51 protein-coding genes, 1 tRNA gene and 1 pseudogene (2 of these 53 cut by a window edge) are annotated in these 57,671 nt (G+C 41.4%); 31 read left to right on the top strand and 22 right to left on the bottom strand.

The window, feature by feature from the left end:
* The 6 genes and pseudogenes from ACMHKH_RS02525 to ACMHKH_RS02550 all read left to right on the top strand — a co-directional run.
* A protein-coding gene (locus ACMHKH_RS02525; protein WP_413519106.1) for a reverse transcriptase domain-containing protein crosses the window boundary here: on the top strand, positions 1-2,456 show its 3' portion. It extends 514 nt beyond the left edge of the window; the window shows 2,456 of its 2,970 coding nt (coding positions 515-2,970); its start codon lies beyond the left edge, outside the window; the stop codon is at positions 2,454-2,456.
* 36 nt (positions 2,457-2,492) lie between these two features.
* Positions 2,493-5,843, top strand: coding sequence for a type I restriction endonuclease subunit R (locus tag ACMHKH_RS02530; protein ID WP_413519107.1), 3,351 nt, complete (start codon positions 2,493-2,495; stop codon positions 5,841-5,843).
* Positions 5,844-5,849: 6 nt separating this feature from the next.
* Positions 5,850-6,656: a M48 family metallopeptidase gene (locus tag ACMHKH_RS02535; protein WP_413519108.1), complete on the top strand. Its 807-nt coding sequence runs from the start codon at positions 5,850-5,852 to the stop codon at positions 6,654-6,656.
* A 134-nt stretch (positions 6,657-6,790) separates the two neighbouring features.
* Complete coding sequence (locus tag ACMHKH_RS02540; RefSeq protein ID WP_413519109.1) at positions 6,791-7,027, top strand: helix-turn-helix domain-containing protein; 237 nt, start codon at positions 6,791-6,793, stop codon at positions 7,025-7,027.
* Positions 7,028-7,064: 37 nt separating this feature from the next.
* Positions 7,065-7,151, top strand: a pseudogene (locus tag ACMHKH_RS02545) (hypothetical protein); the annotation flags it as partial.
* A 99-nt stretch (positions 7,152-7,250) separates the two neighbouring features.
* Complete coding sequence (locus ACMHKH_RS02550) at positions 7,251-8,438, top strand: ATP-binding protein (RefSeq protein ID WP_413519110.1); 1,188 nt, start codon at positions 7,251-7,253, stop codon at positions 8,436-8,438.
* A gap of 93 nt (positions 8,439-8,531) precedes the next feature.
* On the opposite strand, the gene ACMHKH_RS02555 is transcribed toward ACMHKH_RS02550, so the two are convergent.
* The 6 genes from ACMHKH_RS02555 to ACMHKH_RS02580 all read right to left on the bottom strand — a co-directional run bounded on the left by ACMHKH_RS02555 (position 8,532) and on the right by ACMHKH_RS02580 (position 13,598).
* Positions 8,532-8,828 carry a helix-turn-helix transcriptional regulator gene (locus ACMHKH_RS02555; RefSeq protein WP_413519111.1) on the bottom strand — a complete coding sequence of 99 codons (297 nt, stop codon included), beginning with the start codon at positions 8,826-8,828 and terminating at the stop codon, positions 8,532-8,534.
* A 178-nt stretch (positions 8,829-9,006) separates the two neighbouring features.
* Complete coding sequence (locus ACMHKH_RS02560) at positions 9,007-9,924, bottom strand: hydrolase or metal-binding protein (RefSeq protein WP_413519112.1); 918 nt, start codon at positions 9,922-9,924, stop codon at positions 9,007-9,009.
* A gap of 123 nt (positions 9,925-10,047) precedes the next feature.
* Positions 10,048-11,115, bottom strand: coding sequence for a YqaJ viral recombinase family protein (locus ACMHKH_RS02565; RefSeq protein WP_413519113.1), 1,068 nt, complete (start codon positions 11,113-11,115; stop codon positions 10,048-10,050).
* 115 nt (positions 11,116-11,230) lie between these two features.
* The gene (locus ACMHKH_RS02570; protein ID WP_149490788.1) at positions 11,231-12,223 is read right to left on the bottom strand and encodes a DUF932 domain-containing protein; all 993 of its coding nucleotides are present in this window, start codon (positions 12,221-12,223) and stop codon (positions 11,231-11,233) included.
* Between the two features lie 53 nt (positions 12,224-12,276).
* Positions 12,277-12,558, bottom strand: a complete 282-nt coding sequence (locus ACMHKH_RS02575; protein ID WP_413519114.1) for a hypothetical protein — start codon at positions 12,556-12,558, stop codon at positions 12,277-12,279.
* A gap of 161 nt (positions 12,559-12,719) precedes the next feature.
* Entirely contained in the window at positions 12,720-13,598 is an 879-nt protein-coding gene (locus ACMHKH_RS02580) for an inovirus-type Gp2 protein (protein ID WP_413519115.1), read from the bottom strand.
* A gap of 718 nt (positions 13,599-14,316) precedes the next feature.
* Between ACMHKH_RS02580 and ACMHKH_RS02585 the strand changes: the two genes are divergently transcribed.
* Positions 14,317-15,546 carry a hypothetical protein gene (locus ACMHKH_RS02585; protein WP_413519116.1) on the top strand — a complete coding sequence of 410 codons (1,230 nt, stop codon included), beginning with the start codon at positions 14,317-14,319 and terminating at the stop codon, positions 15,544-15,546.
* A 138-nt stretch (positions 15,547-15,684) separates the two neighbouring features.
* Here the strand turns inward: ACMHKH_RS02585 and ACMHKH_RS02590 are convergent, their stop codons facing one another.
* Together ACMHKH_RS02590 and ACMHKH_RS02595 are read right to left on the bottom strand one after the other, a co-directional pair.
* On the bottom strand, positions 15,685-17,046 hold the full coding sequence (locus ACMHKH_RS02590; protein WP_413519117.1) for a tyrosine-type recombinase/integrase: 1,362 nt from the start codon (positions 17,044-17,046) through the stop codon (positions 15,685-15,687).
* Between the two features lie 275 nt (positions 17,047-17,321).
* Positions 17,322-17,412: transfer RNA gene (locus ACMHKH_RS02595), tRNA-Ser, on the bottom strand.
* Positions 17,413-17,557: 145 nt separating this feature from the next.
* On the opposite strand from ACMHKH_RS02595, the gene ACMHKH_RS02600 reads away from it, so the two are divergent.
* The 3 genes from ACMHKH_RS02600 (at position 17,558) to ACMHKH_RS02610 (ending at position 19,449) form a co-directional block, all read left to right on the top strand.
* Entirely contained in the window at positions 17,558-18,451 is an 894-nt protein-coding gene (locus tag ACMHKH_RS02600; protein WP_413519118.1) for a DNA/RNA non-specific endonuclease, read from the top strand.
* 76 nt (positions 18,452-18,527) lie between these two features.
* Complete coding sequence (locus tag ACMHKH_RS02605; RefSeq protein ID WP_413519119.1) at positions 18,528-18,791, top strand: hypothetical protein; 264 nt, start codon at positions 18,528-18,530, stop codon at positions 18,789-18,791.
* A gap of 274 nt (positions 18,792-19,065) precedes the next feature.
* Positions 19,066-19,449: a DUF2147 domain-containing protein gene (locus tag ACMHKH_RS02610; protein ID WP_413519120.1), complete on the top strand. Its 384-nt coding sequence runs from the start codon at positions 19,066-19,068 to the stop codon at positions 19,447-19,449.
* Positions 19,450-19,743: 294 nt separating this feature from the next.
* Here the strand turns inward: ACMHKH_RS02610 and ACMHKH_RS02615 are convergent, their stop codons facing one another.
* The 4 genes from ACMHKH_RS02615 to ACMHKH_RS02630 all read right to left on the bottom strand — a co-directional run bounded on the left by ACMHKH_RS02615 (position 19,744) and on the right by ACMHKH_RS02630 (position 24,360).
* Positions 19,744-21,006, bottom strand: coding sequence for an ammonium transporter (locus ACMHKH_RS02615; RefSeq protein WP_413519121.1), 1,263 nt, complete (start codon positions 21,004-21,006; stop codon positions 19,744-19,746).
* Positions 21,007-21,082: 76 nt separating this feature from the next.
* Entirely contained in the window at positions 21,083-21,421 is a 339-nt protein-coding gene (locus tag ACMHKH_RS02620; RefSeq protein WP_011514651.1) for a P-II family nitrogen regulator, read from the bottom strand.
* Positions 21,422-21,861: 440 nt separating this feature from the next.
* On the bottom strand, positions 21,862-22,716 hold the full coding sequence (locus tag ACMHKH_RS02625) for a universal stress protein (RefSeq protein ID WP_413519122.1): 855 nt from the start codon (positions 22,714-22,716) through the stop codon (positions 21,862-21,864).
* Between the two features lie 144 nt (positions 22,717-22,860).
* On the bottom strand, positions 22,861-24,360 hold the full coding sequence (locus ACMHKH_RS02630) for a SulP family inorganic anion transporter (RefSeq protein WP_413519123.1): 1,500 nt from the start codon (positions 24,358-24,360) through the stop codon (positions 22,861-22,863).
* Between the two features lie 515 nt (positions 24,361-24,875).
* Between ACMHKH_RS02630 and murD the strand changes: the two genes are divergently transcribed.
* Positions 24,876-26,294, top strand: coding sequence for a UDP-N-acetylmuramoyl-L-alanine--D-glutamate ligase (gene murD, locus ACMHKH_RS02635; protein WP_413519124.1), 1,419 nt, complete (start codon positions 24,876-24,878; stop codon positions 26,292-26,294).
* 238 nt (positions 26,295-26,532) lie between these two features.
* Complete coding sequence (locus ACMHKH_RS02640; protein ID WP_413519125.1) at positions 26,533-27,729, top strand: FtsW/RodA/SpoVE family cell cycle protein; 1,197 nt, start codon at positions 26,533-26,535, stop codon at positions 27,727-27,729.
* 72 nt (positions 27,730-27,801) lie between these two features.
* Here ACMHKH_RS02640 and gluQRS read toward each other — a convergent pair whose 3' ends face one another.
* The 6 genes from gluQRS to ACMHKH_RS02670 all read right to left on the bottom strand — a co-directional run bounded on the left by gluQRS (position 27,802) and on the right by ACMHKH_RS02670 (position 33,394).
* Positions 27,802-28,785 (bottom strand): tRNA glutamyl-Q(34) synthetase GluQRS, encoded by a 984-nt coding sequence (gene gluQRS / locus ACMHKH_RS02645; RefSeq protein ID WP_413519126.1) that lies wholly within the window; start codon positions 28,783-28,785, stop codon positions 27,802-27,804.
* A 234-nt stretch (positions 28,786-29,019) separates the two neighbouring features.
* Positions 29,020-29,457, bottom strand: a complete 438-nt coding sequence (gene dksA / locus ACMHKH_RS02650; protein ID WP_413519127.1) for an RNA polymerase-binding protein DksA — start codon at positions 29,455-29,457, stop codon at positions 29,020-29,022.
* Between the two features lie 531 nt (positions 29,458-29,988).
* The gene (locus ACMHKH_RS02655) at positions 29,989-30,828 is read right to left on the bottom strand and encodes a metallophosphoesterase (protein WP_413519128.1); all 840 of its coding nucleotides are present in this window, start codon (positions 30,826-30,828) and stop codon (positions 29,989-29,991) included.
* 347 nt (positions 30,829-31,175) lie between these two features.
* Positions 31,176-32,009 carry a metal ABC transporter permease gene (locus ACMHKH_RS02660; RefSeq protein ID WP_413519129.1) on the bottom strand — a complete coding sequence of 278 codons (834 nt, stop codon included), beginning with the start codon at positions 32,007-32,009 and terminating at the stop codon, positions 31,176-31,178.
* 74 nt (positions 32,010-32,083) lie between these two features.
* Positions 32,084-32,815, bottom strand: coding sequence for a metal ABC transporter ATP-binding protein (locus ACMHKH_RS02665; protein WP_413519130.1), 732 nt, complete (start codon positions 32,813-32,815; stop codon positions 32,084-32,086).
* Positions 32,816-32,872: 57 nt separating this feature from the next.
* Positions 32,873-33,394 carry a Fur family transcriptional regulator gene (locus ACMHKH_RS02670; protein ID WP_413519131.1) on the bottom strand — a complete coding sequence of 174 codons (522 nt, stop codon included), beginning with the start codon at positions 33,392-33,394 and terminating at the stop codon, positions 32,873-32,875.
* Positions 33,395-33,680: 286 nt separating this feature from the next.
* Between ACMHKH_RS02670 and ACMHKH_RS02675 the strand changes: the two genes are divergently transcribed.
* The 13 genes from ACMHKH_RS02675 (at position 33,681) to ACMHKH_RS02735 (ending at position 46,687) form a co-directional block, all read left to right on the top strand.
* Complete coding sequence (locus ACMHKH_RS02675; RefSeq protein ID WP_413519132.1) at positions 33,681-34,616, top strand: metal ABC transporter solute-binding protein, Zn/Mn family; 936 nt, start codon at positions 33,681-33,683, stop codon at positions 34,614-34,616.
* Between the two features lie 314 nt (positions 34,617-34,930).
* Positions 34,931-35,329 carry an ATP synthase subunit I gene (locus ACMHKH_RS02680; RefSeq protein WP_413519133.1) on the top strand — a complete coding sequence of 133 codons (399 nt, stop codon included), beginning with the start codon at positions 34,931-34,933 and terminating at the stop codon, positions 35,327-35,329.
* 673 nt (positions 35,330-36,002) lie between these two features.
* The gene (gene atpB, locus ACMHKH_RS02685; protein ID WP_413519134.1) at positions 36,003-36,869 is read left to right on the top strand and encodes a F0F1 ATP synthase subunit A; all 867 of its coding nucleotides are present in this window, start codon (positions 36,003-36,005) and stop codon (positions 36,867-36,869) included.
* Positions 36,870-36,902: 33 nt separating this feature from the next.
* On the top strand, positions 36,903-37,151 hold the full coding sequence (atpE, locus tag ACMHKH_RS02690; protein WP_010197960.1) for a F0F1 ATP synthase subunit C: 249 nt from the start codon (positions 36,903-36,905) through the stop codon (positions 37,149-37,151).
* A 117-nt stretch (positions 37,152-37,268) separates the two neighbouring features.
* Entirely contained in the window at positions 37,269-37,739 is a 471-nt protein-coding gene (locus ACMHKH_RS02695) for a F0F1 ATP synthase subunit B (protein WP_413519135.1), read from the top strand.
* Positions 37,740-37,752: 13 nt separating this feature from the next.
* Positions 37,753-38,376 (top strand): F0F1 ATP synthase subunit delta, encoded by a 624-nt coding sequence (locus ACMHKH_RS02700; RefSeq protein WP_413519136.1) that lies wholly within the window; start codon positions 37,753-37,755, stop codon positions 38,374-38,376.
* Between the two features lie 120 nt (positions 38,377-38,496).
* Positions 38,497-40,041, top strand: a complete 1,545-nt coding sequence (gene atpA, locus ACMHKH_RS02705; RefSeq protein ID WP_413519137.1) for a F0F1 ATP synthase subunit alpha — start codon at positions 38,497-38,499, stop codon at positions 40,039-40,041.
* 236 nt (positions 40,042-40,277) lie between these two features.
* Positions 40,278-41,159: a F0F1 ATP synthase subunit gamma gene (atpG, locus tag ACMHKH_RS02710; protein WP_413519138.1), complete on the top strand. Its 882-nt coding sequence runs from the start codon at positions 40,278-40,280 to the stop codon at positions 41,157-41,159.
* Positions 41,160-41,209: 50 nt separating this feature from the next.
* Positions 41,210-42,643: a F0F1 ATP synthase subunit beta gene (atpD, locus tag ACMHKH_RS02715; RefSeq protein WP_079692817.1), complete on the top strand. Its 1,434-nt coding sequence runs from the start codon at positions 41,210-41,212 to the stop codon at positions 42,641-42,643.
* A 115-nt stretch (positions 42,644-42,758) separates the two neighbouring features.
* A complete protein-coding gene (locus ACMHKH_RS02720; RefSeq protein ID WP_089555277.1) occupies positions 42,759-43,175 on the top strand; it encodes a F0F1 ATP synthase subunit epsilon in 417 nt (138 codons plus the stop codon).
* Positions 43,176-43,709: 534 nt separating this feature from the next.
* Positions 43,710-44,426 (top strand): response regulator, encoded by a 717-nt coding sequence (locus ACMHKH_RS02725; protein ID WP_413519139.1) that lies wholly within the window; start codon positions 43,710-43,712, stop codon positions 44,424-44,426.
* Positions 44,427-44,678: 252 nt separating this feature from the next.
* Complete coding sequence (locus tag ACMHKH_RS02730; RefSeq protein ID WP_413519140.1) at positions 44,679-46,364, top strand: ATP-binding protein; 1,686 nt, start codon at positions 44,679-44,681, stop codon at positions 46,362-46,364.
* Between the two features lie 143 nt (positions 46,365-46,507).
* Entirely contained in the window at positions 46,508-46,687 is a 180-nt protein-coding gene (locus ACMHKH_RS02735; protein ID WP_413519141.1) for a hypothetical protein, read from the top strand.
* Between the two features lie 81 nt (positions 46,688-46,768).
* On the opposite strand, the gene ACMHKH_RS02740 is transcribed toward ACMHKH_RS02735, so the two are convergent.
* Positions 46,769-48,238 (bottom strand): ATP-binding protein, encoded by a 1,470-nt coding sequence (locus ACMHKH_RS02740; protein ID WP_413519142.1) that lies wholly within the window; start codon positions 48,236-48,238, stop codon positions 46,769-46,771.
* Between the two features lie 304 nt (positions 48,239-48,542).
* Between ACMHKH_RS02740 and rpsP the strand changes: the two genes are divergently transcribed.
* The 4 genes from rpsP to rplS all read left to right on the top strand — a co-directional run bounded on the left by rpsP (position 48,543) and on the right by rplS (position 50,994).
* Positions 48,543-48,812, top strand: coding sequence for a 30S ribosomal protein S16 (rpsP, locus tag ACMHKH_RS02745; protein ID WP_372845299.1), 270 nt, complete (start codon positions 48,543-48,545; stop codon positions 48,810-48,812).
* Positions 48,813-48,982: 170 nt separating this feature from the next.
* Positions 48,983-49,516, top strand: a complete 534-nt coding sequence (gene rimM / locus ACMHKH_RS02750) for a ribosome maturation factor RimM (RefSeq protein ID WP_413519143.1) — start codon at positions 48,983-48,985, stop codon at positions 49,514-49,516.
* Positions 49,517-49,646: 130 nt separating this feature from the next.
* Positions 49,647-50,411, top strand: a complete 765-nt coding sequence (gene trmD / locus ACMHKH_RS02755; protein WP_413519144.1) for a tRNA (guanosine(37)-N1)-methyltransferase TrmD — start codon at positions 49,647-49,649, stop codon at positions 50,409-50,411.
* Between the two features lie 190 nt (positions 50,412-50,601).
* Positions 50,602-50,994: a 50S ribosomal protein L19 gene (rplS, locus tag ACMHKH_RS02760; protein ID WP_079692808.1), complete on the top strand. Its 393-nt coding sequence runs from the start codon at positions 50,602-50,604 to the stop codon at positions 50,992-50,994.
* Between the two features lie 288 nt (positions 50,995-51,282).
* Here rplS and ACMHKH_RS02765 read toward each other — a convergent pair whose 3' ends face one another.
* Complete coding sequence (locus tag ACMHKH_RS02765; protein WP_413519145.1) at positions 51,283-51,840, bottom strand: DUF4442 domain-containing protein; 558 nt, start codon at positions 51,838-51,840, stop codon at positions 51,283-51,285.
* 454 nt (positions 51,841-52,294) lie between these two features.
* Here ACMHKH_RS02765 and ACMHKH_RS02770 point away from each other — a divergent pair, with 454 nt between their 5' ends.
* Together ACMHKH_RS02770 and uvrC are read left to right on the top strand one after the other, a co-directional pair.
* Positions 52,295-53,815: a DUF3360 family protein gene (locus tag ACMHKH_RS02770; protein WP_413519146.1), complete on the top strand. Its 1,521-nt coding sequence runs from the start codon at positions 52,295-52,297 to the stop codon at positions 53,813-53,815.
* A 165-nt stretch (positions 53,816-53,980) separates the two neighbouring features.
* Positions 53,981-55,825, top strand: coding sequence for an excinuclease ABC subunit UvrC (gene uvrC / locus ACMHKH_RS02775; RefSeq protein WP_413519147.1), 1,845 nt, complete (start codon positions 53,981-53,983; stop codon positions 55,823-55,825).
* Positions 55,826-56,370: 545 nt separating this feature from the next.
* Here uvrC and ACMHKH_RS02780 read toward each other — a convergent pair.
* Complete coding sequence (locus ACMHKH_RS02780; RefSeq protein WP_413519148.1) at positions 56,371-56,940, bottom strand: dihydrofolate reductase; 570 nt, start codon at positions 56,938-56,940, stop codon at positions 56,371-56,373.
* 67 nt (positions 56,941-57,007) lie between these two features.
* Positions 57,008-57,671, bottom strand: partial view of a thymidylate synthase gene (locus tag ACMHKH_RS02785; RefSeq protein WP_413519149.1) — the 3' portion only. 224 nt of this gene lie beyond the right edge of the window; only the last 664 of its 888 coding nucleotides appear in the window; its start codon lies beyond the right edge, outside the window — the gene reads right to left on this strand; it ends in the stop codon at positions 57,008-57,010.

Raw genomic sequence — 57,671 nt, forward strand, 5'->3', positions numbered from 1 at the left:
GTGCTACAATTGAAGACGGTACAACTGGAACTGGGCTTTTTAAACGTTACATTTATCAATACAACAAATGGCGCGACCAAGCAGTTGAAGTTGCAACTAATATATCTAAAGATAATGATGATGTAGCTCTATTATCCCTCGATATAAAATCATTCTATTACAACGTGGATTTAGACTTTAAAGAAATAACGCAAATTATTGAAGAGCATTACGAAGAAGATATTGGTAAACGTAAATTAGCTATCCAACTAAATACTTTGCTTGAACAGGTTTATATTAGCTATCAACTCGCTATAAAAAAGAGTTTTGATCAAACCCATACTGAGTACAAAGATAATCTAATATTACCGATTGGTTTGTCTTCATCTTCTATCATTGCAAACTGGTATTTATCCGAATTTGATGATTTGGTAGAGAGCAAGGTCAGACCAGATTACTACGGCAGGTATGTAGACGATATCATTATGGTTTTTAAAAGACCAAGAAACGCTAATTTTAGAAGTGATGATTCACCGATTGAGTCATTCATGGAACACTACCTCGGTAGTACGTTGGCAGATAATGAAGATAACAGTTCAAATTATTTGATCAAAGCACATAAACAGTTATTACAAATTCAAAAAGATAAGCTTATATTACATTTTCTTGATAAAAACCATAGTCGAGCAAGTCTAGAAGTTTTCAAACAAAAAATAGATGAACAAAGCAGTGCTTTTAGGTTTTTACCAAATAATCATATAGATAAAGAGCTAGATGGATTTGCATATGACATTATTTACAACGGATCAACCAATAAACTACGTAACATTGTAGGACTTGTAGAAAACGAAACGGAATTAGCAAAGTATCTATCAAGCCACATAATTGCTCATAGACTTTGTAAAATAAATAAAAATGATACCGTTTTATCACAAGTTAAACATTTTTTCAAAGGTCAGAACGCTCTTCAACATTTTCGTTTATGGGAGAAAATATATCAATATGCAGTGATAACTAGAAATCATAAGTTCGTGATATTTTTTTATAATTATATCGATAATGAAATCGATAAAATCAGCTATATAAAACCTGAAAAAAAATATAAGTTAAAGGGCGTCACTGATGAATTATGCGAAGACTTAAGATTATTTAATAAACTTTCTTTAACAATTACCATGGGGTTATTAGATATATCCGCTGATGGAAAAGTATTTAAAAATTTAAGCTCGTTAAACACATCTAAAGAAGAACTGTATAATTATTCTATAAGTTTTAGAAAATCAAACTTAATAAGACATAACTTAGTCGCTTGGCCTTTAGCTAATTTTTCAAACAGTGATAGTGATCTAACAGTAGAAACCTATTTCATAAACAATAGAGATATTGAACTTGATGACAATAAAATCAAATATTCTCCTAGGTTTATTCATTTTGATGAATGGCAATTGTTTCATCTAGGCAAACATCTTAGCCCTGATAGCAATTTGAACCAGTTGTTAGAAAGTGTATTGAATAACTACAGAGTTAAATTTAAACAAAATAATAATTTGATTAATTTTACTAATAATTGCAATGATGAATCGAAAATTGTCAAGTCACATTTAGAAGTTAAAGGAAGTCAATCTAGAGATAAATTAACGTTAGCTATAGCAAATATAAAAATAAATGATTCTGATATTGAGGATGCAGTTCGTAAAGATCATGAACCTAATCTCAGCTTTGAAAGGCAGGAGAAGCTGTATAGTATATTAAATTCTGCGATATCTGAAAAAGCTGATTTAGTCGTACTTCCAGAAGTGGCTATTCCTGTCAGCTGGCTTCCTTTTATGATTACTTTCTCAAGAAGACATCAAATTGGACTGGTTTTTGGTTTAGAGCATTGGGTTGTAGATGATGTAGCTTACAATCTTATCATTGAGGCATTACCTTTTAGAACTTCAGATAAATATAAGTCATGTGTAATGACTGCACGAGTTAAAAATCACTATGCGCCTGCTGAACTAGAAATGCTTGAATCTCTGCGACTCAAGCCTGCAAATCTCTATCTCGAACCAAAAGCTTATTATCATAGAGTGTCTTGGCGAGGTACGTCATTTACTACTTATAATTGTTATGAACTTTCTGATATTACACATCGTTCTTTATTCAAGTCAGAAATTGACCTATTAGTAGCCTGTGTATGGAACAGAGATACTAACTATTATGAGCATATTCTAGAATCAGTAGTCAGAGATATTCACTGCTATACTGTTCAGGTGAATACTTCACAGCACGGTGGATCTTGCGTATTACAGCCAACTAAAACAGTTAATTCGAATATTGTCTATGTCAAAGGTGGAGATAATACTTGTATCTTGACGACAACATTAGATATAAAGAAAATTAGAGACTTTCAATATAAGTCGAAACCAAATAAAACTGACTATTTTAAACATTTGCCTCCTGGCTATGATCATGAGTCGGTTCGAAATCGCTAAAGGACATTCTTTATGAACGCGCTTTAGGAGCGATAAATGTCATTAAATAAAATCAATTTTCAAGAAGAATTCAGCTCAAAAATTCCTGCTTTAACATTGCTCACTACGCTGGGCTATCAGTTTATACCCCCCAGCCAATGCAACGCCATGCGTAGTAATAAACTGCTAGGTATCAACAAAGCCACTAACCAAGTGCTTTTGCTACCCATCATGCGTGCATTTTTAGCTAAGCAAACCTTTACGTTTGAAGGCACACTGCATCATCTATCAGACAGCGCTACTGATAAAATCATGCACGAGCTAAACCCAGCTATGAATCTAGGCTTGCAGCTCGCTAATGAAAAGCTCTATAACGCCATGCTTTATGGCGTGACGGTGACAGAATTTATCGACGGCAAAAGAACCTCTCAAACCATCAGTTTGATAGATTGGGACAATATAGATAACAACAGCTTTCACTTTACCGAAGAGATGGTAGTACATAATACCGAGGGTACAGGTAATATCATTCCTGATATCGTCTGCTTTGTAAATGGTCTGCCGTTGGCAGTGATTGAAGCCAAGCGCCCTGACTCCAGTAGAGAGTGGCAATCGACCAATGCGCAAGCCGTCTCTCAGCACATTCGTAACCAAGGTCAAAAACAAATCCCACATCTATTTGCCTATAGCCAATTATTGCTAGCGGTGAATGGTAATGACGGTCTGTATGCCACCTGCGGTACGCCTGAGAAGTTTTGGGCAAAATGGGTCGAGGAAGAGATATCTGAGCCTGAGTTTCATCGTCTAAAAAACCAAAAGCTTAGTGATGATCAGCTTAATAGTTTATTTGATCATCGTCCTGCTTCTGCTAAGAGAGATTACCAATCGTTGATTAATGCTGGTGATTTAGTCGTTACCGATCAAGACCGCTTAATCGTCAGTTTATTACAGCCTGAGCGTTTGCTTGAAATGACGCGCATGTTTACCTTGTTTGATAAAAAAGCGGGCAAAATCGTTGCCCGTTATCAGCAAGTCTTTGGTATTAAAGCCCTGATTAAACGTATCAGTACTTTTGACAGCTCTGATGGTAAGTTGGGCAGTCGTGAGGGTGGAGTGATTTGGCATACGACAGGTAGTGGTAAATCCTTTACGATGGTGTTCTTCTCAAAGGCGCTTATTTGGTTAGAAGCATTAGCACAGTGCCGAGTCATTGTCGTCACTGACCGTGTCGATCTTGAGACTCAGCTCAGCCAAACTTTTGCTTCTGGTGGCGTACTTAGTGATAGAGACAAAACGGATGCGATGGCAACTTCTGGTCGCCGTCTAGCACAGCAAATCGGTCATGGTAATGAACGTGTTATCTTCTCCATTATTAACAAGTTCGGTTCAGCCGTTAAGTATGATGAATGCTATAACGACAGCCCAAACATCATCGTCATGGTCGATGAAGGTCACCGTAGCCAAAATGGTGAGAATAATATTCGCATGAGCCAAGCCTTACCGAATGCTGCTTTTATTGCCTTTACGGGTACGCCATTACTAAAAGATGATAAGACCGAAAACAAATTCGGTAGCATCATTCACTCTTACACCATGCAGCAAGCTGTCAAAGACAAAACCGTCACGCCACTGTTATATGAAGAGCGGATCCCTGAGCTCAATACCAATGACCAAGCTATTGATGCTTGGTTTGACCGTATCACCCAAAAGCTTACCGATGATCAAAAGATAGATCTCAAACGTAAGTTCTCCCAAAAAGGTCAAATCTATCAGGTTGAAGGTCGTATTGAGCTGATCGCTCATGACATCTCTGATCACTTTCAAAACTTTAAACAGCAGCATCTAAAAGGTCAACTGGCTTGTGATTCTAAAGCCTCAGCTATTCGCTATAAAATGGCATTAGATAAGATTGGCAAAGTGACCTCTGTGGTTGCTATGTCACCGCCTGATACCCGTGAGGGGCATGACACCGTCGATGGCGAATCAAAAGACATCGTACAAAACTGGTGGCAAGATAATGTCGCTACTGAATACGGCGGTGATGAAAAAGCCTATACCAAAGCCATTATAGAAGCCTTTAGTACTGATGATGGTCCTGACATTATGATTGTCGTTGATAAGCTATTAACGGGCTTTGATGAGCCCAAGAACACTGTGCTGTATATTGATAAACCCTTAAAACAGCACAACCTCATTCAGGCGATTGCTCGAGTGAACCGCTTACATGAGAAGAAACGCTTTGGTTATCTGATTGATTATCGAGGTATCTTAAAAGAGCTGGATATTACTATTGAGAAGTATCAAGACTTAGCGGAACGTACGCAAGGTGGCTTTGATATTGAAGATCTTAAGGGTCTGTATAACGCTATGGATACCGAATACAAACAGCTACCAAGACTGCATAGCGAGCTGTGGGCGATCTTCTCATCGGTAAAAAATAAGCAAGACGGGCAAGCGCTAAGGCAGGTGCTGGCACCTAAGATGCAAGAGATCGATGGCAGAGTAGTCGATACCAAGCTTAAAGAGCGTGACGACTTTTATGCTGCTTTGACCGAGTTTTCTAACGCTATGAAAATTGCGTTGCAATCAGCATCTTTCTTTGAAGATAAGTCATTCGATAATAAACGTGACCGCTACAAAGCCGATCTAAAAGTCTTTATTAATCTACGTAAGCAAGTGCGGGAAGACGCTGATGAAACCATCGACTACGATGAGTATGAAGCGGATATTCGCAGCTTACTCGATAAGCACATTGCAGGGCTTGAGGTTAAAGAAGCAAAAGGCGTTTACCTAGTCGATAACCTAGGTAAGTTGGGAAAAAACATTAAGCCTGAAGCGATGAGTGACGATGAAGCCCGCAACCAAACCGATAAAATTACCGGTCGTGTCACTAGAATGATTGAGCAAGATTTGGCTGATGATCCTTATGCGCAAGAGTACTTCTCTAAGCTCCTAAAAAAAGCCATTGAGGAAGCTAAGGCGATGTTCGATGCACCCGTAAAGCAGTACATGATGTTTGCTGACTTTGAGCAAACCGTAAAAGACCGTGACGTCGCTGACGTACCGAATGACTTTATCGATGATAATGGCAAATTAAACAAACATGCTCAGGCTTATTTCGGTTTGTTTAAGCATTTATTTGACACTGATTTCTTAGCGGATAAAGAGCTAGATAGCGATAAGCTGGTCGCTTACGCCTTTGAGATTGATGAGGTAGTCAAAACGAATGTGGCAGAGTATTCAATCAATGCCAGTGAGATTGAAAATGCGATTAATAGACGGTTATTGCCAATGCTGTTTGCTGACTTGGGTATCGATAAAGCGCAGCAGCTCATTGAAGAAGTGCTAAAGATTACCCGACTTGGGCTGTCGAGAGAGACAAGTAGCCCACGAGCTGCAAGAGGGTAGTAGGCAATGACTGAGACTAGCGACTTTTATTATGGCGAAGATAAGATCCATTATGAAGTGGTGCGTAAAGAAGCAAAAAATAAATCTAGAAGCAATAATTTAATTACTGATGAGACCAAACCTTGCAAACCCCGAAAAGTGGTCATAAAGGTACATCCTGATCAGCGTGTGGTTGCCACAGCGCCTATCGATGCTACTAATGAAATGATACATGACGCTATGATGAAACGTGCTCGCTGGATATGGCAAAGCCTACAAGACTTCGCCAAGCAAAAAGATCATGTATTGCCAAAGCGCTATGTCAGCGGTGAGACCCAATTTTATCTGGGTCGCCGTTATGTGTTAAAAGTGCTTATTAGTTCTGAGACTGAACCTAGTGTGAAGCTGAGTCGTGGGCAGTTGAATGTATTCTTGCAGCAAAGTGACAACAAAATAGACCAGAAAATACAAGCTGAAAAAGTAAAAAGTATGCTCGATAAATGGTATCAAAACAGAGCTAAAGCCATCTTCAGTGCCAGATTAAAAGCCTTGCTACCAAAGGCTTCGTGGGTAAAGGACGTTCCATTATACAAAGTTTTAATAATGCAGAAACAATGGGGCAGTTGCTCTACAAAAGGCAATTTAATACTCAATCCTCATTTAGTAAAAGCGCCAAAGGAATGCATTGATTATGTTATCTTGCACGAGTTGTGTCATATAGCTGAGCACAACCACAGCGAGAAATTCTGGCGGCTACTGATGCAGGTGATGCCTAACTGGAAAGAGGTGAAGGAAAGGCTTGATGGGATGGCAGAGTTTTATTTGAATGAGTGAGAGCAATTCGCCTATTTACACATTAAACATCTCTAATATAGAGGTAGATTTTAACTTCTTATTTTCTAGGTAATTTTTGCTCAATCATGCTTTTCCGCTATACTAATCGTTGATCAGCTAATGAGAATATTCCCATGTCCAAGTACTATGAAAATCTTGTCCTAAAGCTAATTCAGCAACCGACTGAACAAGAGTGGCTTGAGTTTAAGCATAACTTTCATAGTTCGGAAGAAATCGGGCAAAGAATATCTGCTCTCGCTAATGGTGCATGTCTTGCAGGTAAACAGTTTGGATATTTAGTTTTTGGTGTAGAAGATATAACTCATAATATCGTGGGTACAAGTTTTCACCCTAAGACAAAAAAAAGCTAAAGGCAACGAAGATCTTGAACATTGGCTTGTTCGTCAAATTACTCCAAAAATACATTTTACTATTCACGAGCTACAGATTAATAATAAGCTAGTCTCTCTTTTTGAAATTCCTGCGGCAACTAATACACCTATTAGCTTCTTGCATGAAGCTTATATTCGTATTGGTAGCTTAACCAAACCGCTCAAACACTATCCTGATCAAAGTCGCAAACTATGGAAAAGTATGGCTAATGACTGGAGTGCGGAAATTTGCCAAGGTGCAACTTTAGCCGATCTCGATTCTGAAGCTATCCTTATAGCAAGAAAGGTTTATGCAGAAAAAAATAAGCGCTTAGCAGAAGATGTGAAAGGATGGGATGACACAATATTTTTGAATAAAGCTAAAATTACTATTAATGGTCAAATTACTAATACAGCTATCATTCTATTAGGGCTCCCAGAATCCACTCACTTTATTAGCCCTGCTCAAGCTAGGATCACTTGGATATTAAAGGGTGTAGATGGTTTTGAAAAAGACTATCAACATTTTGAGCCACCTTTTCTACTTGCGCTAGACGAAGTTTATAAGAAAATTCGTAACCTGAACTATCGTTATATGCCATCTGGTACACTTTTCCCTGAAGAAGTGCAACAGTATGATCCCTATATCATTAGAGAGGCATTAAGCAACGCTATTGGTCATCAAGATTACCGTTTAGGTGGGCGTATTGTTATAGTAGAAAAAGAAGATTCGACACTAGTATTTCAAAATAGTGGTGATTTTATACCCAAAACTATTGAGAACGTGTTGCTTCAAGATGCGCCTGAAGGTAATTACCGCAACCAGTTTTTAGTTAATGCAATGGTTAGTTTGAATATGATGGATACAGTGGGTAGTGGTATCAAGAAGATGTACCAGATTCAAAGCCAACGTTACTTTCCATTACCAGACTACGATTTATCTGATAATAAAGTACGAGTAAAACTTACGGGTAAAGTGCTGGATCAAGAATATGCTAAGCAGTTGGCTTTAGTAAATGATCTGTCATTACATGATATTATTGCGCTCGATAAAGTACAAAAAGGTCGATTTATTACTGAGGATGAAGCTGAGATACTCCGTAAAAAATCCCTAATTGAAGGGCGTAAAAATAATTACACCATTGCCGCTGATATTGCTAAACACACAGATCAGCAGGCAGAGTATATGCTCTTAAAGGGTTTGAATGAAGAGTATTATGAAACGGCTGTTTTAGAATTGCTTAGACAATTTGGTTACGCCAACCGTTCAGATTTTAATAAATTTCTATCTAGTAAGCTTCCGGATGTCCTAACTGATGATCAAAAATTTCACAAAATAAAAAACTTACTCCAAAAAATGAAAAGAAAAAATCTTATACATTTTGAAGACAAAGTTTGGAAGTTGGTCTAAGCTTAGACGAGCTTAGACGAGCTTAGACGAGCTTAGACGAGCTTAGACGAACAAAAAACAAGCCATTGTGATTGGCTTGTTTTCTATATTTACCTAGTGAGCTCGTTCAGCCATTTTTGACTCTAACCATTGTGCAACCTCACTTGCTACCCAGGCTACACGTGTATTACGTGCCTTAAACCCATTGCGTTTCTTAGACCCCTTGGTTAGTTTAACTTGAATAGGAAAGGTGGGGTCATAACGTTCAGAACTCTTGTCTAGCATATCGTAAATTGTGGTACGACTTAGTCCCGTAAAGTAAATAACTTTTTTGATCGGTAGCATGCGAGGTATAGCTGTTACTCTTAGATCATCTAAGCCACTTTGATTATTAGTATTGAAATTGTCCATGATTAGCTCCTTGTAAGTGAATGAGAGCGTTTCCTCTCATACTCATACCGAGTCCCATATTTATTTACTGCGTCCTATGCTGTCCTATCGAGTTAAGACTAGCTTGCCGTCACGCCATAAAAAAAGAGCTGACCTCATCAACTCTTTTTTGTCTATATTGATAAGACAAACCCATGTATCAACTTAAAGCCGTTACGCTCTGCCGTAGACCTTGCTCAATGCTGTTCACGTTATGAGTAGCTAACTCGTTCTGTAAGTATCCTTGCTTCTGTAGGTTGTGATTAGCATCGCTAGTCTCTGCTGGATAAAATTCTTCGATCACATCAAGGAGACCGTCGCTATCAATCTCAAAGCATGAATTCACGTAGCCCTGTTTAGCGGCTTCCTCTAACGCTGCTTGATCAAAGCCGTGTTCGCTCAGCTCACTATCTATCGCTTGTGCATCCTGCACCGCTTGCTTGAGTGTGATGCTATCCCGTAGCGTTAAGTCGACAAAGTAAATCGGCGTGCGATAGCTTTGCGTCGTGCTTTTACCGCGTAGAGTTAGTTGTAGTGGCAAGCAAGACAGCTTATTACCTGACACCGCAGCAAAGTAGCTGAGCCGTGCGGCTAATGTACGAATACTATTAAAGCCTGTGGTGCGAAAGATAAACGTACCAAGCTCGTCGTCTTCACTGAGATTGACGTAAAGCCTGCCATATGGCTTACAAGCACCACCTTGCGCCAGTGGACAGCGATCAGGCGATGGGCATGGATGGCTTTCAACACCCTTACTGGTTCGGCGCTGACACTGCTCTCCGTCACCGACGCATAGTGGGCGTCCGGTTTGTCTATCGAACAGTGTGTATTCAGCGCGTAGGTTTAGTTCAGGATCATTAAACAGCATACGTACCGGTATTTGTCTGAGCTTACCTTCACTACGTACACGCAGCTTTTCATCAAGTGGATGATTGATCCAGCCGTCTTTGTTTTGTACTTGACTGGTAATAGTGAATTGATCGTCCTTGGCAGGTAAACGCTTGCCATCCTTTTGAATGACACGCCCAATGCTGATACGACCAAGTACTGGCGGGGTAATAGTTAGACCTTTAATCATGGTGATATTCCTTATGTGTTCTAGTTAGCCATAAAAAAGCCCACCTATAACGGGTGGGCGTTTATGCGCTTATTTGAGTGAGTGGTGTAATTTATTGATTATGTTTAATAGCTGATTATTAGCTTATCCATCATTAAGAATGACAAAGCGACGACTGCCATGCTTAGTTTTACTAAATTTATTGAGTAAGTCAGGATGCGCTTTTAGTACCGCTTTGCTATCAAGACTGAGACTGTCTTTCGAGCGTTTCCAAGAAATCGCGCCTTTCTCAAACACCGCAATCTCATTGTCTTGAATTAAGCTTTGCAGCTGATGCTTGACTTGATCATGACGCTGCTCTAACTCTTGCATATAGTCACGGTAGCTAAGTAATTGCTCAAACAGTTTATTAGCTCCGTCATCTTCACGCAGATCAACTTTGCTTGATGGCTTAGGGGTTGGATAAAGCAGCTTTAAGGCTCTCGCTGCGGATTCAGAATGATCAGGGGTTGGTGGTGTGTCGGTCTGCACGTATTGCCAGAACAAACGCTCATGCTCGATGATGGACGCAATCAAGCGTTCATCCCGCTCAACCTTATAAATCTTTGCTTCGTGTCCGCAAATTAACACGCAGATATGCGCAGCCGTTTTACCTGTGACCGCTAACTGATGCTGTACTTGGCAAGTCACGTACAAGGGCACGCCATGCTTCCACAGCTTAGCGCCATGTTCACCAGCGGTTTTGCACTCAAGTATTTGTACCTCTTCATTTCCTGTGATGGCGTAGTCTAGGTTTGCCAGCATAAAGTGGTTGTCAGGATCAGGATGCTGCAAGATCGCATTCACGCGCCTGACTTTATTGCCCGTGTGCTGTTGATAATACTTAGCTACCATGGGTTCTAACGTATTGCCCCAATAGAGTGGCGAATAGCCATCAATATCGTCGTCTAGATGTGAATGCAGACGACCGGTTTTAATCATCCATAGCTCAAGCATCGACAAATATGGATGGATGCCACACGCAGCTGCTGCGTCAGAGCTGCCAATGCCTTGCTTGCGAACTTGTAGCCATTCCTCATGACTGAGGGTTTTGGTATTGACCAGACGTTTTGCAGTGGTTGATTGAGTGGTGGTTATGGGCGCTTTCACCTTAACGGTTGCACGCTTGGTTTGTCTTAGTTGAGCGATATGGTTCAATGCGATTGTGTTCATGATGAACTCCTTCGTTAGTTTGTCATTGGTTAATACTATTTATTAAAAAGACGACATAAAAAAACCACGCTCAAAGGCGTGGTCAATTGTGTTGTTAGATTTTAAACGTCGATAATTAGGCAAGCATCAGCAACGACTCTTCTAAGCCCTTTTGCTTGAGCTTCGCCCCTGCACCGAACCATGCTGAATTAAGACGGTTATCGTTATTCATGGCACGACGCTCATGATCGACATACTCCGTAATGCTACACAGCAAGCCATAAGCAGTATCACGAGCGGCATCTAGATCGGCACCCCGTCCCTGACCATTAAACATCTGCATCACCTTATTCATCGCTTTTGCGTTTGGTACTGCGTCTTTCTCTTTCTTAGCGCTGTTAAACAAGATGATGTTATTGTCTTGATCATTAAACACACGGCTTAGATAATTTGCCGCTTCTGCTTGGGTAACACGGCGCTCAGACAACTGCTTCATCTCATAAGAGTGCTCATCCCACTGCTTCACCGACACGCCCAATTGCTGCTTCACTTTATCGGCATCAAAGGACGTAGAATGCGGAACCTTAACGACGCCTCCACTTCCATCAGCAAGGCTAATAGCAAGCGTGTTATTACACACCACACGTATCGATGTGAACTGTGCTGTGGTCGCTAGCGTGCCGTCACAAGCCGTTGCCAGTAAGAGGTAGCCATTACTGACATCTTTGCCCTTAAGCGTTGCTGACTGGCCTGTACGAGCCAATGCCCATAGCTTACGACCTCCCTTCAAGACGCCTGCGGTTTCCAATTCAAAGTCAGACTGCTCAGTGAGATCACGATAGAATTCTAGAATCTCACGCGGCTGAACTTCCTGATAACGCTGACTGACTACAGATAACGGCTCAAAGTTATCAGAGCGGTACAACACCTTCTGCTCAGCAAACGGCAAGATCAGGTTATGCCCTTTGTCATTGTTAGCCATGTAGCTAACATCTGATGATTCAATACGCCAATCAAGCCCTGCTTGCTTAGCCCAGACCTCTAACGGCTGCTTTGGTGACAGCTCGTTACCCAAGCCGTGCCAAGGGGTTTCGCCTACGTATGCCATTGATTCGATTAAATGTGCCATGAGAATATTCCTTTTATTGTTGAATAAATTAAGTGAGTGAATTGGTTGGTTAATTAATTAAAGCTACTAAAAACGTGAGTGCAGTTGCTACAGCGATACTGCTTGTTCGCAAGCATCGGTAAAGCGTTATTTGGTTGCGCAAGCTCGATAACCGCAGCTAAGGCAATACCTGCCACAGCACCGATCGCTGGATGAAACTTAAGGGTCTTACAGATACTGACGCCAAGACTGACTAGCATGGCAGGAGAGAACAGGCTTTCCATAAGTGTGTTATTAGCACCATCACTCAGCTCGTAGACGGCAGATGAGCGACAGCATGGACAGATGGGTTTCATAAGGGCTCCTATTTATTTTGGGCATAAAAAAGGCCTGCACGAGGCAGACCTGAATATGTTGGATTAGGCGCTTTATTAATTACTAATGCGCTATCTCATTACTGTAATATATATCTGAGATTACTTTGCTATCGCTCAACGTCTTTGTGCTTTGCTGAATGTTAAATACCACGCCCAAAGCTTTTTCTGCCAGACATCTTGGCTTTGAGACGCTGCTTATACTTTTCAGGTCTAACCAAATACATCGCTGTATACATAGCACTATCTACCTCTATAGGATTATCTTTGTGGATCATGCCAATGCCAAGTGTGCCCTTACGCTTATAGGATTGTTTGTGTTTGCTAGTATTACCATTGAAGTAAGTGCCCATACCATCTGTTATCTCAACCCAAAGTCTACCTACAGCGTCCCCTAAGAACCAGTCATTCTGACGCTTATCACCATTATAGATTAGTAATAAATGACAATGTAAACCACCCGTTTCAACCCCTTGTTCTATAGCCCAAGCATGACCCCTTAGATGTTCAAAACAGCCCCTCTTTCGTCCTACCTTATCATTGAAGTCATCCATAAAATCGTAAAAGGTTTTGATATTCACAAGATGCGCAAACTCTGCCTTTATTTTAATATCGACTCGAACTATTAACGCGCGTGCGTACTTGTTTAAGAAATAACTCATGTAGCGGTAAAGTGATCTGCTATTACGTCGTTCCTGATTAGCAAAGCTAACAATGTCAGTGGCAAATTCATATTGGTAAGAACGTAACGCGGTTACAAACCTTTCTGTATTTGCTCTATCCCAAATAAATTCATTCGGATAGTGATTGCCACAAACAAGGTAGCAACTACCCATAAACCAATTTATGGTATTGCAGTAGTCCAATTCATCATCAGAGAGCAATGCCATTGCCTCATAGTATATATTGAGCTGTTCACTAATGTGCTTAATACTGATTTGAGCATTGGGGCTCAGGATAGCATTTACGAGTGTATCGATTTGAGCAACGACGTAATCGTGGCTTAAAGATAGGGTAGTCATTTTATTCTGCCTAAGGTTATATGTTCATAGTCTTAGGCGATTAGGTATTTTATTACAGGAGTTCATCAATTATCTAAACAGTATGATGTATATCTATTAATAATATTAATAACCGGATTTACGGAATGGTGAATATTACTCTACAGCCCGGCTTTACCTTTTAAAAAACGCTGTCTTTGCACGATTAAGATAAATGGGGAGTTAAGTTTGATATTTACAAGTCGCCTTGTACTGCAAATTAGATAATGTTCACATCCGTATTCCTATCTGCCTAGCAGTTGCACTCAAATTACTATTGCTGTCGGAAATTTTTTTAACCGCTTCTACTTTGAGTTCTATGCTAGAGCTCTGTCTTTTTTAGTCATAGGAAATGTCTTATCCAGTCTTTAGTTTATCAAGCTTACTTATACGGGTCCTTCGTCATAGCTTATTTTGAGTTAGCGATGGGTGAGATGAGTGAACAAGTATTGAATATGAATTTTGATAGATCAGCTAGATAAACACCCAAAAGCATTCAAGATTATTTAATTACGATAATTTATTTTTGGATTATTTTGATATTATGCGTGATAATCTTCCTAATAGCTCTCTGCATATGTAGTTATAAGGAATATAGAAGTGAGTTTTCCACGTTTTTATTACGATTTTCCTGCATTTTTTTTCAATTTTAATTACGATTTTATTACTACTAAAATATGATAGATATCAAGGTTTCTATATGAATAATAATTTTAGCCTCATCGAAGAACTGTACGATAGTAGATACAAAGGGAATAAGCTTTGGGAGAATGTAATTAAAAAATTAACAATTAGACAAGCCTATGTTTTCTACTATTGCCTAATTATTAAAGATAGAAATGAGCTTGATAGATCTCTAGGAATATTCAGCTTACCAGATGAAAACATGATTCATAAATGTTTGATGGATGCTTTAATTAAGGAAAATGACAAGTGGTATTTAGCCCAAGTAATCGGAGATTATGCTCATGAAATAGTCATTAATGATAAGGAGATTTTATGGATTAGAGCTGAACTTCGAGCAGCATTATGGCTCGGTTGCTATATGGCAGATAATCAATTAGAGGATAAAGATATATATGCTAATTTTCTAAGAGCTACTTCCAGCGCTGAGTATATTGAACAACTGATCCAATTATTAGATATCCATGGATATGTTAGTAGGAAGGGCGTTACGTTAAGACTTAGGAATGATCTAGATGATAGATTAAAAGCCATTAGGGTTAACTCTAGATATTTGTTTAGATTAAGCAAGAATGATTATCTATCAATCAAGATTCCTGACTTTAAACTAAACTGGATAGACGAACTCTCTGAAAAAGAAATTGATACTGTTATTAGAAGGTTTATGGAAGAAGAGGTACTGATACTGAGTGAATTTTTTGTACCAAGTAATAAAAAAGACAAAATTGAACTAATTAAAGCTTCTTTAGATATGCAGGATTACAAAATTCAAAGGAAATCGTTGAATAGAAGGTCATCGTTTAAAGAAAGTTTAAGCATAGCTCCAGATATTGTAGAGACAGAATCTGATGATGTATCTAAACCCACTCAAAGGAAAGGTTTTACAGAACGTAGCGCTCAAGAAATAATTGATTTATTGAGGAAGGCATTTAACTCTAAAGATTATAGGAAATCGCAATCAACTGCAAAAGTTAGCCGTAGTTTTACTTTGAATAAAGAGTCGAACATTATTCTAATCGCTTTGTCCAAGAAGCTAGGAGCTACTCCCAAGAAAGTCATTGAGGCTCTAGTTAAAGGAGTTGATTTAGAAGATCAACATAGGATTTGTGAGATAGATAAGCTTATTAGTGGCAGAAGGGCTGCTAAAACACAGTTAGTACAAAAAAAGCCTAGTGAGTCAGAAGATCCTAGTACTGAGCTAGAGCCTATAGCTGAAACAGAAAAATTGGTTGACGAATCAAAATAAATTCAAAGCGAGATATATGATTAGAAGCTTCATTAAGAATAAGTAACTTACTGCTTAAGGTTGAACTTGCTGATGACTCGTGTCAGTAAGCATTTAATATAGGTCGCAGTTACACCGGATCTGCGATGGTCTCATTTATTAGACTTTACCAGCTAAGCGCTGTATATCCTCAGAACTTAGACCGCGATCTAATAAGACTTTTATTAAAGCATCATTCTCTAAGTTTGATAGCAATGCTTTAGGTGGCTGAGTAAAGGATTTTTCAATCTGCTGACGAGCTGCTTGGAAGTCCACAACTTCGCCTTTATCTCTAAGTAAGTCTAAAAAGTCTGCCCATACCTGCATTATCTTGCGACGCTCATCTAAGTGCTGAGCGTGGTTATATACGGCTCTAATGCTACTTTTCTTATCATGAGCCATTTGCTTCTCAATCGCATCACCCATATAGCCAAGCTCATTTAAGTTGGTAGATGCGATATGGCGGAAGCCGTGTCCTGTTTGTTTGCCACCGTAGCCAAGAATATCTAAAGCATTATTGATAAATTCTTCACTATAAGGCTTATGCATACCAGTATGGTAGAACACGTATTCATAGTGTCCTGTGATGGGCTTCATCTCTTTCAAAACTGCCAGCATTTGATCTGATAAAGGAACAACGTGCTTGCGCGCAATCTTAAGGTTATCAATATCGACACGCCATAGACGGTTAGGGAAGTCGATATGTTCCCATTTCATCATTCTGAGCTCGATAGTACGACAGAAAGAATATGCTAGAAACTTCATACCTAATCGAGTTTGATCGTGACCATGATAGCCTTCAATATCTTGTAAGAGCTTAGGTAGCTCACTAAGCTCAACGTGTTTCATGTGCTTAGTCTTGGCTTTTGGATATAGCTCTTTAAGCCCATCTGTATGATTTACCTCGATTAGGCGCTCTCTCATGGCTCTCCTAAGAATGTTTCCAACGAGATCAATAGTGCGTCTGGTTACTTCTCGTGGTGATGCCCCTTCATTATTAGTCCTGCTTTCAATGTCATCTGCCATTAATTTACAATCTTCAAATGTCATATCTTTTAAAGCAATGCCTTCAAAGCTAGGTATAACGTCTTTGTGCATTCGATTATAGTCCTGCTGATAGGTGCGAGGCGCTACATTGCGCTCACGCTCCTCCAACCATTCAAGCGCATAGTCGTTAAACATTTTTGCCTGTTCGTTGTCTAATTTTTCTTGACGCTTTTTATTTTTTGGGTTAATCCCTTTTGATATTAGAGCTTTAATGTTTGCGTTAGCAACTCTCGCTTCTGCTAAACTCATCTGTGGATATGTACCTAAAGTAGTATTTTTCTGCTTACCATCGAAGCGATATGCACTAATCCAGGTTTTTCTTCCAGAAGATCGTACCCATAGCTGCAACCCTTCTTGATCGCTATGTTTATCAGGGCGTGCGGCGGTACATTTTTCGCTAGGTTTAAGACTCCGAATTTTGACATCAGTAAGCATAGCCTGAATTCCTTATAGAAATTAAAGTAAGCCTTTACCGGAGCGTTGTTTGAGTTATCTGTTGGTATAATTAAATATAGAATTGTCAAACTGTTGGTATAGAAGGCCGTTTTCTAATTCTATACCAACGCTTATACCAACACAATCATTGGATGACATAGGGATATTTCGGAACACTTGGGAATTTAGAAGTAAGTTATAACAGGGCGGAAGCTTTACATATAAGGGTCTAGCAGGTTTTTAAGAGGGGTTTAGGCAGAGGATATAACTAAGATTGGCGGTGAAGGAGGGATTCGAACCCTCGATACGCTATTAACGTATACACACTTTCCAGGCGTGCGGTTTCAGCCACTCACCCACTTCACCGTTTTTTAATAACCAAGATTTTTGCAGGACTTATTATAGCGGATAGGATTTAAAATGTCACGGCTTGCGCAGCATCTTTCTTTATTAGGAGGCGCCTGCTACGATAGTACATACGTAATGATAGATATAGACGGTTGAAAGTCGCATGATAAGTTTTTTTAAAGATAAATTATTGGTTAAGAGTAAAATTATAGTGGCGATGTTCATTGTCGTAGTAGGATTATCGTCTGCACAGGCTGATGACCTAAGCCAATGTAGTCAATCATTTTATGGCGGCGTGTATCCTGAATTTAGCAATAAGAAGCTAAGTAACAATACCCAAGCACTCTGTATGGACGGTTTTGCCGTTATGTATTCTGGTATATCGCGTACGCCGCTGTGGTCAGCAGAACATCTGAATCGCAAGCGTTTGCAGCAAGCCAAGCAAATCGACCGTGAAGACAGCTTTCATGAAGAAAGCCGCTTACCACAGTCTATGCGCGCCAAGCTCTCGGACTATTCAGGCTCAGGTTATGACCGCGGACATTTAGCGCCTAATGGTGACATGGCAAATCGTAGTCAGCAATATGATAGTTTTAGCCTTGCCAATATCGCCCCGCAATCTCCGCGCAATAATCGCTATATCTGGCGCAACATTGAATCGGCGACCCGTTATTTAACACAGCAATACGGTGAGATCTATACCATTACAGGGGTGGCATTTACCGACAAAAAAGCCAAGCAGTTAGCAGGGCGCGTACTGGTGCCCAGTCATTTTTTTAAAGCCGTTTATATTCCAGCAAGTAATCAAGCAGGGGTATATTATGCGCCTAATGATGAATCTGAGCGTATAGAGATTATCAGTATTGATGAATTGACTGCTAAAATCGGTATCGACGTGCTGCCAGTACTTGATGCAAAAGCCAAAGGACAAGCCTTGGATCTACCGCTAAAAGCTGGCGAGGCTATTGATGTACCAGCAACAGATGTTGAAGAACCTACTTGGATGCTATTTGTGGTAGCAATTTTTGAATGGGTCATGGCACAATTACAAACATAAGTCTTTCAATTATTGCTGAAGCTATGTGGTTCTGATACATCCTGTAATATGCTATTTATGAAAAAAGGAGGATTATATGATTGATCCATTTGCGAATAATCACCAAAGTATGCAGATTGGTGAGCTGGTTATTGAAAATCAAGAAGATAAAATTATTATTTATGGCGACATTAATCTGGTTTTAAATGATGCTGGATATGAGCAGGCAAAGCAGCTATACGAACTTAGTAGTAAGATTTTAGCGGCGTTTGAAAGCAAAATCCCTTATAGTAAGGATGATGCTAAGTCAAAAGAAAAAGATGACCAAGCGGGCGAAATGATAGACAATCCTTTCCTGTAACTTATTGATATAGTTTTGATTTTATAGAAATAATAAACTATAAAAAAACTACTAGGCAAATGCTTAAAATTGCTTATAATGGGTCAAGACAAGGCTTATTCTGTCCATATTTTTTAGGAAAGGTGAGTTGGTTACCTTAGTATTTACTGTACTAATAAGTAAAAACTAATATATAGTACCACTTAGCCGTAATAAAAAATTGTTGGCAAAGGATAAGCTTAGGACATCAGAAACATATTGTTTCTAGTAATCATTGATTGAAGGGAGTCTATTTATGAAACTATTCGCAAAAACTACATTAGCAGTTGTTGGTATCAGTTTAGCAAGCATGGCATTTGCCGCTGATCCGTTAGCCAATACTACTTGGCAGACTTATGACGAAGGCAAGCCAAAAGGCGTGGTGAAAATCACTGAGTCGAATGGCGTGCTAACGGGTAAGCTTATCAGTACTGTGTCAGAAAAAGGTCAAAAGCACGTTGGTATGACGATTATCTCAGGCTTAAAAGCTGATGGTAATGGTAAATACAGTGGTGGTAAAATTACTGACCCTGAAAAAAACAAAACTTATAAGCTTACTGCTAACTTAAGCGGCAGCACCTTGGATCTAAAAGGTCACTTAGGGCCATTCTCGCGTAGCCAAACGTGGAAAAAGAAATAAGTCTAAGTTAATGGCTGAATTAATGTACGTCTCTTAATTAAGCTGAGTTTTAATTAATAGTAAAAAATCCCGCAACGCCGAAAGGTGTTGCGGGATTTTTAGTTGTGACTTTTGCTGTATTTGAAATAACTTTAAGCTACTAATTACATAGTCATTGCCAAATAAGCAAGCTATAAGAGACATATTAACTTTGCTAGGATAAATGTTAGTCGCTTCCTTTAAGTGCTCTGCTCTAGAGGCTTCAAAGATTTATCCCAGCAGCACTGTATCTTTTTAAAGTTTATTCGCTATCAGCTATCTTATAAATTCTGGATAGGCTTCCATGCCGCATTCGGCAATATCAGCACCTTGATATTCTTCTTCCTCAGAGATACGCAGACCCATGACAAATTTGATCGTACTCCAAACGATTAAACTACTTACAAATACCCATGCAAAAATAGTTGCAGCACCGGCTAGTTGACCAATCAAGGACGCTGCCGGATTGGTCAGCGGCACAATTAAGAGACCAAATAAGCCCACCACACCATGGACAGAAATCGCGCCTACAGGATCGTCGATTTTTATTTTGTCTAAGAGTAGAATCGATAAGACAACGATCACCCCTGCGCTCATACCAAATAGAGTAGCCTGTAGCGCTGAGGGCGTTAAAGGTTCTGCAGTAATGGCGACCAGTCCTGCTAATGCACCGTTTAAGAGCATAGTTAAATCTGCCTTGCCAAAGATAAGCCGTGCGATGAGTAAGGCACCAATCGCTCCACCAGCAGCGGCAGCATTGGTATTCAAGAACACGATGGCGACGGAATTGGCGCTACTGATATCGGCAAGCTTCAACACTGAACCACCATTAAAGCCAAACCAGCCCATCCATAATATTAAGGTGCCAAGTGCTGCCAGTGGTAAGTTTGCCCCAGGAATAGCACGTATCTCACCTTTAGCACCATATTTCCCAAGGCGCGGCCCTAAAAGTAGTACCCCTGATAAGGCAGCAGTAGCCCCTGCCAGATGGACGATACCAGAGCCAGCAAAATCAGAGAACCCCAAGTCGCCCAAACTATATAAACCAAAAACTTCTTTGCCACCCCACGTCCAGCTGCCTTCTAACGGATAAATAGCCCCTGTCATCACCGCAGCAAACAGTAAGAATGACCATAGTTTCATACGCTCAGCGACCGCACCCGAGACGATAGACATACAGGTGGCAACAAACACTACTTGGAAGAAAAAGTCAGATGCACGGGAGTACACAGCATTGCCGCCAAAGCCATTTTTAACTGACGTAGCTAACGCGTCAGTGACTAAGCTTTCGCTACCTGCAATACCAGTCAAAAATAGATTGCCGTCATACATGATGGCATAACCGCATATCATATACATGGTACAGGCAGTCGCAAAGAGTGCGATATTTTTGGTTAGGATTTCGACCGTATTTTTTGAGCGTACCAATCCTGCTTCTAACATCGTGAAACCCGCTGCCATCCACATGACAAGCGCACCACACATTAAAAAGTAAAAGGTATCTAGCGCGTACTGGAGTTCAAAGATTTGGTTTTGCATGTTAATTCCCCTTGAATATATGCAATACAGAAATCGAGATGACCTATAAATCGACGTTTATAGGTGAGTCTTGCGCTTAGATAGCGTCAGGACCTGTCTCACCCGTACGAATACGAATGACTTGCTCAAGATTGGTCACAAATATTTTGCCGTCACCAATTTTACCGGTACTAGCGATGCGTGTAATGGCTTCGATAGCAGGCTCAACCATCTCATCCATCACCGCCACTTCCACTTTTACTTTAGGCAAAAAATCCACCACATACTCAGCGCCGCGATAGAGCTCGGTATGACCTTTTTGGCGACCGAAACCCTTGACTTCAGTGACGGTAACACCTTTAACGCCGATGTCAGAAAGCGCTTCACGCACATCATCGAGCTTAAATGGTTTTAAGATCGCAGTGATTAGCTTCATAAAAAAATCCTTATTTGGGTGATGTCGCAGGTCAATAGCTGCCATTTAATGCAACATATCATTGTCATGCTTACACTAAGTGATTCAAGAATTGTGCCAAATCTACTCAAGGGGGAAGGTAGAATAGGGCATATTTACTCAAGAACCATCAAAATGATGACAAAAATATGGCTTATACAGCGACGATAAACAGCCTATCAATCGGTATAAAAAAGCAGATTAACCTTTAACGTTACATGAACGAGAACTTTATTATAACCAACTTTATAGGGGCTTGGGGCGGCTATGCCTGTATTTCCTGTGATGATTTGCTAAAAAACACTAGGATATAAAGACTGATGAGAAAGAAAAAGGCTAAATACTTATGGATATGAAGATTGATACTTCTATCGGTAATAATTTAGCCTTAACGTGAAAGAGATTGGACGAAAAATTTGTCCTTAGGCCTTTGGGAACAGGAGATATGGAGTCGTCGTGCTATTCAGCAGTTTTTTAGTATCACTACCTTTTAACAGCTCAATCAAACGCGGCTGCGCAAAGGCACCCGTCATCAGCAGACCGATATTATTATCGCGTTGGTAGTAGGTTAGAGCTGCCGTGATATCGCGGCTGTCGAGTAAGGTTTTTTTGCATTTAATACCGGCTTGTTTCAAGCGCGCATAGGCTTCACGTAATGCATCGCAATTTTCAGAGGTTTCTTTATCGACCATGACAATATGAATCATCAATGCGCGCACTAAAGGTGTTTTACATAACCAATTGAGCATTTTATGTGCAGTAGGGCTATTGTCAAAGGCAAATAATGCACTAGTAGGGGGCAGAAATGGTGCATGAGTCACCAAAATAGGGCAGAGGCTTGAGCGAACAAGTTGAGTTAAAGTTACTTTAGTAGTGACATGATGACCAATCACAATTAATTGGGCTTGATTATCGACATAGTCAATGCTCGCATCGAGATTTTCATGCCTATGTAGCGTATAAGTTTTCAGTTTATGGTGCTGCTGTTGGCAATAACTGCTGGCTTGATGCAGCAACAGCTTACCTTGCGCTTTTAATTCACAATTACTCAAGTGTTCTTTTGCCGTGAATTGATCGAGTAAGGTATTTTCATCATCAATATTCAGGCAGCCTGAATAATTAACGGCTGCTTTTTGTTGTAAGCTTGGTACTGAATAGAGTAATCCTATCGGGGATTGTAGGCGTATGGACGCCCACATACTGGCTTCCAATACAGCTTGTACATGGTTTGGGCAGTCTAAGCAGGCAATCACACTATCTGGCTTCAAATTACTCATAGAGGCATCACATCATTTCAATAACTAAAATGCAAGCTGGGCGGTCGAGATAGTACTCTCAACCGCCCAACTTGATTTTATATACCAATATCATTACTGATCAATAAACAAGGCGTTTATATCAGCTTGATAACACATACTGTTTTAATCTAATAAGCCAATGTCTCGGCGATCATGAACAGAAAAACGATCAATAAGGGTGCGGCTGGCACTATTGAGTCCCACAACTTTTACTTCAATACCTTCGCGCTTTAAGCGTATAACCAACTTATCCAAGGTATCCACTGCACTGACATCCCAAAAATGGGCTTGGCTAACATCAATATGGACGTTATCTAACGCTTCTTTGGTATCAAAGCTTTGTAAAAATTGTGTGGTGGAAGCAAAGAAAACTTGGCCTTGCACGTAGTAGTAACGGGTATTGTTGTCGTCGTCATACTCGCTGAATACGGTTAAGAACTGTCCGATTTTATTGGCAAAAGCTAAGGCAGATAATAGAACACCAACACCAACACCATAAGCTAGGTTATGAGTAAAGACGGTGGTCAAAACCGTCGCTAGCATAACAATATTAAAAGAAATCGGGTGGGTCTTAAATTCACGAATAGACTGCCAGTTAAAGGTGCCGATAGAGACCATAATCATCACGGCTACCAGCGCTGCCATCGGTATCAAACTCACCCAATCGCTCAAGAATACCACCATAATAAGTAGTACCACACCAGCGATCAGCGTTGATAAACGTGTACGACCGCCTGATTTGACGTTAATCATGGACTGTCCAATCATCGCACAGCCCGCCATACCGCCGAAGCATCCTGAGACCACGTTAGCGATGCCTTGGCCACGGCATTCACGGTTTTTATCGCTTGGCGTATCGGTCAGCTCATCGACAATGGTTGCTGTCATCATAGATTCTAGTAAGCCTACGATCGCAAGCGCGATCGAATAAGGCGCGATGATAAGCAAAGTATCTAGGTTCAATGGAATGTCAGGCAGCAAAAACATCGGTAATGAATCTGGTAAGTCGCCCATACTACCAACGTTACGAATATCAAGATTCATATACATGGCAACCGCAGTCAACCCCACAATACAAACCAGTGGCGATGGAATCACGCGGCCGATTTTAGGAATGAGGGGAAACAAATAAATAATCGCCAAACCTGTGGCAGTCATTATATAAACGGTCATACCAACGCGTTCAGTGGCGGGGTTCAACTCAGGCAGCTGGGCGGCAAATATCAAAATTGCCAGCGCATTAACAAAGCCAATGACCACTGAGCGCGATACAAAACGCATCAGATTGCCGAGTTTTAAGATGCCCATAATAATTTGAATACCACCACACAATAAGGTGGCAGCAAGCAAGTATTGCAGCCCATGCTCAGCAACCAAATCAACCATGACCAGTGCCATGGCTCCAGTGGCTGCCGAAATCATACCGGGACGTCCACCAACAAAACTGATGACTACTGCGATACAAAATGAGGCATATAAACCAACTTTTGGATCGACACCGGCGATAATAGAAAAGGCAATGGCTTCTGGAATCAAGGCCAGTGCAACGACCAGACCTGACAAGGTATCGCCGCGAATATTGGAAAACCACTCTTCACGTAAACTGCCAAAAAAAGATGTCATAAGTAAACTGCATAGGGTTGAAGACAAAAAAGCAATCATTATTCAGCGAATGATTGCATTGTGATGAACATCACTGGAATGATAAATCTGTGTCCGCAATCGTGATCTGCGGTAGAAGAAGACAAATAAGTTGTCAGAAAAATTACAACAACATAAATGATAAAAAATAAAGGAGCGTTTGCCTGTCATGTTACTAGTATCATATAAAGCACTGCTAATGCATGGCGACAGCCGCACGATAAGTAGGACAACATGCTACACTAAAATGCTAGGTTAATTTATAGTCGACATAGCGGCTCTTGCTAAGCTCGCTATTATAGCATTAGCTACTCAATATAAAAATAGCCGTATCATCGTATAAAGTATTGAAAAATTAGTACCGAAATGTGCTTGATACCGTTATGATGCTATTCATTTGAAGCATATTTTGAAGACGATAGATTTAGTATATTTATTGCCTGTTTTCTTGATAACATTTTGCTCGTTTATTTGTTCGTTCAATAAAAGGAAAAGTCATGACCGCTAGCACCGCAACAGCCACCTTACTTCATAAAGGCAGTGGCTTACAAGTTGTCGTCGGTTTGGGACAGTCGGGGTTATCGGTAGCGCATTATTTGACCGAACAAGGCTACCAAGTCGCCATCACTGACAATCAAGAAAATCCTACGTTAGCAAACAAGCTGCCTGCGAGTATCGAGATTAGACAGTTTGGTGCGATTGATGCTGAGTTATTGCAACAAGCAGCCCGTATTATTATCAGCCCCGGTATTTCTTTGGACAATCCAGCCATTGCTGCGGCACGGGCGGCAAATATTCCAGTCGTCAGCGATATTCAGCTGTTCTGCGAAGCGTGTACGGTGCCAATCGTTGCCATTACAGGCTCAAATGCTAAAAGCACCGTCACGACACTGGTTGGACATATGGCAGCAGATGCTGGTATTAATGTTGGCGTAGGCGGTAATATCGGCGTGCCAGCACTAAGCCTTTTAAGTAATAAAGAGATGGAGCTAGCGGTTATAGAATTGTCTAGTTTTCAGTTAGAAACGGTCACCAATTTAGGCGCGCAGGTCGCAACAGTCCTCAATATGTCGCCTGATCATTTAGACCGTCATGGCGATATGCTCGGCTATCACCAAGCCAAGCACCGTATCTTTCAAGGTGCTAAATCGGTGGTGATTAATCGTGAAGATGCGTTGACTCGTCCACTTGTGCCAGATAGCGTACCGCGACTGAGTACCGGTATTCATGCCCCTAATAAAGATCAGTATGGGCTTATAACGGATACCGCCGGACAGACGTATTTGGCGCGTGGCACAGAGCGTTTATTATCGGCAGATAAACTCAAGATTAAAGGACGTCATAACTTGCTTAATGCTCAAGCAGCACTGGCACTGGGTGAGCTTGCTGGTTTGCCGCTTGATAGTATGCTAAACACTTTGCAGCAGTTTGCAGGTCTGGAGCATCGCTGCCAATACGTCGCTACTGTCGCTGGCATTGACTACTTTAACGACTCTAAAGGCACCAATATTGGCTCAACAATGGCAGCTGTTGAAGGCTTAGGAGCAGTTTATGCGCCAAAAGACGGTAAGCTATTATTAATATTAGGCGGCCAAGGTAAAGGTCAGCAGTTCGGTGAGCTTTCCCCTTTTATCAATCAGTATGTCAGCCAAGTGCTGTTTATCGGTGAAGACAGTCAGCAGATTGAGCAGCATTTAAGAGCCGCTGGTCTTAGTGATGAGGTTAGCTTGCATCAATGTCAGACCTTAGACAATGCTTTTGTGACGATTGAGCAAGTAACAGCAAGTAGCTTATCGCAAGTGCAAGCGGTATTATTGTCACCTGCTTGTGCCAGCTTCGATCAGTTTAGCGGCTTTGTGGCTCGCGGCGAGCATTTTAGTCAGCTCGTCAAGCAATTAGATGCTGAGTCTCAATAGGTGTTTTTGGAAAATACTGATTTGACAGATAATGAGTTATAAAGCGCCTTGTTACAAGATTATGTGACCTACGCTTTATAATCGTAAACGGCAAGCGTTTTCTGGATAAATGATTGTTTTGCCTATAAATTACTGCTACTGTCAAAGCAAGGTCTGTCTCATCAAATCTATTTTTTAATTTTTAAACGGTGGCGTTGCATAAACGCCGTGTTTTTCGTTTGTTAGTGTATCTAAAACTATGGCGCTCTCTTCTCTTTTTCGTTCTTCTGCTCAACCTCGTCAATCTAACGGCTCAGATGGTATTCTGTCTATGCCATCTGCGCGGGCGATTTTATTATCGAGCGTTGGCTGTATGTTGGTTCTCAGCCTATTGATGGTGGCTTCAGCGTCGATTCCTTTTGCGCTTAGCCGCGGTTTAACAGAGCTGAAGTTCTTTTATAATCAGCTTTTATACATGGGCATTGGACTGGCTATTGCAGCGGTTTCTTATCATTTGGTGTCATTAAAAAGATTATATAGAACTGAAACCCAGTTTATGCTGTTGGCTATTACGGGGCTATTATTGGTTGCGACTTTATTTAGTACGCCTATTAATGGCTCTAAACGTTGGTTAACCTTAGCGAGCTTTAACTTCCAAGTCGCCGAGCTTGCAAAGCTGGTGATGATTATATTTGTCTCAGATTTTGTCGTACGGCGCTCATTTGAAGTGCGTAATGGTTGGGATGGCTTTTTGAGAATTGCTCTGGTTGTTGGATTAATGACCGTCCTTTTATTAGCCCAGCCAGATTTCGGTTCTTTTGTGGTTATTCTTGGTACTGTGTTTGCCATTTTTTATATTGCTGGCGCACCTTATAAGCAGTTCATTGCCTTAGGTGCCGTTGCTGTTGGTGGCGCGGTATTAATGGTTGCAACGGTACAGTATAGGTTGGTACGGGTAATGTCATTTTTAGACCCGTTTGATGATGTTCAAGATACCGATTATCAGCTAGCACGTAGTTTAATCGCCTTTGGTCGAGGACAGTTTAGCGGTGTTGGTTATGGTGAAAGTGTGCAAAAGCTATCGCATTTACCAGAGGCACATACTGATTTTTTATTGGCTATTACCGGTGAGGAATTAGGTTTCGTTGGAGTCACCATGATTCTGATACTCGAGGCGCTGATTATCGGTAGTGCCATGCGTATCAGTTATAACGCGCTCAAACGTCGGCAGATGCGCATGAGCTATACCGCTTTTGGTATCGCTGTAGTGTTTATTGCCCAGACGATTATTAATGCGGCGATGAATATGGGGGCGATTCCGACTAAAGGTTTGACGATGCCGTTCTTTAGTTATGGCGGTTCATCGATGTTGATTAGCCTTGTGATGGTGGCAGTGTTACTGAAAATTTATAAAGAAAGTTCTGAGATTGAAAAAAGCCAGTGTCGTTATTATTAAGGGGTTTTTATTCAGTCGTTTTTATTTAGGAAGGCGTCGCTAATTGCGGCGCTTTTTTATTATGCGGTTTTATTATGGAGTAGGCATATTTAAAGACTGCTTACCTTGCAATGGCGTGTTATCCCATTGGGCAATGGCTTGATTTAGCATACGATCCGGTGTGTCATGCTCAACTGGTTGCTGCTGTAATAGTTGTAAGGCATACGCAAGTAATTTACTTGGATTGCGAGTATCGATAGGCTGAGCAAGGTTTTGTTTAGAGAGCTTCTGACCATCAGGATGACATATCAACGGTAGATGATACCAATGATTTATCGTTGGTAATTGCGCCGCTTGCATGATGCCTATTTGGGCAGTAGTCATCGGTAAAATATCCAAACCGCGCATGATATGAGTCACTTTTTGCAGCCCATCATCGAGACTTGCTGCCAAAACATAATTAATCATACCGTCTTGACGCCGAATAACCATATCGCCTAAAGTTTGCTGCGGATTATCCCATTGTATTCCCTGTATTCCGTCGTTAAAGCCGGTACAGTAATCTGGCAGCTGTATACGCAGCTTATGCTGCTCAGGATTTAAGTTTTCATTGACGCAAAAACGTGGATAGCGCTGTCGATTAGGTTGTAGATAGTTGTCTACATATTTATCGTTATCAGCTTGCACATCAGCAATGAATAAATCTTCATTAATAGGTGTTTCTTGCTGTGTCCAATAGTGCTCCAAGCGCTTGCGTGAGCATTGACAGCCATAAGTCAGAGGACGCAGCACTGACGAGATGTAATCATTGTAAATATCGATACGCTCAGACTGAAAAATAACATCGTCATCCCAGTTTAGCCCAAGCGCCTCTAAATCTATCAAGATCTGCTCTGTGAATTGCTTATCGCAGCGTTCAGTATCAGTATCTTCGATACGTAATAGCCATTTGCCACCAATAGATTTGATATGACAAAAGCTGGCAAGCGCTGTCGTGAGTGAGCCAAGATGGAGCTCACCGGTAGGCGAAGGCGCAAAACGACCGATAGGTTGGGGTGGATTCTGAGTGGTTAACATAAGTTATTCTGATATAGAGAATTTTATAAAATAGCTGGTTATTGTAAAATAACCAAAGAAATATAGAGAATAAACGAGCCAAGCATAAAAAGATATTTAACAAAGCCAGCTATTTTGTTGGTAACTCGTTATTAAAATAAAGCGCATCCAAAAAATGCAACGAGCGACCAATATATGGTCGCTCGTGTTTAATTTAAGGTAATAGATTTCTATTTTTAATTATCTACAACTAAGCTAAGCACCTTGGTTTTGGCGCTCTTTAATTTCAGATAAGGTTTTGCAGTCGATGCACTGAGTCGCCGTTGGACGTGCTTCAAGACGACGCAGACCAATCTCAACACCGCACGTTTCGCAAAAACCATAATCGTCATTTTCAATCTCTGAAATAGACTTATCAATTTTGCGGATAAGCTTACGTTCACGATCACGTGTACGTAACGTTAGGGCGAACTCTTCTTCTTGAGTGGCGCGGTCATTGATGTCTGGCATCGCGCTCGACTCGTCTTGGATATAAGTCTTGGTACGATCAGCTTCGCCAATAAGCTCATGTTTCCAGTCTAATAAAATCGCCTTAAAGTGTTCTAACTGCTCATTAGACATATACTCTTCGTCTTTGGCAGCTTCATAAGGCTTGAACTTAACATCACTCGGATTCGTGGTTAGGGTGCTCATATGGGTATCCTACTTTTCCAAATTAATTCAATAAAACGCCCTGTCAAAAGACCAGACGTTATCAATTTACCAAACGCTATAAATTTTCCCTTTATAAAACGTTTTACCACTTACTAACACAGCTGATCTGATTAAGATGGTTGTCTCAATACGCCGATATCGACATATCAATGCTCAAGTATATTGTCATAAATATTTTTATTTAAATGGTCGTACCCTAAATAAATTAACAAATCGCACACTATGAAAACTTAGATTGGGTCGATGCAGCCATCTTAGCTATTATAATATTATTTAATGACATATTAATTACGCGTCTTTTATACCGCTATTCATCCTTTATCATGCGCTATTTAAACCTTGAAACCAGCGCATTTACAATAAAAAGGCAATTATCTATCATGCTACAAACCTGTACTTTGCCAGCCATTTTATAATGGATCAAGCAAAATTAGCAGGCATATCATAGACAGAGAGCATAGCTCTATTATAGCCAAACGAGTAATTAATTCTAGTCAATAAAACTGGTGGTCAAGTATCTAGTCTTTCAACCCAGCTTGCAACCTTTCCATTGTTGGCTAATTGCAACCAACGATAGCCTGGACGCGCCTGCTTATCATAGGCAAAATCGTCTTCAAATGGCTTAAACTGATAGCAGGTAGAAGGCGTGCTATAAACAGTTACTCCTTGATGATGACGCATTTGTTCTTGGTGGGTATGCCCGTTGGTAATCACCTTCAGCTGCTTAAAAGGAGCAATATGCTGCCAAAATTGCTTTGCATTTTCTGCCATATGGCTGTCAATCCATTCAGAATCTACAGGTAATACATGATGATGGAGCGCAATGAGCGCTGGTTTCGTACAAGCAGCTAGCTGCTTACATACCCAATCAATGTCGGTCGCGTTAACCTTGCCCTCAACCTTACCCGTAATTGATGAGTCGAGTAAAAGTAGCTGCCAATACTCAGACTCTATCAGATGGCGGTTCAGCAAACGTGGATCAGCAGCCCTTGCAATCAAAGTACGTTGGTAAAAAGGTAAGTCTTCACCCATCTCATCGGTCACGTCATGATTGCCTGCAATACAAGCAAAAGGAATGCCGGTTTTCTCTAACACTGTAAAAATATGATCATAGATAGTAGGGTCCACTTTATTGACTAAGTCGCCTGTTACGATAATCAAATCACAGCGTATCTCTTTGCTGAGTGCTTGTTTGATAATTGCCTCAAAGCTATATTGGCAAAATGCTACTTCGCTACTAATGTCATCAGCAGAAGCAGGTAGATGGGATGATAAATGCAAATCAGTGATTTGTAATACATTAACCTGTCCGTCTGGGGTGCTGACGGTACTGACAGGATAGCTTGGCATTGAATTTTGTCCCTTAATGCAGCAAAAACTGAATATTTTTCAGATATTTATATAGTTTAATATCTGATAATAGCTGAACAATTATGGCCCATCTGGCATTTTATTTTGGTTTTTATAAGTTTCTTTTAAACTGAAAAAAAGATATTTTCACTTTTACCTCAAGCGCCTTTATATACGGCTAATATATTTTTACAGATATCGAACTATCATATTGATAGCATTAGGGAAAGTTTACAACATAACGCCTATGAAAGCTCTAGCAATTTTAATGAAATAAAGTTCTATAAAGACCAGAAAAATATATAAGAAGAAAATGGATACATTAATCTGAATTGAATAGCTAATGGTTAGTGGCGTGGCGACCAAAATTTTGCCAATATGGATTTTGTGGTGGTCAGTTTTGAGATGATTAAAGCGGTAAAGAACAAACTTGCTAAGATTAAAACGATAGATAGCCCAGTCTGAATGTCCAGCCAAATACTACCCCAAACACCTAAGGTAACGCCAAGTTGGGCAACCACTAACGATATAATGACCATTTGTTTTGGCGATGCTGAATATAATCGTGCCGTCAGTGCGGGCAAGACCAGCAGACCACTGATTAATAGGCTGCCAACTGCCTGCAATGCAATCGCACAAAACCCTGCCAATAGACCCATAAAAAATAATCGTTGACTAGTTGGATTGATGCCTTGAATGCGCGCTAACGCTTCATGGGTTGCCAATTTAATTTGTGCCGGCCAGATATAGATAAGTAATGCCAACCCAACCAATACACTGCCAGCAATCAACGGCAAATCCGCCCAATCAAGCTCAAGCAAATTACCAAATAAAAAGCCTAAGACATTGGCTTGCTGATCGGTTAGTTGGGTTAAGGTTAATAGACCTAAACACAGTAAGGATACGGCAACCACGGCCAGTACCGCATCAACAGGCAAACGCTCATCATCAATGAGTACTAATCCCAATACCACCATCACGCTGACCAGCGCAATGCCGATACCCATAGGCAGCTGCCACCATACTGCCAGTGCTACACCTAGTAGTGTGCCATGCGCCAACGCATCGGCAAAGAAAGCCATACGTCGCCACAATACCAAGCAGCCTAAAGGTGCTGAAAGCAATGCTAAGATACTACCAGCTATCCAAGCAGGCGCAATAATGGCTAACCAAGCAGTCATAATACATATCCGTAAATTTTTATAAAAAGGGTATCAGGCAATTTTTGCTTTAAGCCAACTAGTGTTTATTAAATCTAGCTTGGCGCGTGATGTTCACAGGCATGTGGTTGGTGGACATACGGCTGCTCATAATGATGACCAAATAGCTTTTGAAACTCACTGCTAATGGCAAGCTCGCTTGGTTGACCTTCACAACAGATATGTTTATTCAAACAAATCACCCGTCGACTGCCTTTCATCACCCAATGTAAATCATGAGAGACCACCAGCATGGCACAACGCAGAAAATCTGGTAGCTCATCAATAAATTGATAAAGCCAAACCTCCGTTTCAGGGTCTAGCCCTTGCATCGGCTCATCTAAAATCAATAGATTTGGCTTATCTAATAATGCTCTTGCTAACAATACCCGTTGGGTTTCACCGCCTGATAAATGCAGCATCTGCCGTGAGAGCAAATGGGTCAATGATAACTTATCAAATATAAACTGCCGCTGCTCAGGCGTTAGGCGTTTTTTGTTGGCTTGCCCTAATAAATCGCTGACACGTAATGGCAGGATTGGTGGTACAGAAAATCGCTGCGGCACATAGCCTATCTGCAGGTTCTGGTATGGTGTCACTTGCCCAGTCGTGGGTTCAATTAGTCCCAAAATTAGCTTAACCAGCGTCGATTTGCCAGCACCATTAGGACCGATAAGGCTCACCGTTTCATTGACTGCAATGTCGATATCAATATTAGAAAGCAAGCGTTGTTGACCAATATAGTAGCTAACATTACTTAAGTTCAGCAGCTTACTTGTATTATTCATCAGATAACCGCGCATATGGATGGAGAGTTAGTTTAAATATAAGATTCAGCTCATTGTTTACTGACACGCTTGGCAACGACCACTCAGCTCAATGACACTGCGAGCAACCGTAAAGCCGATATCTTGTTCAGCAAAGCTCATCATCTCTTGCACTGGTAAGCTGCTACATTCTTGTACGCGTTGACACTGCTCACAAATTAAGAAGGCTGCCGTATGATGAGCACGCGGATGACAGCAAGGCACATAAGCATTGATAGATGTCAGCTGATGAATCAAACCTTCGCTTAGTAAAAATTCTAAACTGCGATAGACCGTCGGTGGTGCGACATTTTTTATGCCGTCAGGCTCATTGTCATTATCTGAGAGGCGCATCTGCTGTAATTGGGTGATTAAATCATAAGCACCCACTGGCTTATTCGCTTGCAATACCAGCTTATAAATCTGCTGCCGTAACGGGGTAAAGCGTACACCGCGCAGATGAGATTGCTCTTTTGCGGCTTTTAGGCGCTCGGTCACATTTTGCGGCGTAAAATCTTGCACATCGTGGGCATGATCACAGTTTGATGAAATGGTCGGCATAGCAAAAACTCCCAAAACAATCCTAATAAATACAGCAAACAATCGTTTTTATAAAACGCTGCCTAGTATAACGACAAATTAACTGCTCAACACCTAGATTTGCCAAACCTTGACATGACTTTTAATTAACATCGCTTTATATGTGATTAACCTCGCTTCGCAAAAATAGAATTACTAAAATGCAAAATAAAAGTGTGATTTAATAATGTTATAGTATAACATAATACTTAGAAGTAACCTATATTAAAAATATCGCAGTTCAATGACTCAATAGGATTTAAATCGTATGATTGCCAACGCTCATAACGCCACAACAAATTCAGATAAAAGATTCAATGTTAAAAATGATACATTTTTACATAAGCTGCGCAATTTAATAGCGAAGCGTTTATTGATGGCTGGGTTGTTAATATTAGGATTTATGGCATTACCTGCGCAAGCAGCAACGGTTAGCGTGAGTAATTATCCATTATTTTTATTAAGCCAAGCAGTGACAGAAGGCGCACCACCTGCCAAACAATTATTACAAGCAGGGGAGGTCGGACATCATGGTAGTATTAGCCCTGGCGATATCAAGGCAATCCAAGACAGTACCTTTGTAGTTTGGTTTGGTGAGCCCCTAGAAAATAATTTGGCAGCAAATTTGAACAATGCACCCAATTCTATTGCCTTATTTAAGTTTGACGCTTTTAATCGTCATCCTCTGCGCGATATAAAAGGCAAGCCTATCGCTGGCACGCTTGATCCGCATATTTGGCTCGACCCTGACAATGCCAAAGCCATTACCCGTGCCCTTGCCGTCATACACAGTCATGCCAATCCGCAATATAAAAAGCTTTACCATGCAAATGCGCAAAAATTTGCCCAACGACTGGACAAAGCAGTGGCAGCAACCAACCAGAATGCTAGCCAAAAACCATTACCATACTGGGCTTATCATGATGCTTATCAATACATGGAGAAAAGCGCTAACTTACAGCTCATTGGCAGCTTAAGTACCGACCATCATTTGGCACCAAAAGCCAGTCAATTACGTTGGCTTAATGAGCAGCGCCCAGCTAAGCAGATGTGTTTGGTCAGCCCAAGTGCGCCTGCCAAAGGTTTGCTTGCTAAGCTTCAACCTGTTAAAGAGACAGTTCAAGCAGAAGATATGAGTAATAGTAAAGATTTTGTCAGCGGTTGGCAGATGATGGCACAGCAAATTCGCCAATGCATATCGTAAAAGCTTCTGTTAAAAATATAATTTAAGAATAATAAGCAAGCAGATCAAATGTATAGGATGCTAAATCTATAAGATGAAACGCACTTTGATAGAGTGTTAGTTGTACTTTATTAAATTTGTAGTGAGTTTTTCATTACTGTATCGTCAAATACTTGATAAAAGTTATATTTCACTTGCTTAAAAGGCACTCGCTCCTTATAATGAGGGCGTTTTATTTTGGTTGAAAGATAACGCCTATATGGTAAGCTACTCGCGGATAAAATTTTCGCAAGCAAGCTACATGATTCCCATGTGATAGGGCTATAGGAATATCAATGACCAAGCCTGCTAAACGCACGCAAAAAGATAAAATTGGCATCTATATCAAGCGCCAAGCATGGATATTATTTATCCTGATTATTATTGCTTGGATAATAGATACGCTATGGCTGCATAGTGCGCTGACTGTCGCAAAGAGCACCGCTATTGGTGCATTGCTGAGTTTTGCTACCCAAGCAGTATTTGCTTTTTTTATCTTTTGGTATACCGGTTATCGCGCGCGCTTACATATTGTGAGTCAGCTTTATCGGGGTCAGATGGCAAAATGGCTATTGACTGTGTTTGGTTTCGCACTAATTTTTATTACCGTACAACCCCTATCAGCGCCTGCGCTATTTATCGGTTTTATGGTAATGCAAATTAGTCACAGTTGGATGTTGTGGCATATACGCTAGTGTAGATAAAGGATAGCTATTTGATAGTTGCCTTATTGAGTGCACTGAGCTCGTCACCCTGCTGTCCAACTTCTATATGACTATTTAGTAAGTTAAAATATAAGCATTGCTTTAAAATAGCAGCGATAATGGTGTTATTAGTTTTCGATATAAAAATATACGCGGTTATTTGCGGGTAGGGGAGCGTTAATTGAGCGCTTGTTACTCTTACAATTAAATTCTTACAATTTAATTAGTGACGCAAAGCCATGTTAACAAACGTGAACGCCCTTAACTTATTAATACAGCAGATAAAAAAGTCATAATTGACTTTACACGAATACAACGCTGCATTAATATAGGCGGCTAAATATCTTGCTTACAAGTGCTGTATTAAGCGCTTATCGTGAAAAAACGAGCGAAGCAAACAATATATGATATTTTACACAAACATTAAAGGGCCATTAATGAATAATGATAAGCCCTTTTTTGATAGCTAAAATTTATCATCAGCTAGCAAATTTAGCATAAGTAACAGAACTATGGGTTGGATGTTATTGTTTACAGAGGCGCTTTAGGGTCGTTTGTTTATCTGCATTGAAAAGATGCAGCGGCAAGCGCTAAAGACCTCATCAGATGACAACCGTATTTTTTGGTAGTTGAGTAAATCGTTGACTAATAAGAAGCTTATATTATGGCAGGCGAGCAAACAACCACAGACTATATCTCTCATCACTTAACGAACTGGACGTACGGCTATCTGCCGGGCGAAGGTTGGAAAGTTGCCTATACTGCCGAAGAAGCAGGGTTAATGGGCTTTAAAGCGATCCACCTTGATTCTATGCTTTGGTCAATTGGTTTGGGCATTGTTTTCTGCTCCATCTTCTGGATGGTCGCTAGAAAAGTCACTTCAGGCGTGCCGGGTAAGCTGCAAACTGCGGTTGAGATGATCGTTGAATTCGTTGATAACAACGTTCGCGACTCTTATAGTGGTACTTCGAAGCTGATTGCGCCGTTGGCGTTGACCATCTTTGTGTGGATATTCTTAATGAACTTGATGGATTTACTACCTGTCGACTTCATCCCTATGCTGGCCGGACAAGTTGGCGCGCTGATGGGACATGATCCACATCATGTGTTCTTTAAGATTGTTCCAACCACAGATCCTAATGTCACGCTTGGCATGTCTTTTTCTGTCTTTATCCTGATTCTATTTTATAGTATCAAAGAAAAAGGTCTGGGCGGCTTTGTTGGTGAGCTAACATTGCATCCGTTTAGTGCCAAAAACCCTATCGTACAAATTATTTTAATACCCATCAACTTTATCTTAGAGTTTGTTACTCTGATAGCTAAGCCTATCTCTTTAGGTCTGCGTCTATTCGGTAACATGTATGCTGGTGAGTTGATTTTCATACTGATTGCCCTAATGCCATTTTGGATTCAGTGGGCGTTGTCAGTACCGTGGGCTATTTTCCACATCTTAATTATTACCCTCCAAGCGTTCGTATTTATGATGCTGACGATAGTTTATATGTCACTTGCATCATCAACTGAACATTAATTAGACATTCAATAGGTAAATGAGGATACATCCATGGATCCAGTATTAGGTGGTTACACAGTTATCGCAGTAGCACTACTTATCGGTTTAGGTGCACTAGGTACAGGTATTGGTTTTGCTATTCTAGGTGGTAAATTCCTAGAAGGTGTTGCGCGTCAGCCAGAACTTGGTTCACAGTTGCAAACTCGTATGTTCATCGTAGCAGGTCTTCTTGATGCTATTCCGATGATCGGTGTTGGTATTGCTATGCTATTGTTGTTCGCTAACCCTCTAGCAGGTTAATCAGAAAGCTCAGTTGTAAATGTTTGGTAGTCAAAGTTTGTATATTAACCATAGCCAAAGTTTGGCTATCAAATATGATCAATGAAACTGATTTTTCATTAACAAAGAGGTGATCACGTGAATATCAATTCTACCCTCATCGGTCAAGCCATTGCTTTTGCAATCTTTGTGATGTTCTGCATGAAATTCGTGTGGCCACCACTTATCGGCGCAATTAACGACCGTCAGCGTAAAATTGCTGAAGGCTTAAACGCTGCTGAAAAAGCAAAAGCAGACTTGGCGACCGCGGAGCGAGATGTACAGCAGGAGCTTAATCTTGCAAAGACCAAAGCGGCTGCATTAATTGAGCAAGCGAACAAAAGCGCCAATCAACTTGTTGAAGATGCAAAATCTCAAGCCCAAGCGGAAGGCGAGCGCATTCGCCAGCAAGCACAAGCGGCTATCGACCAAGAAATCAATCAAGCGCGTGAGTCATTACGTGCCCAAGTTGCTGAATTGGCGGTACTTGGTGCTGAAAAGATTTTGCAAGACACAGTCGATGTGCAAAAACATGCCAGTATGTTAAATCAGCTGGCGGCGAAGCTGTAATTGTGAGGATAACATGGCTGACTTATCAACCTTAGCACGACCGTACGCTAAAGCCGCTTTTGATTATGCCAATGAAAACGGAGTAGTAAACGAGTGGGAAAACTTCTTGTTTGTTGCCGCTACCGTTGTCAGCGACAAGTCGTTCAGTACTTGGCTAGACAATCCAGCTGTTTCTGCTGAGCATAAGTCAGCTGCTTTGGTCGATCTTTATGATACACAAGTAGCGAGCGCTAGTGATTCTGCTTTCAAGCAGTTATTAGGTGAGACCCAAGGGGCTCGTCATGACAGCAACGCCAGCTATCCAAAAGTATCAGTAGCATTTAGTAACTTCGTTAAACAGTTATCAGAGCAAGAGCGTCTGGCGCTGCTTCCTGAAGTTTATGAGCATTATCGCCGTCACAAGGCAATAAGCTTAAAGCAGCTTGACGCTTATGTGACCTCTGCTTATCCATTAACCGATGCACAGCGTGATACGCTGCAAGCACGTCTTGCTACTTCGCTTAATGCGAGTGTAGTGATTCATGATTCGGTGGATCCAAGTCTTTTGGCAGGCGTTACGATCAAAGTCGGTGACAAAGTCATTGATGATTCGATGCGCGGCAAGTTACAACAGTTAAAAACACAGCTAACGGCCTAATGTTATTTATCACCTTATCAACGCTGACCAGTTAAGCTGAGTCTGCTTGACAATATTTTGAGTGATAAGTAGAGCATTTAAGTCAGTGGCGGGTTACCATAAATTAAAGGAAACAAGGCAATGCAACAATTGAATCCAGCGGAAATCAGTAACCTGATTAAGCAGCGTATTCAAGACCTTGATGCGGGTGCAACTGCAAAGAATGAAGGCACGATTGTCAAAGTATCTGACGGTATCGTGCAGATTCATGGTCTTGAAGATGCCATGTACGGCGAAATGATTGAGTTTGAAGGTGAAGTCTACGGAATGGCGCTTAACTTAGAGCGTGATTCGGTTGGCGCAGTAGTACTGGGTGACTTCCTAAAACTACAAGAAGGTCAAAAAGCCTATTGTACTGGTCGTATCCTTGAAGTTCCGGTAGGTCCTGAGTTGCTAGGTCGCGTTGTTGATGCTTTAGGTAACCCTATTGATGGCAAAGGCCCTATTAATGCCAAGATGACTGACAAAGTCGAAAAAATCGCTCCGGGCGTTATCGATCGTCAGTCAGTTGATCAACCAGTCATGACTGGTTATAAGTCTGTTGATACCATGATTCCAATCGGTCGTGGTCAGCGTGAGCTTATCATTGGTGACCGTCAGACGGGTAAAACCGCAATGGCTATCGATGCGATCATTGCACAGAAAGCCTCTGGTATTAAGTGTGTCTACGTAGCAATTGGTCAGAAGCGTTCTACCATTGCCAACGTGGTACGTAAACTTGAGCAAACTGGTGCCCTTGAATATACGACTGTTGTAGTCGCTTCAGCGTCAGAGCCAGCAGCACTACAATATATCGCACCGTACTCAGGTTGTACGATGGGCGAATACTTCCGTGACCGCGGCGAAGATGCACTGATCGTATTTGATGACTTATCAAAGCAAGCAGTCGCTTATCGTCAAATCTCACTACTATTACGTCGTCCGCCAGGTCGTGAAGCTTATCCTGGTGATGTATTCTATTTACACTCACGTTTACTTGAGCGTGCATCACGCGTAAACGCAGCTTATGTTGAAAAATTCACCAATGGTGAAGTGGTCGGTAAAACTGGTTCTTTAACCGCGCTACCTATCATTGAAACCCAAGCTGGTGACGTATCTGCATTCGTACCGACTAACGTAATTTCAATTACTGATGGTCAGATTTTCTTAGAATCAAGCCTATTCAACTCAGGTATCCGTCCGGCGGTGAATGCTGGTATTTCGGTATCGCGTGTTGGTGGTGCTGCTCAGACTAAGATTATCAAGAAGCTATCTGGTGGTATCCGTACCGCACTAGCCCAGTATCGTGAACTTGCAGCGTTTGCTCAGTTTGCATCAGATCTTGATGATGTGACGCGTGAACAGCTGGATCATGGTGAGCGTGTGACTGAACTGATGAAGCAAAAGCAATATCAGCCAATGTCTATCTCTGAGCAAGCCGCTGTTATTTATGCGTCAAACGAAGGCTTCTTAGCAGACGTTCCTGTTGAAAAAATCGGTTCTTTTGAAGAAGCTTACTTACGCTATATGCATGATGAGCAAGCTGACTTAATGAAAGAGATTGATGACACTGCGAATTATAACGATGATATCGCAGGTCGTTTAAAGTCATCTTTAGAGACCTTTAAACAAAATCACAGTTATTAATTTAACGGGTTAAGCCAGTTTTGTTGTGGCTTTGATTTTAGAGCTTATGAAGTGGCGCGTTGTCTGATAAGCTTTTATTAAGACAGCAGCGCCACTTTAGTCACAACTCATGGTCTATGGTTGCGTCATGCCATAAGATATTGATATATCGAAATATTGCTAATAGAAATACTGTTTGATATTAAAATATTGTTGCATGCGCCAATGCTTTTTAACCCTCTTATATTGGAATCATTATGGCAAACTTAAAAGAAATACGTGCCAAAGTCACCAGTATTCAAAGCACCCAAAAAATTACTCGCGCTATGCAAATGGTAGCGGCTAGTAAAATGCGCCGTGCCCAAGAGCGCATGGAAGTGGGTCGCCCGTATGCTGATAGTATGCGCCGGGTTATTTCGCATTTGGTGCATGCCTCATCCGATTATAAACATCCGTATATGGTCACGCGTCCAGTCAATAGAGTTGGCTATATCGTTATCACATCTGACCGTGGTCTAGCAGGTGGTTTAAATATTAATTTATTTAAAGCATTAACAAAGAATATCCAGCAATACCAAAACCAGTCTGTACAAGCTGAATTTGCCGTGATTGGCTCTAAAGGTGTCAGCTTCTTTAAAAACTTTGGTGGCAAGGTCACTGCCGCAGTGACTGATTATGGTGATAAGCCTACTTTTGAGCAGATAAACTCACCGGTTCAAGCGATGCTTGATGATTATACTAACGGTAAAATAGACCGCATCTATGTGGTTTATAATAAGTTCGTCAATGCAATGACCCAAAAGCCGACTATCAATCAGTTGGTACCTTTACCAGAGAGTGCATTTGGTGAAGAAGAGAGCGGCATTCAGACTGAACTTAGCTGGGATTATATCTACGAGCCTGATATCAAAACATTGATTGATGAATTGCTAGGCCGTTATATTGAGTCTATCGTCTATCAAGCGGTAATGGAAAACATTGCCTCTGAGCAGTCCTCACGTATGGTTGCGATGAAAGCGGCGACAGATAATGCTGGCGACCTAATTAACGATTTACAGTTGGTTTATAACAAGCTGCGTCAAGCGGCGATTACCCGAGAAATCTCGGAAATCGTTGGCGGTGCTGCTGCTGTTTCATAATTGAAACCCTTTATGAAACCCACTATATACAGAATTTCCAGGAGAACGCAATGAGTAGCGGTCGTATTGTACAGATTATTGGCGCGGTTCTTGACGTTGAGTTTAACCGTAACGAAGTACCTAAGATTTTCGATGCTTTGCTAGTTGATGGCACTGAAACCACTTTAGAAGTACAGCAACAGCTGGGTGATGGCATCGTACGTACGATTGCTATGGGTTCTACTGAAGGACTAAAGCGTAACCTACCGGTTACTAATACTGGTGGCCCGATTTCTGTGCCAGTCGGTATCGGTACGCTAGGTCGTATCATGGATGTTCTTGGTCGTCCTATCGATGAAGAAGGTCCAGTTGCTGCAGATGAGCGCTGGTCAATTCACCGCGAAGCGCCAAGCTATGCAGAACAATCAAACAGTACTGAGCTGTTAGAGACTGGTATTAAAGTAATCGATTTACTTTGCCCGTTTGCTAAAGGTGGTAAAGTTGGTCTGTTCGGTGGTGCCGGTGTTGGTAAAACTGTCAATATGATGGAATTGATCAACAACATCGCGCTTAAGCACGAAGGTTTGTCTGTATTTGCTGGTGTTGGCGAGCGTACGCGTGAAGGGAATGACTTCTATCACGAAATGCAAGAAGCTGGCGTTGTTAATACCGAAGACTTTAGTAAATCTAAAGTGGCGATGGTATACGGTCAGATGAATGAGCCACCGGGTAACCGTTTACGTGTTGCACTGTCTGGTTTGACCATGGCTGAATACTTCCGTGATACCAAAGATCCTGCTACTGGCAAAGGTCGTGACGTATTGCTATTCGTTGATAACATCTATCGTTATACACTAGCCGGTACTGAAGTATCAGCATTGCTAGGTCGTATGCCATCAGCGGTTGGTTATCAGCCAACACTCGCTGAAGAGATGGGTATGCTGCAAGAGCGTATTACTTCTACGCAATCAGGTTCTATTACTTCTGTACAAGCAGTATATGTACCTGCGGATGACTTGACGGATCCATCACCAGCTACAACATTTGCTCACTTAGATGCAACTGTGGTACTAAGCCGTGATATCGCTTCACAAGGTATCTATCCTGCGGTTGATCCACTAGATTCAACCTCACGTCAGCTAGATCCATTGGTTATCGGTGAAGAGCATTACAACGTTGCTCGTGGTGTTCAGGAAGTTCTACAGCGCTATAAAGAGCTAAAAGACATCATCGCAATTTTGGGTATGGATGAGTTATCAGAAGAAGATAAACTAGTCGTTTATCGTGCTCGTAAAATCCAGCGCTTCTTATCACAGCCATTCCACGTAGCCGAAGTATTTACCGGTGCACCTGGTAAATATGTACCACTACGCGATACCATTGCAAGCTTTAAAGCAATCATCGCTGGTGAATATGATAGCTTACCAGAGCAAGCCTTCTATATGGCTGGCGGCATCGACGAAGTTGTTGCTAAAGCTGAAAAAATGAAGTCTTCTGCAGCGTAAGTTGTATTCGTATTAACTAACGAGTAGGTATAATATAAATCCTATATCTACTTCTTAGTAACGCATCGCAGTTTTTACTGTTTTTTGATCGCGCTTTGATAGTAAGGAATTAAGTATGGCAACGTTACAATGTCGCGTCGTAAGTGCTCGTGAAGAGTTGTATTCAGGCGAAATTAGCATGTTAATAGCTAGTGGTACCGAAGGCGAGATTGGTATATTGCCAGGTCACACCCCGCTTATTACTTTGCTAAAGCCTGGCGCAATGCGTGTGCAAACGCCAGATGGTTCAGAAGAAGTAATCTACGTCTCAGGCGGTGTGTTAGAAGTACAGCCAAAAATGGTAACCGTACTTGCTGATACGGCTATGCGTGCACATAACCTTGACGAAAGTAAAATCGTTGAAGCACGTAAAAAGGCTGAGCAGATGCTGGTCAACCAGTCTGATACCGTACAAACAAATGCTGCATTGGCATCATTGGCGGAATCTGTCGCTCAGCTACAGACTATCCGTAAGTACAAAAACCGTGCTTAATATTTTTTGGTTGCAAGGCTAATGATTTACTCTTGTAAGCAATAATAAAAAGACAGTCCTTTATGGGCTGTTTTTTTTATGGCTGATGATTTTATATCTACTAACAATGGTTTTTAGTTTTTAGGCAAAAAGCCACTAGCAACAATAGCAATATATGGTTATATTAAGGGTTGGAAAATAATTTGCTAAGTTATTAAGTTAAGTGGTTTTCTGTGCTTTCTTTAATAATTTGGTTGATGGTTTAAGCGTTTAGACATAGCAAGACAGTTGTTACTCACCAAAAGGCATTTAATGCTTTTAAAATGCTATAAAAAGTATGATTTTTGGACGAAAACTGACGTTTTAATAGTTGTAGTTTATAGGTTTTGTTAACAGCTATAAGCTATAGTATAGGAAGCCACAGGATTAATAGTATACTATGCTGCCAACTTTGTAACCGCTATATGAACAGCAATGGCGCTATTTCATAGTGCCATTAATTTTACTGCTCTTACTTTGACTACTTTTAAATAAGATGTATTAGAGGATATAACAATGACAACGAATGATGATGACAACACCCCCCGAATTTTGATTGTTGAGGATGATGAGCGTCTGGCCATGTTGACCCAAGATTATTTGGTCAAAAATGGTCTAGAAGTGGCGATTGAAACGGATGGTAATCGCGCCATTCGTCGTATTGTTACTGAGCAGCCAGATTTGGTCGTACTTGACGTTATGTTGCCTGGTAGCGATGGCTTGACGGTTTGCCGTGAAGTTCGTCCACATTACCACAATCCTATCTTAATGCTGACCGCGCGCACCGAAGATATGGATCAAGTATTGGGTTTAGAGATGGGTGCGGATGACTATGTTGCCAAGCCTGCTCAGCCACGTGTGTTATTAGCACGTATTCGTGCGTTATTACGTCGCTCAGAAAATGCGCCATCAGAAGATGTGCCGCAGCGCCTAGAATTTGGTGAATTGGTCATCGACAATGGCGGTCGTTCAGTGAATTTAGGTGATGAGCTAGTAGACTTCACCAGTGCGGAATATGACCTATTATGGTTGCTTGCTTCTAATGCTGGACGTATCTTGTCGCGTGAAGATATCTTTGAGCGCCTACGTGGTATTGAATATGACGGTCAGGATCGCTCTATTGACGTACGTATCTCACGTATTCGTCCAAAAATCGGTGATGATCCAGAAAATCCAAAACGTATCAAAACCGTCCGTAGCAAAGGCTATCTGTTTGTCAAAGAAGGCAACTAATCGCCTATTTTTGCTGTGAACTTTTAGCATTTATTGTGATTTAATAAAAAACCAGCGTAAAGCTGGTTTTTTAGGGTTTAAATTCTAAGTTTTTAACCTTAATCACTAGGTTATGTGGTTTAATTAAGCGATAATTTTATATATCATTTTAAGTATCAGTTAATAAATAACGCAGCAAATATTATCCTATATTGATTATGATAGGTATTCTGCTATTCATAACTATTAGTCATCAGGTTGGTCACGGCACGTATGTCATTAGTCTCTTCTCTTAAGCACAGTATTTTTGTTCGTATTTATGCAGGGCTATTGATAGTCTGCTTATGTGTGGCCTTGTTTGCCCAATTATTGATGGATACCATCAATAAAGAACGCGTACAATCTTATCGCGAAAATATGGCAACTGGGGCATTTCATATCGTAAGCGAAGGCCTGGCTCATCAAGAGAACGAAGCAGAGCGTGATTATTGGCTGTCTGATGCCAGTAATTTGTTTGGTGCAGAGTTCAAGATTTTGCCTATCAATGAGATTGATTTTAACGCCAGTGAGCTACGCCGTTTTGAAAAAGACAATACTGTTGTTCGTTATGTCAGCCAGATGGCCTACGCTGATGTTTATTATCGCTTACCAGACAATCAAAGTGTTCTGACCGCGCGTATATCACAGGTTACTGAGCAGCAAGTACGAGCCATCGCGGTATTTTTGCTAGATGATTTGTCTTATTATATTACCTTAGCTGATAAGCGTGCACGTTTGGTGCAGTTAGAAGAAAAATTCTCATTCCCTTTGGCCTTTAAAGCCTTAAGTGCCCTTGATTTAGATCCTGATCAGATGTCACGTCTGCGCCGTGGTGAGGTGGTTATCTTATTACAAGATACCAATACCAGCCAAAACAACTCGTCTATCAAAGTCATTGTGCCTTCTGAAATTAGCGATATGGCTATTTTGATCGGTCCGGTGCCTTTATTTAATTGGTTCCCGCTCAATTTAATTGTCAGTATGATTCTGATAAGTATGTTTTTAATCAGTTTGGGCGTCTATGCACTGATTTTCCCTCTCGAGCGTAAGCTGCAATTGATTCAAGTGGGGGTCAATGAGGTCAGTAAGGGCAATCTTGACAGTCAGGTACAAGTTATCGGTCAAGATGAAATAGCCCGTTTGGCCGCGACTTTTAACGCTATGACCTCTCATATCAAGCGTTTGATTGAGTCGCAACGAGAGCTAACGCGTGCGGTATCGCATGAGCTGCGTACACCGGTTGCACGTATCCGTTTTGCGGTCGATATGCTGGCAGATACCGAAGATGAAGATTCACGTTTTATGCAGCGTGATTATATTGATGAAGATATCGAAGCGCTCAATGGTTTGATTGATGAGATGTTAACCTACGCCAAGCTTGAAGAAGGCTCGCCAAAATTAGACTTGGAGCCAGTCAATCTTCGAGAGCTACTTGAGCAGATTGAGCGTGAAACCAATGCCTTGGGCAAACCGATTAAAATTGTCACTAAGCTGCCAAATGCTAAGATAGAAGCAGTGGCAGATAGACGCTACTTGCACCGCGTGATTCAGAATTTGGCTGGTAATGCCTTACGCTATGCAGAGAGCACCATTATCATCAGTGCCGGGATTAAAAAAGGTAATGCTTTCGTTAGTGTTGAAGATGATGGTCATGGCATACCTGAAGCTGATCGAGAAAAAGTCTTTATCCCATTCTCACGCTTGGATGACAGTCGCACGCGCGCGTCAGGTGGTTATGGTTTAGGCTTGTCTATCGTGTCACGTATTGCTTTTTGGTTTAATGGCAGTATGAAAGTTGACGAGAGCCGCGACCTTGGTGGCGCGCGCTTTGTAATGACATGGCCTATCAAGCCACTGACACAAATTCTAGCGGCTGATGAACTAACCCAAGAGAAGAGCGAGCGTGACTTTGATGCTTAAATATCATTAATACATTTTAAGAAACAGCATGGCAGCTTTGTGAAAGTAAATCGACTACCGCCCTGCTATTTTTTAATTAATTATAGATAGTGTAATAAGTTACTTATTACTGTCATTTATTCTTTAAAGGAGGAGGGCAAAGGATGCCGTATTTATTTGGGGGTTTGGTGATCTTAAATGCTGTCACGTTAGGATATTATCTATTTGTGCCACAGCCAAGCGTCACTCAAACTTTAAAAGCTGCGCAAGATGAGATTACTCAGCCTTTAGCTTTCACCAACAGCGCTGAGTATATTCCACCGGTTATCGGTAATAGGCAATAAAGCTTTATAACCGTAGTGATTTTTATCTTTAAAGAAAACAACAAAGAAAAGCAACGATAGCCAATCGTTGCTTTTTTAATCTTATGGATTGGCGTTATTATCAATGAAGGGCTTTTTATCCGAATTGATATCTAATGGCTGTTCTCCAGTAACTTTGGAGATAAGTGGAATCCGAATACAGACCTGTAGACCACCATCTGGATGGTTAATCGCTTCTACTGTGCCATGATGCAGGCGCGCGATACGGTCAACAATCGCTAAACCAAGACCGCTGCCTTGAGTAGTACGCGCTGACTCACCACGTTCAAACGGCTGCATAACACGCTCGAGTTGGTCTTCTGCCACCCCATCGCCGCAGTCTCGCACACAGATAATCAACTGCTCTTTTGCTTCTTTGTTCACGGTATTTTCTGTTACGACGTCGCTGTCTGTTATTACTTCTTTTTCTATGAAAGTTGGCACAATGACGGCTGATAGATAGATCGGCGGCTTGCCATAACGCTTGGCATTATTGACCAGATTGATAATCAGGCGTTTAATGGACATAGGGCGGATGGGCACAAGCTTGCTACATTCTGACTGGTAAATAAACTCCATCGGCGCAAACTGCACCATAATCTCATTAAATATGCTGTCTAAATTAGTCAGACGCATAGGCTCATCAGAACCATCTTTCATAAACGAGATAAACTGCTCCAAAATTGCATCCATATCTTCGATATCATAAATTAATCCTTCGCGGAAAAAATCATCGGGCAGCATCTCAGCGGTCAGTCGCATACGGGTCAACGGCGTACGCAAATCGTGTGATATACCTGCTAACATAATCGTGCGCTCTTTTTGTGCTTGGTTAAGAGTGGTAAACATACGGTTAAAGGCCATATTTACTTGGCGAATTTCGGTAGGACCGTGACGAGTCGGTAGGGTTGTCGCATGACCCAATTGAATATAGTTGGTGGCAGCACGTTGCAAGTAACGCAAAGGACGATTTAATTGACGCGATAACAAAACAATCGTTAATAATGTCAAAAAAGGCAGTCCAATTAAAAATAATAATAATAGGGTTGGACTATACTGCGAATAATAAACCACCGGCTCGCGTATCCAAAAACTGTTGTCACGACTGTCTTGTACCCAAAGCTGCGGGGTTGGCTTAAACTTAAAATATACCTCAACTGGTCGCCCCAATTGCGCGCTGATTTCTCGCTGCAATACATCGGTAAATACACCAACAAATGCTTTATCTGAAACCTGAGGAAAGTCACTCGGATTATCAACCACCACCACATGCGAATGCTGGTAAATCCACTGTCTCACTTCAGGGTTGTCCTTCCAGTCTCGGTTGACACTGTTCATCAGGCGTAGCTCGCTGGTTAAATAGCGCGCATGGCTTTTGAGTTCTGGTAAATAGAGACTGCGCCAAAAAAATAAAATAGACACCCCAACGCTGATAAGCACAATAAAAGCGACCATCAAAGTGGTCAGTAGACTATTAGAGTAAGAGCGTGGCAGCCAGCTTTGATGAGGCAGTTGTGAGTTTGGGGTGATCATAGGCGTCCAAAATAGAATGATACAGTGAAATACGATGATAAGTGCGACTACTAGAATAGCATAATCAACCAATGCCGCTGCCAGCTTTCATCACTAACGCTGGCGGTATCATCTGCTCAAGATAAAGGTGGAAAATAAAGGTCTTCATTATATTAGTGGCGTAAATGATGAATGTTATTTACAGTCATAACGATTTAAGCTATTGTTAATAAATAATTAAATAAGCACAGTTTATGTTTTCAATAAAATAAGACTGTGATATAATTATGCCCTTTTTGGTATACCTGCGAAAGAGAGAATTCACATGGTTGTTATTCGTTTAGCACGGGGCGGTGCCAAGAAACGCCCATTTTATCAAGTAGTTGTTGCTGATCAGCGCTGCGCACGTGACGGTCGCTACATTGAAAACATCGGCTTTTTTAACCCACTCGCTAAAGATTCTGAAGAAGCAGTACGCTTGAACATGGAAGCGTATAATGCGTGGGTCGCAAAAGGTGCACAACCTTCTGATCGCGTTGCTTCATTAGCAAAAGCTTATAATAAGTCTGTTGCTCAAACTGAAGCGACTGCTTAAGTTTAAGTAACTCTACTGATACTGCATTAGTCAGTTGGCTTAAGAATACCTAGCGTAACTGGTCTAACCAGGGTACGCCATTAACTGTTTATCGCTTTTGACTACGTTTATCGTTTTTAATAGCTTTTTTATTCATCATCGCTGTTTTTATCATTGTTAGGTTAGCCGTTATGTCGTCTGCTCCAAACGCTAGTGCCCTTATGAAAATCGGTCAGCTCAAAAAGCCTTATGGCATCAAAGGTTGGCTTTGGGTCTTTAGTGAAACAGATGATCGTACGGCTATATTTGATATCAAGCCTTGGTGGATGAAAACCGCTACCGGTATGAAACCTTTGACAGTAAAGGCTTGGCGTGAGCAAGGCACAGGAATTGTGGCTCAGTTTGAGCAGATTCCTGATCGCAATGTCGCTGAGACCATGAATGGGGTAACTCTTTGGGTCGAGCAAGACATCTTGCCAGAACCTGCTGAAGATGAATACTACTGGTCGGATTTGGTCAGCCTGCGCGTTATGAACGAGCAGGATGAGTATCTAGGCGATATTACTGAGATGTTTGAGACTGGCGCCCACGCTATCATGCGGGTTGCGGCCACATCAGACAGCTTAGATAAAGAAGAGCGCCTAATTCCATGGCACAAGCAAACTGTAATAAAGGTCGATCTGACTGAAAAAACAGTGCTGGTAGCATGGCCAAGTGACTATTAATAATGAATTGTTAATAAGCAATTATTAACACAAGCTTTAGTGATAAAAGCTTTAACTTTATCGCTTAAGGTTGTTAATAGTAATCCCGATTTGTTTAGTTAATATTAGCCACTGCGCAAGTAGACACCTGATGTATTTTGCCGTTATTAGTATTTTTCCTGAGATGTTTGCCACGATTCGTGAGTTTGGAATCACAGGTCGAGCAGTCACTCAGCAGCAAGTAACGATTGAATGCATTAACCCGCGTGATTTTACCAGCGATAACTATCGCCGTATTGATGAACGTCCGTATGGTGGCGGTCCTGGCATGGTGATGATGGCTGAGCCATTATCACAAGCTATTGAGGATGCGCGCCTGCGAGCGGCTCAGCACGGCTGCCGTGTCGACAAAGCGCACTGCCCGGTGATTTATATGTCACCACAAGGACAGACGCTGAGCGAAAGTAGTGTGCTTGATATGACTGAGTACGATGGCATGATTATATTATGTGGTCGCTACGAAGGCATTGATGAGCGCCTGCTTACGCAATATGTCGATATCGAAGTCTCGCTTGGTGATTATGTGCTTACTGGTGGTGAGCTACCTGCAATGGTGCTAATGGATAGTGTGATACGTCGTTTGCCGGATATTATGGGTGATGACAAGTCAGCTGAGCAAGACTCGTTCGTCGATGGTTTGCTTGATTGTCCACATTATACTAAGCCACATGAGTTTGCTGGCATGGCGGTCCCTGAAGTATTATTTTCAGGACATCATGCCAATATTGCCGAGTGGCGCTTCCGTCAACAAGTTGAACGTACGCAAACGCGGCGTCCTGATTTGTGGCAAGCATTCACACCGACACTAGAGCAAGCGAAGTGGTTAAAAGCATTGGCTAAAGCAGATAAAAAGTAGCGTTGATAGCTGCTATAAAGATAAACAGTTAAGTAATAAAATTTTGAGCAACAATAAAACGAGTCATAGCATAATGGCCGTTTGTCATAACCCACTTACGTTGTGTCTTATTAAAAAGAGATATAATTAATTATTACAAACAGGTGATATGCGTCAAGCCTCTATTATCTAATGTGAGGAGATAACTCTCATGAGCAACAAGCATCCATTGGTTCAGGTCATCGAAAATGCTCAATTGATTGAGCGCCCAAGCTTTGCACCCGGCGATACCGTTGTGGTTCAAGTAAAAGTACGTGAAGGTGAGCGTGAGCGTTTACAGGCTTTTGAAGGCGTTGTAATTGCTAAGCGTAACCGCGGTCTAAACTCAGCGTTTACCGTACGTAAAATCTCAAGCGGTGTTGGTGTTGAACGTGCATTCCAATTGCATTCACCAATCATCGAGAGCATCGAAGTGAAACGCCGTGGCGCAGTTCGCCGTGCGAAACTATACTACTTACGTGAGCGCTCTGGTAAATCAGCACGTATCCGCGAGAAGCTTGCTCCGCGTGCACCTAAAGTTGTTAAGCCAAAAGCTGACGCTTAGATTATATCCAGTATCTGCTTTTAAGCATTGTGCTTAAGATTGCTTTATTGCTGAGTCGTCTATTATGCGATTCGGTAGTAAAGAAAAAGCAGATACAAGCCCTTATTCATAGGTTTATCATATAAATAAGCGGGTAGTACCAAAAAAGACAAAACCCCAATCTGTGCGTAAGCCAGATTGGGGTTTTTGTTTCTGCTGTTTTAATTCATATTCTTTAAATAAAACATGCTTTAAATTAAGAATCGCTTTAAACGTTTTAAATTTGTATAAACGTTTTAAAAATAGACTTTAATCCTCAAAATTTTCGATACGGCTATTTTGGTCTTTAGATTTACTGTACTTACGCAGGCGTATGTATAACTTTTTAGTGACGGTCGCTATAGTTTTTTGCTGATCGTCAACAATATCGACTTGGTATTCACGAAATACTGGTTCGCCGTTTTTTGCCAATTCCTGAATAGTCTTGATTTCATTGCTAGGAATTTTCATGCGAGCAGTCACTTTGTTATTGCCTGGGGCGATAAATTCAATCTGTGAGCTTTTGTCCCAAACAACGTAGCTGCTACCCAGTTGATGCATCAGCATTAGCATGTAAAAAGGGTCAACCATTGAATATAAACTACCACCAAACTGCGTACCAACGATATTTTTATTCAGGCTATTGAGCCCCATGCTAACTACGCACAAGCCTTGGTCAAGATTGATATGTTCAATCTTGATACCAGCGCCAATATAAGGCGCGTAGGTATTAATACGCAGTTTAAGCAAATAAGGCGTCAGTAGTGGCATGATGTTTTTTTTGGCATTACGTTTTAGCGTCTCAAGATTTTTGGGTAGTAAACTCATAAACTTATCCTATGGCATTTCTTGATTTTTAGACTGCCATTCATCAATCGTAATGGGTAAAAAGGCATTTATCATAGTGAAAAATACCTAACGGCGCTACAGCTAAAGCGTAACTTAATTAAATACTGACCGATTCATGTTTATTAATTATTGACTGTCGCTGGTTTATTGTCATTGCAATAGATATTAACCTATTAGAATTATGATAGTGATAAAAGTAATCCATTATATTTTAACCGATAAGTAGTTAATAAGTTTATCATTAATTTTTTAGCAAACTTTACGTTATGAATTGATACTATACTTATAGTATATTCGAATTGTTATAGGTTCGCGTTCCTATGTCTCATGGCATACAATGATTGCATTTTTTCTTAAGTGTCTTTTTGTTCATCTTAAGCTAAGTAGATGAATGAGCAGTCACTAAAAACGTCATTCGACGTAAGGAAATGTGATGAGTAATACACAGCTTCCCACCTCAGGGTCCGATTCACAGCAGCCAAGCCCCTCTGATAATGATGTGCAGGGTAGCTATGTAGAGTTACATAAGCCCAATTCAAGCTTCAAAAACCGTAACGCCTACCTGAACCATGAACTGCAAATCATGCAGCCGAAACGCTGGCGTCCTAACTTGCCGTTCCGTGATTATCGTTTTGAATATGAGGATACGATTCCGGCGATGGCGGCAACGATTGGTAAAGTGGTGATGGTCGGCGCCATTGCAGCAACCTTTGCGGGGCCACTAGGTTTGGGTGATGCCTTTGTACTAGAAAACGTTCGTTATGAATTGCTCATCGTCGCGTTTTTTGTCATCTTATTCTCAGGGTTCTTACTCCCCACTGCCAACCTTGCAGGAACGCATGGTCCACTGATTCCTTTGATTCCCATCGTAGTGGCTGCTGGTGGTCACCCGATGGCATTTGGTCTACTTATCGGTGCTTTTGGATTGTTACTTGCCATTAGTAAAGGAGGGAGCTTGCTGGCAAACTTGACCAGTAAAGGCGTATGCGGTGGTTTACTGCTATATTTGGGCTTTATTGGTACGATATCCCAAGTCAAAAACCTGTTTGCGTGGGCAGAAGGTATTGATATGGCACATATTGCCTTTGTGGTGATTTTTCTCACCATAATACTATATGCAGTGCTAGAGAATTATCAAAAACGCTGGCTTGCGGTACCGCTCAGCTGCTTGCTAGGTGGTAGTGTTGCATTTGCGATGGGTGCGCCCTTTGCCTTTAAAACTGCACCCGGATTACCGCATATGAGCCCGATGTATTGGTGGGGCGAAAATACCGGTTGGATGCTAGGATTACCAACAGTTGAGAGCTTTATTGTCGTGCTACCATTTGCGGTGCTAGCCGTCGCCATGTGGTCACCAGACTTTTTGGGTCATCAGGTTTTCCAAAAAATCAGCTATCCTAAACGTACCGAACGTGTGCTGATGGATATTGATGATACGATGACCAGTGCCTCGTTTCGTCAGATTGTAGGCTCTGTGCTTGGTGGTGCAAACTTTGCCTCCTCATGGGGTACTTATATCGTACCGGCAGCGATTGCCAAGCGTCCTATTCCAGCCGGTGCGATTTTGACCGGTATTTTCTGTATTATTGCTGGTGTCTGGGGCTACCCAATGGACTTGGCAATATGGGAGCCAGTCATGTGTGTGGCGCTCATTGTTGGGGTCTTTATTCCACTTCTTGAAGCAGGGATGGAGATGACGCGTGAAGGTAAAACCACCCAGTCTGCTGCCATTGTCGTCTTTGCATCAGCCTTGGTTAATCCTGCCTTTGGTTGGTCACTTACACTGGTACTTGATAACTTAGGCTTGATTGGTTCGAAAGAGCGTAGCGCTAGTCTAACCAAAATGAGTCGCTGGATCATTCCGGTGATTACTTTTATTATATTAACTGGTGTGATGGCTATTGTCGGTATGCTGCCAGGGATTCCGGCATTGATGGCAAATTTCCGTCATTAATAAAGTGGTACTTAACTAAAAAAGTCAGCCATGGTGCTGGCTTTTTTATGGCTATGGTTAAATGGCTGGCTAAGTGGCTGTCGTTAAGCGAATAACTGGCTTGCAAAATCGTTGCTATTGCCCCATAAATATCTGTATATCAGTATCTTGAGAGCAATAAATTCTATGGTCAATGTCTCCGCGACGAGCCCCGTCGACGATAAAAAAGCCCGCCTTAAGCATTTAATCCAACGCCTGCCAAATTTGCCAGGGGTATATAAAATGCTGGGTAAGAACGGCGATATTTTATATGTGGGCAAGGCAAAGTCGCTAAAAAGTCGTGTGAACAGCTACTTTGCTAAAACCATTGATCATCCAAAGACGCGAGCGCTGGTAGCACGGATTCATAATATCGAAACTATTATTACCCGTAGTGAAACCGAAGCGCTATTGCTCGAGCAAAACCTGATTAAAGAACATCGTCCGCCTTATAACGTGTTATTGCGTGATGATAAATCTTATCTTTATGTGTTTATTTCAGCGGATAAGCCGTATCCAAGATTGGCCTACGGGCGTGGTAAAGGCAACCATCAAAAAGGTCGTTTTTTTGGACCATTTCCCTCTGCGCATGCGGCAAAAGAAACATTAGTGCTGATGCAAAAGATGTTTCAAATGCGTCAATGTACCAATACCTTTTTTAAGCAGCGTAAGCGTCCTTGCCTCGAATATCAAATCAAGCGCTGCCGTGCGCCGTGTGTCGGCTTGGTATCAGCCGAAGAATACGCAGAAGATGTAAATAATACCATTCGTTTCCTAAAAGGCGACTCTAGCGATATTCATAGCGCACTGATTGAAAAAATGGAAGCTTCTGCTGAAGAGTTAGACTTTGAAAAGGCGGTATTTTACCGCGATCAGCTGTCTATGCTGCGCGAAGTACAAGCTAAGCAAGCTGTTTATACCGTACAGGGCGAGGCGGATGTGATTGCTATTGCTAGTCAAGCAGGTATGACCTGCGTTAATGTGCTGACTGTCCGTGGTGGACGTGTGCTAGGCGGTAAGAACTATTTCCCTGATGTTGATAGTAGCGAGCCTCTAGCTGATAATTTATCTGCTTTTATTACTTCGTTTTATTTTCAAGTAACGGATGACTTACCACCAGAAATCATGTTGAGTCATGAATTACCAGATCAGGTCGCGGTCAGTGAAGCACTAGCGAGCCATTTTGGTAGCAAGGTCGTTATTAAAACTAACGTACGTGAACACCGTGCCGAATGGTTAGACTTGGCAAAACTCAATACTAATAATGCGCTAAAAACTAAGCTTGGCGATTACTTAGAATTACATGCGCGCTTTGGGGCGTTGAAAGATGTCTTGGCTGACGTCACTGATCGAACCATTGATCGCATTGAGTGCTTTGATATCTCGCACACGATGGGCGAGGCGACCATTGGTAGCTGCGTGGTCTTTGACCAAGGTGGCTCGCGTCGGCGTGATTATCGTCAGTATGCGATTCATGACATTGTCGGTGGTGATGATTATGCGGCGATGAAGCAAGTACTGACCCGCCGTTATAAAAAGCAGCCGCTGCCTGATTTGCTGCTTATCGATGGGGGTAAAGGTCAACTTGGCATCGCTAAAGAAGTGCTGACCGAGTTGGGTATCCTTAACGATACTTTACTCATTAGTGTGGCAAAAGGCGAAGGGCGCAAGGCAGGGCTTGAAGTATTGCATTTTATCGATCATGAGCCACTTGATTTGCCCATGGACAGCAAAGCATTGCATTTGCTGATGCACATTCGTGATGAAGCGCATCGCTTTGCCATCACTGCGCACCGTAAGAAGCGTGATAAACGCCGTTCATCGTCCGTACTAGAGGTCATACCAGGATTGGGCGAAAAGCGCCGTCGTGACTTACTTAATCACTTTGGCGGCATGCAGCAATTGCTCGGTGCCTCGCAGCAAGAATTGGCTGGCGTGCAAGGTATCGGTCCAATTTTGGCTAAAACGGTTTATAAAGTGTTGCATGAGTAGTTTAGGTTTATCAATCATAAAAAAGACTACAACCCTGAAGTTATAGCCTTTATAAAGTTAAAGTTGATGCTATTTAGTTAATTGAAATATCTAACTACTAGAAATCAAAATTTAACTGCTGATTTGGATAGCTGCGACAGTGTTCGCAAACCCTCTCCCAACGATTAAATCTGTATCTCCAGTACCGACGAACACGCACAGCTTTAGGATAACGACAATATACTTTTGTCATTTATGTCTCCATATTTGTTATGAAAATTTCACAACTATGGAGACATAGACACTTATTAGCATTTACTATAAAATGTATAAACCCTACCAAGGTAAATAAACTCTATTAGTAAGCTAACATTGGAGTCTAGCTCCACAGTTGTCTTATCTAAAAGTTTTTTAAGCTCAGCAATTAATTTTGCTGAGCTTTTTTAATTTTCCATATTTGGTTTCTCCTATTAAGTATTACGTTATAAAAATTAAATTAAATTAAATTAAAGTAAATGAAATTAAAGTAAATGAAATTAAAGTAAATGAAATTAAAGTAAATGAAATTAAGCTTTTCTTTTATAAGTCACAAACCTAAAGTCTAACTCACTTTTTTCATCATGCATCTGCCCAGATTCTTCCGCGACTACGAATTCGCTTGGCAATTCAGGATAAAACGCATCGCCATCAGTGATTTCAGTATCAACATGAGTCAGCTCAATACGGTCGGTATATACCAAGGCATCGCTAAAGACGCGCTCGCCGCCAATCACCCAAATCGTATCAAGATGCGCACTATGAGCAAGGCTAGCTGCTTGTGTCAGCGCATCTTCTAAATTATGCATGACATAGGCTTTTTCACTACCGACCAAACCTTTTTGCTCAGCATAATCTAGTTGGGTAGTGATAATAAAGCTGATACGTTTTGGTAGTGGTCGGCTGCTCATCGACTCAAACGTCTTGCGACCCATGATGACGATACCTTGTATCATGCCATTATCGTTTGGTTTGGTCGTCATACTTTTAAAATGCTGCAAGTCGGCTGAGATATGCCAAGGCAAATCATTGCCTTTACCAATACAGCGATTGCTACTGATAGCCGCTATTTGGGCAACTTCGGTGTTGGCATAGCTCATAAATTGTCCTTTGCTAATATTTAAATATGGTTTAAAACAGACAAGTAAATAGTTGAATAAACAGACGCTATACCGCCACTTGCGCTTTAATAGCTGGATGCGACTCATAACCATTGACGCTAATATCATCGTATTTGAAATCAAAAATATCTTTCACATCAGGGTTAAGTGTCAAGGTTGGCAGTGTATAAAGCGAGCGCGTCAGCTGCAATTCGACTTGCTCACGGTGGTTTTGATAAATATGACAATCGCCACCGGTCCAGATAAATTCGCCAACTTCTAAGCCGCATACTTGTGCGACCATATGAGTCAACATGGCATAGCTGGCAATATTAAAGGGCACACCTAGAAATAAATCTGCTGAACGCTGATAGAGCTGGCATGACAGTTTATTGTCCGCAACAAAAAACTGAAATAGCGTATGACAAGGCGGCAAAGCAACTTGCTCCGCTTCACCCGGATTCCAGCCAGAGACAATCAAGCGCCGCGAGTTAGGATTAGTCTTAATTTGCTCAATAACTTGGCTGATTTGATCGACGCCATCAACATTATAAGCACCGTCCTCAGCTTTAGTCGCCCCATAATTGCGCCATTGATGACCGTAAACTGGGCCCAAATCCCCAGCAGGGCGTCTAAAACGCGCAGTTTGCTCTGCCGTTGCCCATTCATTCCAAATACGCACACCGTTTTGTTGTAAATAATCGACGTGGGTACTACCACTTAAAAACCAT

This window comes from Psychrobacter glacincola (assembly GCF_965118485.1).
In the GTDB taxonomy this organism is placed as follows: domain Bacteria; phylum Pseudomonadota; class Gammaproteobacteria; order Pseudomonadales; family Moraxellaceae; genus Psychrobacter; species Psychrobacter glacincola_D.

What these genes read in the sequence shown, in the direction of transcription:
- ACMHKH_RS02530 (WP_413519107.1), top strand. Translation starts at nt 2,493, where the DNA reads ATGTCATTAAATAAAATCAATTTTCAAGAAGAATTCAGCTCAAAAATT.
- ACMHKH_RS02535 (WP_413519108.1), top strand. Translation starts at nt 5,850, where the DNA reads ATGACTGAGACTAGCGACTTTTATTATGGCGAAGATAAGATCCATTAT.
- ACMHKH_RS02735 (WP_413519141.1), top strand. Translation starts at nt 46,508, where the DNA reads ATGCCGTATTTATTTGGGGGTTTGGTGATCTTAAATGCTGTCACGTTA.
- atpB (WP_413519134.1), top strand. Translation starts at nt 36,003, where the DNA reads ATGGCAGGCGAGCAAACAACCACAGACTATATCTCTCATCACTTAACG.
- ACMHKH_RS02620 (WP_011514651.1), bottom strand. Translation starts at nt 21,421, where the DNA reads ATGAAGCTAATCACTGCGATCTTAAAACCATTTAAGCTCGATGATGTG.
- trmD (WP_413519144.1), top strand. Translation starts at nt 49,647, where the DNA reads ATGTATTTTGCCGTTATTAGTATTTTTCCTGAGATGTTTGCCACGATT.
- ACMHKH_RS02640 (WP_413519125.1), top strand. Translation starts at nt 26,533, where the DNA reads ATGGCGCTCTCTTCTCTTTTTCGTTCTTCTGCTCAACCTCGTCAATCT.
- ACMHKH_RS02765 (WP_413519145.1), bottom strand. Translation starts at nt 51,840, where the DNA reads ATGAGTTTACTACCCAAAAATCTTGAGACGCTAAAACGTAATGCCAAA.
- ACMHKH_RS02565 (WP_413519113.1), bottom strand. Translation starts at nt 11,115, where the DNA reads ATGAACACAATCGCATTGAACCATATCGCTCAACTAAGACAAACCAAG.
- ACMHKH_RS02725 (WP_413519139.1), top strand. Translation starts at nt 43,710, where the DNA reads ATGACAACGAATGATGATGACAACACCCCCCGAATTTTGATTGTTGAG.
- rimM (WP_413519143.1), top strand. Translation starts at nt 48,983, where the DNA reads ATGTCGTCTGCTCCAAACGCTAGTGCCCTTATGAAAATCGGTCAGCTC.
- atpG (WP_413519138.1), top strand. Translation starts at nt 40,278, where the DNA reads ATGGCAAACTTAAAAGAAATACGTGCCAAAGTCACCAGTATTCAAAGC.
- atpE (WP_010197960.1), top strand. Translation starts at nt 36,903, where the DNA reads ATGGATCCAGTATTAGGTGGTTACACAGTTATCGCAGTAGCACTACTT.
- ACMHKH_RS02655 (WP_413519128.1), bottom strand. Translation starts at nt 30,828, where the DNA reads ATGCCAAGCTATCCTGTCAGTACCGTCAGCACCCCAGACGGACAGGTT.
- dksA (WP_413519127.1), bottom strand. Translation starts at nt 29,457, where the DNA reads ATGAGCACCCTAACCACGAATCCGAGTGATGTTAAGTTCAAGCCTTAT.
- ACMHKH_RS02675 (WP_413519132.1), top strand. Translation starts at nt 33,681, where the DNA reads ATGATTGCCAACGCTCATAACGCCACAACAAATTCAGATAAAAGATTC.
- ACMHKH_RS02780 (WP_413519148.1), bottom strand. Translation starts at nt 56,940, where the DNA reads ATGAGCTATGCCAACACCGAAGTTGCCCAAATAGCGGCTATCAGTAGC.
- ACMHKH_RS02630 (WP_413519123.1), bottom strand. Translation starts at nt 24,360, where the DNA reads ATGACATCTTTTTTTGGCAGTTTACGTGAAGAGTGGTTTTCCAATATT.
- ACMHKH_RS02665 (WP_413519130.1), bottom strand. Translation starts at nt 32,815, where the DNA reads ATGAATAATACAAGTAAGCTGCTGAACTTAAGTAATGTTAGCTACTAT.
- ACMHKH_RS02670 (WP_413519131.1), bottom strand. Translation starts at nt 33,394, where the DNA reads ATGCCGACCATTTCATCAAACTGTGATCATGCCCACGATGTGCAAGAT.
- rplS (WP_079692808.1), top strand. Translation starts at nt 50,602, where the DNA reads ATGAGCAACAAGCATCCATTGGTTCAGGTCATCGAAAATGCTCAATTG.
- ACMHKH_RS02560 (WP_413519112.1), bottom strand. Translation starts at nt 9,924, where the DNA reads ATGATTAAAGGTCTAACTATTACCCCGCCAGTACTTGGTCGTATCAGC.
- ACMHKH_RS02680 (WP_413519133.1), top strand. Translation starts at nt 34,931, where the DNA reads ATGACCAAGCCTGCTAAACGCACGCAAAAAGATAAAATTGGCATCTAT.
- ACMHKH_RS02550 (WP_413519110.1), top strand. Translation starts at nt 7,251, where the DNA reads ATGGCTAATGACTGGAGTGCGGAAATTTGCCAAGGTGCAACTTTAGCC.
- ACMHKH_RS02540 (WP_413519109.1), top strand. Translation starts at nt 6,791, where the DNA reads ATGTCCAAGTACTATGAAAATCTTGTCCTAAAGCTAATTCAGCAACCG.
- rpsP (WP_372845299.1), top strand. Translation starts at nt 48,543, where the DNA reads ATGGTTGTTATTCGTTTAGCACGGGGCGGTGCCAAGAAACGCCCATTT.
- ACMHKH_RS02585 (WP_413519116.1), top strand. Translation starts at nt 14,317, where the DNA reads ATGAATAATAATTTTAGCCTCATCGAAGAACTGTACGATAGTAGATAC.
- ACMHKH_RS02730 (WP_413519140.1), top strand. Translation starts at nt 44,679, where the DNA reads ATGTCATTAGTCTCTTCTCTTAAGCACAGTATTTTTGTTCGTATTTAT.
- ACMHKH_RS02575 (WP_413519114.1), bottom strand. Translation starts at nt 12,558, where the DNA reads ATGAAACCCATCTGTCCATGCTGTCGCTCATCTGCCGTCTACGAGCTG.
- ACMHKH_RS02700 (WP_413519136.1), top strand. Translation starts at nt 37,753, where the DNA reads ATGGCTGACTTATCAACCTTAGCACGACCGTACGCTAAAGCCGCTTTT.
- ACMHKH_RS02580 (WP_413519115.1), bottom strand. Translation starts at nt 13,598, where the DNA reads ATGACTACCCTATCTTTAAGCCACGATTACGTCGTTGCTCAAATCGAT.
- murD (WP_413519124.1), top strand. Translation starts at nt 24,876, where the DNA reads ATGACCGCTAGCACCGCAACAGCCACCTTACTTCATAAAGGCAGTGGC.
- atpD (WP_079692817.1), top strand. Translation starts at nt 41,210, where the DNA reads ATGAGTAGCGGTCGTATTGTACAGATTATTGGCGCGGTTCTTGACGTT.
- ACMHKH_RS02625 (WP_413519122.1), bottom strand. Translation starts at nt 22,716, where the DNA reads ATGAGTAATTTGAAGCCAGATAGTGTGATTGCCTGCTTAGACTGCCCA.
- ACMHKH_RS02570 (WP_149490788.1), bottom strand. Translation starts at nt 12,223, where the DNA reads ATGGCACATTTAATCGAATCAATGGCATACGTAGGCGAAACCCCTTGG.
- ACMHKH_RS02600 (WP_413519118.1), top strand. Translation starts at nt 17,558, where the DNA reads ATGATAAGTTTTTTTAAAGATAAATTATTGGTTAAGAGTAAAATTATA.
- atpA (WP_413519137.1), top strand. Translation starts at nt 38,497, where the DNA reads ATGCAACAATTGAATCCAGCGGAAATCAGTAACCTGATTAAGCAGCGT.
- ACMHKH_RS02770 (WP_413519146.1), top strand. Translation starts at nt 52,295, where the DNA reads ATGAGTAATACACAGCTTCCCACCTCAGGGTCCGATTCACAGCAGCCA.
- ACMHKH_RS02740 (WP_413519142.1), bottom strand. Translation starts at nt 48,238, where the DNA reads ATGATCACCCCAAACTCACAACTGCCTCATCAAAGCTGGCTGCCACGC.
- ACMHKH_RS02605 (WP_413519119.1), top strand. Translation starts at nt 18,528, where the DNA reads ATGATTGATCCATTTGCGAATAATCACCAAAGTATGCAGATTGGTGAG.
- ACMHKH_RS02615 (WP_413519121.1), bottom strand. Translation starts at nt 21,006, where the DNA reads ATGCAAAACCAAATCTTTGAACTCCAGTACGCGCTAGATACCTTTTAC.
- ACMHKH_RS02555 (WP_413519111.1), bottom strand. Translation starts at nt 8,828, where the DNA reads ATGGACAATTTCAATACTAATAATCAAAGTGGCTTAGATGATCTAAGA.
- ACMHKH_RS02590 (WP_413519117.1), bottom strand. Translation starts at nt 17,046, where the DNA reads ATGCTTACTGATGTCAAAATTCGGAGTCTTAAACCTAGCGAAAAATGT.
- uvrC (WP_413519147.1), top strand. Translation starts at nt 53,981, where the DNA reads ATGGTCAATGTCTCCGCGACGAGCCCCGTCGACGATAAAAAAGCCCGC.
- gluQRS (WP_413519126.1), bottom strand. Translation starts at nt 28,785, where the DNA reads ATGTTAACCACTCAGAATCCACCCCAACCTATCGGTCGTTTTGCGCCT.
- ACMHKH_RS02610 (WP_413519120.1), top strand. Translation starts at nt 19,066, where the DNA reads ATGAAACTATTCGCAAAAACTACATTAGCAGTTGTTGGTATCAGTTTA.
- ACMHKH_RS02720 (WP_089555277.1), top strand. Translation starts at nt 42,759, where the DNA reads ATGGCAACGTTACAATGTCGCGTCGTAAGTGCTCGTGAAGAGTTGTAT.
- ACMHKH_RS02660 (WP_413519129.1), bottom strand. Translation starts at nt 32,009, where the DNA reads ATGACTGCTTGGTTAGCCATTATTGCGCCTGCTTGGATAGCTGGTAGT.